Origin of the sequence: Catellatospora coxensis, assembly GCF_016862635.1 — a bacterium.
Taxonomy (GTDB): domain Bacteria; phylum Actinomycetota; class Actinomycetes; order Mycobacteriales; family Micromonosporaceae; genus Catellatospora; species Catellatospora coxensis.
Map to the genome: position 1 here is coordinate 169,747 of NZ_BONI01000001.1, position 55,572 is coordinate 225,318.

Consider the following 55,572-nt stretch of genomic DNA (forward strand, 5'->3'; position numbering starts at 1 on the left):
TGCTTGATCCGCAGGCTCAGCCCGGGGCCGCCGGGCGTCTCCAGGGCCTGGCTGTACGCGATCGCGACGGCCTCGGCCTTGTCGAAGATCGCGCCCTTGCCGCCGGCCTGCGCCTTCTGCCGGGCGCTGTTGTAGACCTTCTCGAACACCCGCGGCACGCTCAGCAGGAACGTCGGCTTGAACGCGCCCAGGTCGTCGACCAGGTTCTTCACGTCGGCGGTGTGGCTGGTGCGTACCCGCCCCTGCACCACGCCGATCTGCAGCAGCCGCGCGAACGCGTGCGCCAGCGGCAGGAACAGCACCGTCGAGGAGCCCTCCTGGAACAGGATGTCCAGGGCCGGGATGGCGTTGCCGATGTCGGAGAGCATGTTGCGGTGCGTCAGCACGCAGCCCTTGGGCCGCCCGGTGGTGCCGGAGGTGTAGACGATGGTCGCCGGGTCGTCGGCGCTGCCCGACTTGCGGCGCACGTCGATCTCGGCCGCGTCGACGCTCTCACCCCGGGTGACCAGCTTCGACAGGTCGCCGCCGTCGATCTGCCAGAGCCGCGCCAGCGCGGGCGCGGCCTCGCGGACCGTCGCGGTGTGCGCCGCGGTCTCGGTGAAGCAGCCCACCGCGCCGGAGTCGGCGAGGATCCACTGCACCTGCTCGGTGCTGGAGGTCTCGTAGATCGGCACCGTGACCGCGCCGCAGGCCCAGATCGCGTAGTCGATCAGCGTCCACTCGAACCGGGTGCGGCTCATCAGGGCGACCCGGTCGCCGGGCTGCACGCCCGCGGCGACCAGGCCGCGCGCCAGCGCGACCACCTCGGCGTGGAACTCGGCGCAGGTCACGTCCGCCCAGCCGGATCCGGCGCGGCGGGAGAACTGCACCAGCTGGGGCGTCTGTGCCGCGTTGTCCCACACGGGGTCGGTCAAGCGGTCGACGTCATCGACGATCACCGCCGGGGCCTGCGAAAACTGCCGCACCACGTGCTCCTTGAGCTGCTCGTTCGGGCACCAGGCGCACCCGCGCCGCCCGGCGGCAGGTGCCGCTGCCGCCCCCGGCACTGTAGAACGTCGTCCCGGTCCCCCTGCAAACGCTGTCCCTGTTCCGACGGGTTGCCATCGCGCCGCCGTGGCGGGTCGGCCCTGCCCGCGGCGGTACGGGTAGCCTGCTGTTCATGGCGGATTCCTCCTCCCAGTCGATCGTGATCAACGCCGACCCGGCCCGTATCGCCGAGGTCATCTGCGACTACCCCTCGTATCCCCGGTGGACCCAGGCCATCAAGGCCGCTGAGGTGCTAGAGGAGTACGAGGACGGTTATCCGGCCACCGTGCGCTTCGTCATCGACGCGGGCATCGTGCAGGACGAGTACACGCTGCACTACGACTACGCCGAGGACATCTCGCGGATCGAGTGGCATCTGGTCGCACCGTCCAAGATGCAGAAGGCGCAGGACGGGTCCTATGACATCACCGACAACGGCGACGGCACCTGCACGGTGACCTACACGCTGTCGGTGGACCTCTCGATCGGCATGCTGGGCATGTTCAAGAAGAAGGCCGAGAAGGCGATCATGGATACCGCCCTGAAGGAGCTCAAGAAGCAGGTCGAGGCGGCCTGAGCATGGACATCTCACCGGGCACGGCCCGAGAGGAGGCGGAGCGGCTGGTGGCGGCGGTGCTCGCCGCCGCGACGCTGGCCGCGAACGCCAACCCGCACCTGGCCACGGGCTCGCCCGAGTGCTGCGTGTGTCCACTCTGCAAGGTGATCGCGGCCGTCCGCGACCCCGACCCCGAACTCGTGGAGCGGGTCGCGACCGGGGCCGGTGACCTGGCCGCCGGCCTGGCCAGCTTCCTGCGCAGCGTGTCCACGCACCGCCCCGGCGACGCCGCCTGGCGCGACGCCACGGTGCACCCGGGCGCACCGGCCGCGGGCCCGGAGGCCGGCGCCGCGGGCGAGGCCGGCGCGGAGGGGGAGGCTGCCGCCGCGGGAGAGGCCTCGGCGGCGCGGCCGATGGCGAAGAAGGCGGTCAAGAAGATCGTCAAGAAAGTTGTCACTAACCCGACACCCTCCGTTTCCGAGCCGGAAACACCTCCGTCACCCGCACGGGTTAAAGCAGCAAAAAAGGCGGTCCGCAAGGCGGAGCCGCACCCGCCGCCGGAGTTGTGAGACCGATCTTCGGCGGGCGACGCTCGCCACCGGTACTTCCGGCGTTAGGGTGTTGCCCAAGTAGAACGGCGTGGGCTCCCCAAAGCGTCACCGCCGGCAAGCCCAGCAAGAAAGGGTTCGGCCGTGGCACTCACCATCGGCGTGGACATCGGTGGCACCAAGGTGCTCGGCGGTGTGGTCGATCCTGACGGCACCGTGATCGCGACATGTCGTCGCGATACCCCGGCCGGCGACGTAGCCGCGACCCGGGACGTGATCATCGATGTGGTGAAGGATCTGTCCGCCGAGCACAAGGTGGACGCGGTCGGCATCGGCGCCGCCGGATGGATTGACGCGACCCGGTCGACGGTGCTGTTCGCACCGAACCTGGCCTGGCGCGACGAGCCGCTGCGGGAGTACGTCGCCAAGGCGGTGAACCTGCCCGTGGTGGTGGAGAACGACGCGAACGTGGCGGCGTGGGCGGAGTTCCGCTACGGCGCGGCGGCCGACGCCGAGGACTCGATGGTGATGTTCACCGTCGGCACCGGCATCGGCGGCGGCATCGTGCTCGGCGGCGGTCTCGTGCGCGGCGCGCACGGCATCGCGGCCGAGATCGGCCACATGCTCGCGGTGCCCGACGGGCACGTGTGCGGGTGCGGCCGGCACGGCTGCATCGAGCAGTACGCCAGCGGCAACGCCCTGGTCAGGTTCGCCCGCGCGGGAGCGCAGGCCGAGCCGGAGCGGGCGGCGCTGCTGCTGAGCAAGGCGGGCGGCAAGGTGGAGAACATCACCGGCCCGATCGTGACCGCGGCGGCGCAGGCCGGCGACGAGGTGGCGATCGACGCCTTCTCCCAGATCGGCTACTGGCTCGGCCAGGGCCTGGCCGACCTGGTCCAGATCCTGGACCCGCAGGTCCTCGTGGTGGGCGGCGGCGTCATCGACGCCGGCGACCTCCTGATGACCCCCGCCCGCCAGTCCTACCTGGACAGCCTCGCCCAGCGCGGCCGCCTCCCGGTGGCCGAACTCCGCGCCGCCAAGATGGGCAACGTCGCCGGCCTCGTCGGCGCCGCAGACCTCGCCCGCCTCTAGGCCGCACGGCCGCTTCCCCGCGGTGATCATGAACCTATGGCAAGGCTCGACGGCGTGTCATGGCCATAACTTCATGATCATCGTGGTGGGGGTGGGGCATGCTGGGCGGCATGTCGGTGCGGGTGATGTCGTACAACGTGCACTCGTTGCGGGACGATCTCGGAGCGCTGGCGGCGGTGGTGCGGGGGGTCGCGCCGGACGTGCTGATCGTGCAGGAGGCGCCCCGGCGGTGGCGGTGGCGGACGAAGTGCGCCGACCTGGCGGCATCGTTCGGGATGTACATGGCCGCGGGGGGCATGCCCAGCCTGGGTAACGTGATCATGACGAGCCTGCGGGTGCGGGTGCTGGACCAGTGGTGCATGCGGTATCCGCTCACCCCGGGCCGGCACATGCGCGGGGCGTGTTTCGCCCGGTTGCAGGTGCCCGGGCAGCGGCCCTTCGTGGTGGTCGGGTCGCACCTGTCGACTGACGACGCCGAGCGGCCGACACAGGCGGCGCTGCTCAAGCCGGCGCTGGCACTCGACGACCCCGTGGTGGTCGGGCTGGACCTCAACGAGACCCCGGACGGCGGCTCGTGGGAGTCGCTGACCGACCGGCTGGCCGACGCCGCGGCGCTGGCCGACCAGGAGGACCGGCACACCTTCCCGACCCCGAACCCGACCCGGCGGATCGACGCCATTCTGCTGGACCCCCGTCTTGAACTGGTCAGATACCAGGTCCTGACGTCGGACGCGGCGGATCGGGCCAGCGATCACTACCCCCTGGTCGTGGACATCGGCTAGGAATCCGCGCTTTACAACCTCTGCCGCAAACGGGAAAGATGCTCTGCGTCTTACCTAGTCGTGGAGGTCGTGGGTGACGTATTCGGCCGGTTACGGCGATCCCGAGTCGGGTGCCCCCGCGACCGCGTGGCGTGACGGCTGGCCGGTCTACGACCGCAGCGGCACGGTCTGCGTCATCGGCGCGGGCCCCAGCGGGCTGACCGCCATGAAGAACCTCAAGGAGCAGGGCTTCGGCGTCGACTGCTACGAGCGCGACACCAGCGTCGGCGGCGCCTGGAACTGGCGGCACGACCGCAGCCCGGTGTACGCCAGCACGCACCTGATCTCGTCGAAGCCGTTCAGCCAGTTCCCGGACTTCCCGATGCCGGACAGCTGGCCGGACTACCCCAAGCACACCCAGGTGCTGGAATACCTCGACCACTACGCGGACCACTTCGACCTCAAGCCGCACATCTGGTTCGGCACCGAGGTCGTCAAGGTCGAGCCGGCCGAGGGCGAGCGCTGGGACGTGACCACGCGCAGCACCGGCGGCTACGGCGGCGAGCGCATCCACCGGTACGCGGCGGTGGTCATCGCCAACGGCCACAACTGGTCCCCGAAGCGCCCCGAGTACGAGGGCCTGGCGGACTTCAAGGGCGAGGTCATCCACGCCGCGCAGTTCAAGGACCCGGCGCAGCTGCGCAACAAGAAGGTTCTGGTGATCGGGGCGGGCAACACCGGCTGCGACATCGCGGTGGAGGCGGCCCAGCAGGCCGCGCGCTGCTGGCACTCGACCCGGCGCGGTTACTGGTACACCCCGAAGTACACCCTGGGCCGCCCGGCCGACCAGGTCAACGACCTGATGCTGTGGCTGAGGCTGCCGCTGAAGGCCCGTCAGTTCCTGGCGCACCGGACGCTGAAGTCGACCGTCGGCGACCTGACCCGGTTCGGCCTGCCCCAGCCCGACCACAAGATCTACGAGACGCACACCATCGTCAACAGCCAGCTGGTCTACTACCTGGGCCACGGCGCGATCGCGCCGGTGCCGGACGTGGCCCGCTTCCACCGCCACAGCGTGGAGCTCAAGGGCGGCGAGGTGATCGAGCCGGACCTGGTCGTGCTGGCCACCGGCTACCACCCGACGTTCGAGTTCATCGACGGCAACCTGCTCGGTGTGGACGCCCAGGGCCGCCCCCGGCTGGCCATGCACGCCTTCCCCAAGCGCCAGCCGACGCTGGCCGTGGCCGGGCTGCTGCAGCCGGACTCCGGGCTGTTCCCGCTGGTGCACTGGCAGATGGTGGCGTTCGCGCGGATGCTGCGGGTGCGCGAGGCGGCCCCGGCCAAGGCCGTCGCGGTGCAGCGCAAGCTGGAGGCGGACCTGGACCGGCGGTGGACCGCCGCGAAGGTCAAGGACTCCACCCGGCACTGGTTCGAGATCAGCCACACCACGTACCTCAAGGCCATCCAGCGCCTGCTCGACGAACTCAGCCTGGAGGGGGCGAAGTGAAGGTCATGCGGGCCCGCGAGTGGGCGTTCCCGATCGCGGCGGTACGCCGTGAGGTGCGCCGCGCCACCCCCGAGGTCGACGAGGGCAAGCCGCCCGTGCTGTTCGTCCCCGGGTTCGGCCACGGCGCGTGGGTGTTCGCCGAGCACTGGCTGGAGCACACCGCCGACCGGGGCTTCCCGGCGTACGCGGTGAGCCTGCGCGGGCACGGCGACAGCGCCAAGGCGCCGAAGGCGACCCTGCGGGCGTACGCCCACGATGTGGCCCAGGTGGCAGCCTCCCTGCCGCGCCGCGCGGTGATCGTGGGGCACGGGGCGGGCGCGCTGGTGACCGCGCACGCGCTGGCGCGCTACCCGGCCCGGGCCGCGGTGCTGCTGTCGCCGGTGTTCGGCGGGGCGGGCACCGCGCTGCGCAACCCGATGCTCAGCCTGCCCGCGCTGTTCGGCGGGGGCCTGCGCCTGCCCGCCGGGCAGCTGTTCAGCCGCGAGCTGCCGGCCACCGCCTCCCGCGGGTACGCCGCCCGCCTCGGCCGGGCCTCGACCCGGGCCCAGTGGCAGCTGCTGCGCGGGCGCGCCCCGCAGCCGCCGGTCGGCGACCCGCCGGTGCTCGTGGTGGGCAGCCCCGACGACCGCATCGTGTCCGACACGGCGCTGCGCCGGGTGGCCCGCGGCTACGGCGGCGCGCCGCTGCTGTTCCCGGGCATGGGCCACGACCTGATGCTGGACACCCGCTGGCGGGAGCCCATCGACGCGATCCTCGACTGGCTGGAGAAGTCCGACTGAGGCTAGGTCATGCGGAGCGCTGAGTCATACGGAGCCCGCTGCTCAGTCATGCGGAGCCCGCTGCTCAGTCAAGCGGAGCCCGCTACGCGGCCTTAATCGGTGTTCGGTCTGCGCTTCGCTCCGACCGAACACCGAGCGGCCGCTTCGACGGGCTCCTTAGTCAGACGACGGCGCCGTCGTCGGGCGGCAGGTCGTCGTCCTCGTCGCCGGGGCGCAGCCGCATGATCAGCGCGGTGGCCCCGCCGAGGATGCAGACCAGGGCGAACAGCATGCTCACCCGATCGTTGAAGGGCAGCAGCCGGGTGTCGAAGAACAGCACGAACCCGAAGACGATCGACAGCACGGCGACGATCGCGGCGAACGGCACCCGCGGCAGCGGCGGGGGCGGCGGCGGCGTGAACTCCTCCGGCGTGTCGTCGGGCAGCCCGGTGCCGAACGAGTCGAGCGAGTCGAGCAGCGACGGGTCGCCGGGGGAGACCCCTCTGGGGTCGCCGGTCAGCGCGGGGCGGTTGAGGATCGGGCCGCCGGCGGGCCACACCGGGCCGGCCGGCGTCGGCGGGGCGGCGGGCGGCTCCTCGTCGGCGGGCCATGACCGGGAGGTCAGCGGCGTGTCGAACCCGGCGACGATGCGGGCGAACTCCGCGTCCACCTGTTCGGGCGTCGCCTCGTTGCCCGACGGCCCGGGACGCGCGGGTTCGGCCGGCGTGCGGTCCGGGTCGTCCGTGGCTGGCACCTGGCACACTCCTTGGCGGGATAGGGGCTCGTCGTGGGGCCGGTGGGCATCGCTTCAAATCCTGACACGTGACACCCGTGTTCCGGCAGTAGGCTCTGCGATGCATGCCACAAACTCGGTATGTCCCGGCCGGCCCCTCCGAGCCGGATCGTCAAGCGCCACACCACGTTCGCCGATCGACTTGGACGGGACTCAGTGCTCTACTGGCTGCTGAAATACGTCATCCTCGGCCCCCTGCTGCGGTTGATCTTCAGGCCGCAGGTCGAGGGTCTCGAACACGTGCCGGACCAAGGCCCGGCGATCCTCGCCAGCAACCATCTTTCGTTCTCCGACTCCATCTTCATGCCCCTGGTGGTCAAGCGGAAGGTCACATTCGTGGCCAAAGCGGAATACTTCACCGGCAAGGGCCTCAAGGGCCGGCTGACGAAGATGTTCTTCGTGGGCACCGGCACCATCCCGGTGGACCGCTCCGGCGGGCGGGCCGCGCAGGCCGCCCTGGACACCCAGCTGCGCGTGCTGCGCGCGGGCGGCCTGGCCGGCATCTACCCGGAGGGCACCCGCTCGCCGGACGGGCGGCTGTTCCGGGGCAAGACCGGGGTGGCCCGGCTGGCGCTGGAGAGCGGCGCGACGGTCGTGCCGGTGGCGATGCTCAACTCGGATGTGGTGCAGCCCACGGGCAAGCTCATCCCCAAGGTGATGCGGGTCAAGATCCGCTTCGGCGCCCCGCTGGACTTCTCCCGGTACGCGGGCATGGCCGGCGACCGGTTCGTCGAGCGCGCGATCACCGACGAGATCATGTACGAGGTGATGGAGCTCTCCGGCCGTGAGTACGTCGACACGTACGCCGTGAAGATCAAGAATGCCGCTCCCGCCGCGGTCTGAGCCTCAGCGGGTCGGCAGCCAGTACCGCAGCCGGCCGTCCTCGGTCTGCCACAGCAGGCCGCCCGCCTTCTCGATCATGCGGCGGGAGGGCGCGTTGGCGGCGTCGACGGTGAGCAGCGCGCACTCGATGCCCAGCCCGGCGGCCACCGGCAGCGCCGCGGCCAGCATCGGGCCGCCGTGGCCCTGCCCGCGGGCCGACGGCCGCAGGTCGTAGCCGATGTGGCCGCCCGCGCGGCGCAGCTCGTCGGTCAGCCGGTGCCGGACGCGGATCTCACCCAGGAAACGCGCGCCGTCGACCCACCACAGCGTGGTCTGCGGCACGTCCGCGCGCCGCCGCCGGGCCGACCACTCGGTGGCGTCCAGCGCCAGCTGCTCCAGGTGCGCGTCGAACCCGCCGGCCAGCACCGCGTCGTAGCGGGGTTTGCGGTGGCTGCCCGCGGCCTGGTACTCGCCGATCGCGGTGACGTACGAGTCGCGGACACGCGGGGTGGGCGGCACGAGTTCGGGCACCGGCCCATCCAAGCAGAGATCGGTCAGCCCAGCAGGCCCGTGGCGCGGTAGCGGGCCGCGAACTCGCGCAGCTCGGCCAGGCCGGGCTCGTCGAGGCTGCCCGCGCGCGCGGCCCAGGCCAGCGACAGCATCCGGTTGCTGGCGTCGCCGATCCGGGCGAAGTGCGCCGCCGCGGTGACGTGCTCGCCCGCGACCGTGGCCAGCGCCGCCCGGACCCAGGGCGTACGCCGCGGCGAGCGCGCCAGCATCTTGCGTACCCGCTCCTGCTCCCCGGCCCCCAGCAGCGCCGCCGCGTGGCCCGCGGCCGCCACCCACTCGCCGAACGGCAGCATCACCCGGGCCTGCCAGTCCTGCTCCAGCTCGGCGAGCAGGGACGCGGCCTCCTCGGCCCGGCCCTGCAGTGCCCGGCACAGCGCGGCGGGCGCGACGGCCCCGCGCAGCACCCGGTGGAAGCCGCTGCGCCGGGCGGAGTAGAGCAGCTTCTCGATCGCGTCGTCGTCGGGCTCCTCGCCGCGCAGCACCCGGATCCAGGACGAGGTGAGCACGGACATGGCGTCCCACTCGGCCGCGTTCGAGCGCATCGTCTCGCTGATGGCCCGCACCTGGGTGTCCCAGTCCCCGGCGAAGAAGGCGTCAGCCGCCTCCTTGTGGAAGTTCGTGGCCAGGCTCAGCCCACCCGCGATGTCCACGGTGCGCTGCTCGTCCAGCAGCCGGTGGTGCCGGGGCAGGTCGCCCTCCTCCAGGCAGGCCCAGGCGTAGTTCTGCACCGCTCGGCGGCGGCTGGTCAGCCGGTGCTCGCGGCAGTGCTCGGTGAGCAGCTCCAGCTCGCTGAACCCGGTCGGGTCGCCCGCGATGTAGCGCGCCGTGGCGGAGGTGATGCGGGCGTTGGCGTGCACCTCGGCCAGGCCGATCCGGTCGGCGATGTCGGCCGCGGCCTCGCTGGCGGCGATCGCCGGCTCGGTCTCGTAGTTCATCATGTGCACCCGGGCCAGCTCCAGCAGCGCCTCGGCCTTCTCCAGCGTCTCCGGCAGCTCCTCGTAGCGCTCCACGGCGGCGTCCAGGTGCGCCAGGGTCGCGGCGCGGTCGGCGCGGCTCCAGGCGACCGTGCCGAGCAGGGTGAGCGCCCGCGCGGCCCCGGCCCGCTCACCGAGCCGGTCCAGCTCCTCGGCCAGCTCGGCCAGCCGCTGCGCGCCGCCGCCCTCGGCGAACTCGTCCCCGGACCGGTACAGCGCCAGCTCGGCCGCGAACAGGTCCAGCAGCGGGTCGTGCGCCAGCTTCAGGCTGAACGCCCGGTCCAGCAGCGTCGCCGCGGCGTCCAGGGCGTGCAGGGCGTACGCGCGCCGGGCCGCCCGGTGCAGCGCGGTGCGCGCCGCGGGGGCGTACGGCTCGGGGTCCATGCCGAGCGTCCGGGCGATCTCGTGGGCGGCCCACCGGTGGTTGGCCAGCACCTCGGCGAGGTCGGTGACCCGGTTGTCGGCGATCTGCTCCAGCCAGTCGGCGGTGCGCTGGTGCCGGGCGACCCGCTCGCTGCGCGGCAGCCGCTGGTAGCAGACGTCGCGTACCAGCACGTGGCGGAACGCGTACTCCGGCTCGCCGGCCATCGCCGAGGTCGGGTGCTCGGCGACCAGGTCGCGCTGCTGCAGCCGCTGCAGCGACCGGGTCACCACGTCGACGGGCAGGCCCAGCGAGCCGGCCACCGCACCCGGCCAGAACTGGGTGCCGACCACCGCGGCGGCCTGCAGCACCGAGCGGTCCGTCGGGTCGAGCAGGTCGAGCCGGTTGGCGATGACCGCCTGCACCGTCTGCGGCATCGGGGTGGCGTCGCCGTCGGCCAGCGCCCAGTTGCCGCCGACCGGCCGCAGCTCGCCCCGCTCGACCAGCATGCGCACGAACTCGTGGGCGTAGAGCGGGTTGCCGCCGGCCAGCTCCACCAGCGGGGCGACCCCGGTGGCGGGGAACACGGCCTGGCCGAACATCAGCCGGTACATGGCGGCGATGTGCTCGTCGTGCATCGGGCCCAGCGACACCGAGACGGTGCCGCTGACCGCGCTGGTCCAGCCCGGCCGCCGCTCGCGCAGCTCGGGCCGGGCGGTGGCGACCACCAGCAGCGGCACGCCGGGGCCGATGCTGCCCAGCATCTCGACGAAGCGCAGCATGGCCTCGTCGGCCCAGTGCATGTCCTCGAAGACCAGCACGGTCGGGTTGGCCGTGGTCATCGCCAGCAGGAAGCGCCGCCAGGCCGACTCGGTCTCGCCCGGGGTCAGGCCCGCGCCGGGCAGGCCCACCAGCGGGCCCAGGGCGTCACCCAGCCTGGCCGCCTCCAGCTCCCCGCACATGGCGCGCAGGGCGCTCTCCAGCCGGTTGCGAGCGGTCGCCTCGTCGTCGGTGTCGAGGATGCCGACCTGCGCCTTCACGATCTCGGCCAGCGCGGCGTAGGTCACGTTCTCGCCGAACGGCGGGCAGTGCCCGACCCGCCAGCACACCGTGGTCTCCGGGATGCGCTCGGCGTGCCGGGCCAGCTCGCGCAGCAGGCGGCTCTTGCCGATGCCGGCCGGGCCGAACACGGTGACCAGCTGCGGGCTGCGGTCGCGGATGGTCCGGTGCAGCGCGGTGACGAGCAGGCCCCGCTCGTGGTCGCGGTTGACCATCGGGGTGGACTCGTCCCGGTCGCGCCGCTGCAGCCGCGCGGACACCGCGAGGAAGACCCGGGTGGTGGTGCTGCGGCCCTTGAGCGTCCGGGGCGGCAGCTCGTCGTACTCGATGTCGTCGGCGCTGGCCCGGGCGGTGTCGGCGCATACGAACACCGCGTGCGGCGGGGCGGCGGCCTGCAGCCGGGCCGCGGTGTTGACCACGTCGCCGGCCACGATGGCCTGCCCGCCGTCGCGGGCGGCGCCCACGTCGACCAGCGCCTCCCCGGTCGCCACCCCGGCCCGGAAGGTGGCCGCGTGGGCCAGCGGCCCGCGGCTGAGCACCCGCTGCGCCTCCAGCCCGGCCCGCACCGCGCGCAGCGCGTCGGTCTCGGTGGCGACCGGCGCGCCGAAGATGGCCATCACCGCGTCGCCGATGTATTTCTCCACCACGCCGCCGAACTGGCGGACCACCTGGCGCACCGCGCTGAAGTACTCCTGCTGCAGGGTGCGCACCTGCTCCGGGTCGGACTGCTCGGCGTACGTGGTGAAGCCGACCATGTCGACGAACAGCACGCTCACCTGGCGGCGGTCCTCGCGCGTGGGCGGGCTCGCCGCGGCGGCCAGCGGGTTGCCGCAGCCGGTGCAGAAGAGGTCGCCGAAAGCCACCGTACGTCCGCAATGGACGCAAGGTGGGGTGAGGTTAGCCCCGCAGCCGCCGCAGAACCTGTCGTCCGGGCCGGCCGCGCGGGAGCAGTGTGCGCAGGTTGGGGTCTTCACGTCTCCGCCAGGTCGCCGGAGGTCCAGTATGGCCTGACCGCCCGGGTCGTTTCCTTACCGCTGTAGCTAACGCGACAAGGGGTCCGCACCAACACCGCCGCGCGGCTACAGTTTCGTGCACTGAAAGGCCGCGGCCCGCGCTGCGGTCTCGTGTGGCGCTGTGGCGTGTGCTCGGGGGATCCGCCGGTCGGGTGGGACCGCCGGCGTGTGCCATGAGCGGACGCTGACCAATCGATGGTCCGTACGTGGGAGGCCGAACGATGTTGGTGCGACTGGCGCTCGCCTGGACCGATCCCTTCGGGATCGCACACGGCGTGGGCGAGCTTGTGGACATCGACGCGGTCACCCTCGCCGAGCTCGAAGAGCAGGGAGTGGTGGAGAACATGACCGAGATTCAGCCGACGCCCGACCAGCCGCAGAAGGCGTGGGTCGGCCCCGGCGCCCCGCCGACCGGTGACAAGGCGTGGGTCGGCCCCGGATCGCCGCCCGCCGAGGAGAAGGCGTGGGTGGGCCCTGGCGCGCCGCCCGCGGACGACCCGGACGCGGAGACCGACCAGCAGCCGTGACCGCCTGACGGCGGCGTCACCGCACCCGCCGTTCGACGACGCAGGGGGCGGGCCGGGTGATCCGGCCCGCCCCCTGCCGTACGCTCAGCTCGCGGTGCAGGCCACCCCGTTGAGCTTCACGTTCGTCGGGGCCGTGGACGGGCCGGAGCCGGTGAAGCTGACCGTCCAGCTCTGCGCGGGCGCCAGGTTCGGGGCCCAGCCCGGCGCGGTGACCGTCACCGTGCCGCCGCTGCTGGTGAACGTGCCGTTCCAGCCGTTGACGATCACCTGGCCGCTGCCGAGCGTGAAGGTCAGCACCCAGTTCGTGAACGTGGTGCTGCCGGTGTTGGTGATCACCAGCGAGGCGTTGTAGCCGTTGGGCCACGAGTTGTCGATCCGGTACACCGCCCGGCAGCTCGTCCCGGTGTTCGGGCTGGCGCTGGGGCTGGGCGAGGCGCTCGGGGACGGGCTCGTGCTGCGGCTCGGACTGGGACTCGCGCTGGGGCTCGGGCTGGCCGACGGCGACGGGCTCGCCGAGCGGGACGGGCTGACGCTCGGCGACGGGTCGACGACCCCGCTCTTGGCCTTCATGTTCAGCGAGTGCTGCCGGAACACGGCGTGCTCGGGGCAGCCCTGGCCGGAGTCGAAGCCGCCGCAGTTGCTGTTGGCGGGGAACCACCAGAACGCGTCGCCGTCGCCGCCGGAGGCCTCCATCTCGGCGTACATCTCCGACCACCAGGTGGTCTTGTCGTCGTGCACGTTCCACTCGCCGAGGAAGAACGGCTTGCCGACCACGGTGTGCGCGTCGCTGATCCAGCGGCGCAGCAGCGCGCGGGCCGAGGCGAAGTTCAGGCCGGCCCAGCCCTCGGTCGGGTACATGTGCCCCGAGGTGAAGTCGATGTACGGCGAGGACTGGATGTAGGTCCACGGGCCGCCGGAGTCGCCGCCGTAGCCGTACTTCGTCTCCTGGCCCTCCTGGCCGGTGCCCAGCAGGTGGTTCGGGTCCAGGCTCTTGACCAGCGCGCCCATCTCGTCGACCCAGGCCCGCAGGGTGGTGCCGGTGGTGTTCTCGTTGGGCGTGGCGTCGGGGTAGCGGGGCTCGTTCATGAGCTCCCAGGCCAGGATCGTCGGGTCGTTCTTCCAGGCCACGCCGGTGAACGAGTTCGTCCTGGTCAGGGCCTTGGTGACGTAGTCGCGGTACTGCGTGAAGCAGCCCGGGCAGGCGGTCTTGTTGAAGAAGCGCCAGCGGTTGGCGTATCCGGTGGGCAGTCCCTCCCAGGCCAGGCGCTTGTCGATGCCGCCGTACGCCTCCCAGAAGTTCTCGAACACCGGGATGAGCCGGATGTTGTGGTCCCGGGCGGACTTCATGACGTAGTCGAAGAGGATGAACGCCTCCTCGGTGTACACGCCCTCGGCCGCCTCGAAGCCCATCCAGTCCTCGTGGCTGAACATCCACAGCCGCAGCACCGACACGTTGTCGTTCTGCAGCCGGGTCATGTGCGCGTCGATCTTGACCTTGTCGACGTACTGCTCGCCGGGCAGCCAGTCGTAGCCGAAGGTGAACACGTCGTAGGTGTTGGTGCCGGCGAAGTAGTACGGCTTGCCGTCCAGGCAGAAGCGGATGCCGCAGCGCGTGACGAAGCTGTCGCGCGGGTCGGCCGCCTGGGCCGCGGGGGAGCCGACGAACGGCACGGCCAGGGCCAGCGCGGCCGTGACCGCCGCGAGCGCGGCCAGCAGGGCACGCCGTGGAGAACGGGACATGGGGTCTCCTTGGGAACGCGGCCGCCCTCAGCGATGCGGGCACATCGCGGGCGATGAGAACAGCCGTCAATGGAAGCGCTCCCATACTAGGGCTCGGCCCACCTCAGGTAAAGCGGTTCAGTAGAGGCGAAAAGCCCTGCGTCACAACAGATCAAGGCTCCGGCCCGGTGCGGGCGGAGCCTTGATCTGTGTAGCCGTTGGGCGTCAGCGGTCCTGCATGCCCGCGCGGCGGCGCAGGGCGGGGACGTCCATCACCACGATGCGGCGGCCCTCGGTGCGCAGCCATCCCCGGCTGGCGAAGGAGCCGATCGCCTGGTTCACGCTCTGCCGCGAGCCGCCCGCCATCTCGGCCAGCTGGCTCTGGTTGAGCTCGATGGTGATCATCGGGGCCTGGCTCTCGCCGGCCAGCCGAACCAGCGTCTTGGCGACGCGGCCGGGCAGGTCGAGGAAGACGTGGTCGGCGTTCTGCTCGGTCAGCCGGCGGATCAGCCCACCCAGCGAGCGCATGACCGCGTCGAGGATGCGCGGGTTCGAGTGCACCAGCTCCATGAACGCGCCGCGCGACAGCGCCAGCGCGGTGCAGTCCTCCAGCGCCTCGGCCGAGAGCGAGCGGGCCGCACCGTCCAGAAGGGACACCTCGCCGAGCACGTCCGGCGGGCGCATCACGGACAGCACCGCGCGCTCGCCGGTCGGGGAGGTGCGGAAGACCGCCACGGAACCCCGCTTGAGCACGATGAGGGACTCGCCGGGGTCGTTCTCGACGAACAGCAGCTGCCCCTTGCGGAAGGTGCGGGGCACTGCCGCAGCGATCACCCGCTGCCGTACCTCAGGCTCCAGACCAGCGAACATGTCGACCCCGGTGAGCGCGTCCGCAGCTTCCGGAATGCGAATCTCCACCGCCTACCCCTTCCGTGTTCCCACCCCCACCGGCATCCACGGTCGTGGCGGCCGGTGCAACCCTGGACAGATCATCGCGTGCGTGAGCCGTCACGTCCACTCCGTGCGTCGCCATCGGAGGCGGTCCATCAAACAGATCTGCCGTAACGCAGACACCTCCGACGGATACGACACCGTGTCGCCACATGTGATAATCCGCCCGTGCTGGCTGACGATACGATCCGCACGACACTTCGTACGGCATGGCACCTTCAGCCGGACGGCTGCACTCCGCTGGACGGTGAGCCGACGACATCGACCAGGACGGTTGCCGTTGGTGACCGGCGGTACCTGGCGGTCCTGGTAGCGGCCCCGGATCGACCTCGTTTCGAGGCGGGTCTGGCCGCGGCCGAACATCTCGCCCGGCGGGGGTTCGACACCGGCGCACCGGTGCGGGCCGCCGACGGCGCGCTGTCGGCGCCCGTCGGCGAGCACGTGCTCGCCCTCGTCGAGTTCGTGCCGGGCCGCCCGCTCGACGGGGCCGACCCGGTGGACCAGCAGTGGTGGGGCGACCGGCTCGGCGCGGCGCACCGCGGGCTGGCCGGGTTCCGGCATGCCGGGCTGGCCGAGTGGCACCCGCTGCGTCCGGACGCTCCCTATCTGTCCGTCGCGGGCTGGCTGCGCCCGGCGCTCACCGGTGCGGTCACCGCGCTGACGAAGCTCCAGATCACCGACCGGCTCACGGTCGGCCCGCTGCACGGCGACCCGCGCCCGGCGGCGTTCCGGCTCGACCACGGCACCGGCCGCATCGGGCTGGTCAGCTGGGGACGCGCGGGGTTCGGCCCGCTGATGTACGACGTGGCCTCGGCCGTCCGGCACGCGGGCGGGCCGGAGCGGGCGCGGGAGCTGCTGGCGGCGTACGAGGCCGCGGGCCCGGTGCCGGTCGCCGAGATCGAGGGCAGCCTGGACACCCTGCTGCGCTTCCGCTGGGCACTGGAGGCCGACGCGTACGCCCGTGCGCTGGTCACCGGTGACCCCGCCGCCGCCGACCGTTGCCGGGCCGGCCTCGACGAGGCCCGCGCCGCACTGCTGGACTGACCCCTCGCCGCCGCGGCGACCCGGCCTTGATCGTCCGACTTGCCTGGCACCTGTGCGTATCTTGACCCCGCATTCGCCCATGTGCCTGGCAAGTCGAACGGACTCAGCGCCGACGACCGCCCGCCGCGGGCCGCAGACCGCGCGCCGGTGCGTCGCGGGCGGACGCCGAGCCGGTGCCGGCTCGGCGCCACGCCGCAGTGGACCGGGCGGTCAGGAGGCGCGCAGGTGGGTGAGGACCAGGGGGTCGATGCTGCCGGGGACCAGGCGCTCTTCGAGGTTCTCGATGCCGGCCCAGTCGGACAGGGCGGCGTCGAGATCGGACGCGGTGTGCCCGCGGGCGGTCAGCAGGGCGCGGACCTCGTCGGCGACGGCGTCGCGCAGGGGCAGCAGCGTCGCCGGGTCCGGCTTGCCGAACAGCAGCGTGTGGATGTCGAGCAGGCGGGACAGTTCGGCGCACGGGTCGGGGTGGTCGTCGACGCGCAGGTCGAAGACCACGTCACCGGTGCCGCCGTAACCCTCGCCGGGGGCGACCACGTACAGCGCCGCGCTCTGCCGGCCGCGTCTGTCCCCGCCCGCCCCGTCGCCCGCGCGCAGCGCCGCGAGCAGCCGCCGCGCCAGCCCCGCCGCGCCGTCGGCCGGATCGGACGCGAGCCAGGCGGTCTCCATGGCCGCGGCCACCTCGGGTCCGGTGAGGATGTTGCCCTGGATCGCATACCCGTCGCCGGTGCGCCCGCCGGCCCAGCCGTGGCACCCCGTTCCGGTGTACGTCGCGCCGTCGCCGGTGCGGCCGACCACACCGAGCTGGCGCGACTCGCGTTCCGGATCGGCGGCGGTCAGCCCGGCCACCACGTCGGCCGCCGCGGTGCCGGTACGCAGCAGGGCCAGCCCCTGCGGCCGGTAGGCCAGGTTGGCGTAGGACTGGGTGGCCAGCGCGCCCACGGCGGCCTCCGCGGCGGGCACGGCAGCCCCGACGGCCAGGAACTTGCTGGCTACGGCGACCCCGTGTGCGACCCCGTCGGCCGAACGCGCGACGATCGAGAACGTCATGGCGCCCAGGGTAGAGCCCGCCGCGCCGGGCGCACAGCAGAGACGACAGGGGAAGACGTGGCCTACCGCTATTTCTACGACTGCGAGTTCATCGAGGACGGAGTCACCATCGACCTGGTCTCGATCGGCGTGGTCGACGAGTTCGGCCGGGAGTTCTACGCCGTCTCCACCGAGTTCGACCCGAAGCGGGCCATCCCGTGGGTGCGCGACAACGTGCTGAACCTGCTCCCGTCCCCGGCGGACAAGGCGTGGCGCTCGCGCGAGCGCATCCGCACCGAACTGCTGGAGTTCCTCACCGAGCCGCTGGCCGGCCGGCCACAGGAGACCATCGAGCTGTGGGCCTGGTACGGCGCGTACGACCACGTGTGCCTGGCGCAGCTGTGGGGGCCGATGGTGGCGCTGCCGCGGGCCGTCCCGCGCTTCACCAAGGAGCTGCGGCAGCTGTGGGACGACAAGGGCCGCCCGACGCTGCCCGAGGCGGCCACGGCCCGGCACGACGCGCTCGTGGACGCCCGGCACAACCTGGCCCGCTGGAAGGCGATGACGGGGCGTAAGCGCAAGGACGCCAAGCCGCCCGCGGTGGACGCCGGGTGAAGGGCCGATGACAGGCCGGTAGGGCGCGCCCCGGCGTGCCGCGCGCCTGTCACGCACGGGTAACCTTGCCATGACGACACTGTTGCGCTGGCCTGGTTACCGGCTCGCGGCCCCGACACGTGGACAGCGGCGGGGCGTGCTGGCCTTACCCGGGCAAGCCCAGTACAGTGCGCATTTGCGGCCCGCCCCGGCCGGCAGCGTAGCCGTGATCACTCGTCTCCCGGGGCCCGGCAACTGACTACCCGTAATCGGGAGGACGAGAAAATGCGTATCGGCGTACTCACCGGCGGCGGCGACTGCCCCGGTCTCAACGCGGTCATCCGCGCCGTGGTCCGCAAGGGCGTGGGCACCTACGGGCACGAGTTCGTCGGGTTCCGCGACGGCTGGAAGGGCCCGCTGGAGGGCATCACCCGCCCGCTGGGCATCCCGGAGGTCCGGGGCATCCTGCCGCGCGGCGGCACGATCCTGGGCTCGTCCCGCACCAACCCGTTCAAGATCGAGAACGGCGTGGAGCGGATCAAGCAGAACCTGGCCGACATGGGCGTGGACGCGCTCGTGGCGATCGGCGGCGAGGACACCCTCGGGGTGGCCACCAAGCTGACCGAGCTGGGCGTGAACGTCGTCGGCGTGCCGAAGACGATCGACAACGACCTGGGCGCGACCGACTTCACGTTCGGCTTCGACACCGCGGTCAACATCGCCATGGAGGCGATCGACCGGCTGCACACCACGGCCGAGTCGCACCACCGCACCGTGGTCGTCGAGGTCATGGGCCGCCACGCGGGCTGGATCGCGCTGCACGCGGGCCTGGCCGGCGGCGCGAACGTGATCCTGCTCCCCGAGCAGAAGTTCGACCTGGACAAGGTCGTCGAGCACGTGGAGACCCGGTTCAAGACCAACTACTCGCCGATCATCGTGATCTCCGAGGGCGCCATGCCGACCGACGGTGACATGGTCACCCTCAACGGCGAGCTGGACGCGTTCGGCCACGTGCGCCTCGGCGGCATCGGCAACTGGCTGGCCGACCAGCTGGAGAAGCGCACCGGCAAGGAGGCCCGCGCGGTCGTGCTGGGTCACACCCAGCGCGGCGGCACGCCGACCGCCTTCGACCGGGTGCTCGCGACCCGCTTCGGCCTGCACGCCATCGACGCCGTCCACGAGGGCGACTTCGGCAAGATGGTCGCCCTGCGCAGCACCGACATCGTCCGAGTCCCGCTGGCCGAAGCGACCCGCGAACTCAAGACCGTCCCCCTCCACCGCTACACCGAGGCCGAAGCCTTCTTCGGCTGAGCCTGCGGTCAACCCGACAAGCGGGTTGATCATGAACTTATGGCACGGTTCGACGGAGTGTCGCGTGCATAACTTCATGATCAGCCCGCTTTCGCTTTCATGGAGGGAGCGCGGATGTACACCGTTGCCGTGATCGGGGCGGGGAAGATCGGAGAGGTGCTGCTCTCGGGGCTGGTGAAGGCCGGGTGGCCGGTGGACCAGATCGTCGCGACGGCGCGGCGGGAGGAGCGGGCCGAGCAGCTGCGCAACCGGTACGGCATCAGGGTGCTGGACAACGCGGAGGCGGTGGCCGCCGCCGACGTGGTGGCGATCGCGGTCAAGCCGCAGGACGCCGGGGCGCTGATGGCCGAGCTGGGGCCGCAGATCCCGGCCGGCAAGCTGGTGATCTCGCTGTGCGCGGGCCTGCCGACGGGCTTCTTCACCAAGTGGCTGGCCGAGGGCACACCCGTGGTGCGGGTCATGACCAACACGCCCGCTCTGGTGGACGAGGCGATGACGGCGATCTCGGCCGGGCCGCACGCCACCGCGCACCACCTCGGGATCGCCGAAGAGCTGTTCTCGCCGCTGGGCCGCACCATCCGGGTGCCGGAGAGCCAGCAGGACGCGGTCACCGCGCTGTCCGGCTCCGGCCCGGCGTACTTCTACTTCCTGGTCGAGGCGATGACCGACGCGGGCATCCTGCTCGGGCTGCCGCGCCAGGTCGCGCACGACCTCATCGTGCAGACCGCGATCGGCTCGGCCATCATGCTGCGCGACTCGGGGGAGCACCCGGTGAAGCTGCGCGAGGCGGTCACCTCGCCCGCGGGCACCACCATCTCCGCCATCCGCGAGCTGGAGAACCACGGCGTACGGGCAGCGTTCCTCGCCGCCCTGGAGGCCGCCCGCGACCGGGCGAAGGAGATCGCCGACCAGGCGTCCTGACCGCGTTCACGTGATCGGAGGACCCCCGCAGGATCATTCACGCCTGCGGGGGTTCCTGCTGTTCGGACCGTCGACTTAGGCTCGGACCAGGGAGTTCGGCCGAACCGCCGGCCCGCTCCGCCCCCGGAGTCACACGCAAGGAGACGGCCATGCGACGTGCCGCAACGATCCTCGGGACCACCCTCGCCGCCCTCATGATCTCCGCCCCGGCCTACGCGTACGCGCACGACCGGGTCGCCAACCCCGTGCTGCACGCGATCCTCGACGTGCTCACCCTCGCGGTCGTCACCGCTCCGGTGTGGACCGCCTTCGCCTGGTCCCGCGGCCGCCGCTCGGCCGGGCTGATGCTGCTGATCGGGCTCGTGCAGATCCCGGCGGGCGTGCTGGCGTTCGTGCCCATCCCCGACCCCGTGCTGCACGCGACGGCCCTGGTGACCAGCCTCGCGATCACCGTCACCTCGATCGTCTACGTACGCCGCGAGGCCGAGGTCGCCGCGGCGGCGGCCGAGTCGGCCGGCTGACCGGCCCGCTGCCGGGGCGACCCGGCGGACGGTGCGAACCCGCTGTCGGCCGTGTGCGACGAGTCGCGGACGGCCGGCGGCGGTACCGCGCAACCGCCCGATCCGGCGCCACTGCCGGGTCGGGCGGTGGCGCGCAGGGCCACCCGCTCGCCGTCGAGGTCCAGTTCCAGCTGCTCACCGCTGCGCCGCACGCGCGGGCAGCCCGCGTGCGGCACGCTCCAGGCCCCGTCGGCACGCCGGTAGGCCGTCCACCGGCAGTGCTCCTCCCCGACGTACCCCCAGGCCATGAAGAGCTCGGCGCCCAGGTAGCGGTAGAGCCCCACGGTGGCGGTTCGCCCGTCCTCGGGCCGCCGGAAGAACTCGCCGGTCAGCCCCGGTACGACGTGCCCTTCCAGATCGATGTCGGACACGATTCGATGCGGCACGTACTCGGCCAGCCGCGGCAGCGTGCCCGCTTCCTCTCGCACGCCGTCGACCTGCGGCGCCCGGGTGCTCAGCTCGTTCATGTCTTCTCAACGAGGCCGCGCCCTGGTGGCGACACGTTCGCGCAGCGTGATCTCAGGGTGCGGAATGCGCCACGTCCGCTGCGGGCGGCGGTGGCGGCGGCCTTACCCTTGAGGCCATGCGCCACGAATGGCATGAGCTCAGGCACCCCGGTCTCGAACTGGGCGACAACCGGCAGCCCGGCGAGTCCGGCGTCACCATCGGCCGGCCCACCACGCTCGCCTCGGCGGAGGACCTGGGCCTGGACCACTGGCGCACCCTGCCGCGGGCGCAGATGCCGCCGTGGGAGGACTACAGCGAGGTCGAGCAGGTGTGCCGGGTGCTGGACTCGGTGCCCTCGGTCGTCGCGCCCTACGAGGTCGACCAGCTGCGCCAGCGGCTGGCCCAGGTGTGCGAGGGCAAGGCGTTCCTGCTGCAGGGCGGCGACTGCGCCGAGACGTTCGCCGACAACACCGAGAGCCACCTGCTGGCCAACGCGCGCACGCTGCTGCAGATGGCGGTGGTGCTGACGTACGGCGCGAGCATGCCGGTGGTCAAGGTCGCCCGGGTCGCCGGGCAGTACACCAAGCCGCGCTCGCAGCCGCTGGACTCCCTCGGCCTGCCCGCGTACCGCGGTGACATGATCAACTCGCTGGAGCCGACGCCCGAGGCCCGCGTCGCCGACCCGCAGCGCATGATCCGGGCGTACGCCAACGCCGCCGCCGCGATGAACATGCTGCGCGCGTACCTCGGCGGCGGCCTGGGCGACCTGCACGCGGTGCACGACTGGAACCGCGACTTCGTGCGCACCTCCGCCTTCGGCGAGCGTTACGAGGCCATCGCCCGCGAGATCGACCGGGCGCTCGCGTTCATCCGCGCCTGCGGCATGACCGACGAGGAGGCGCTGCGCACGGTCACCCTCTACGCCTCCCACGAGGCGCTGGCGCTGGAGTACGACCGGGCGCTGACCCGCATCGCCGACGGCCGGGCGTACGGCCTGTCCGGCCACTTCCTGTGGGTCGGCGAGCGCACCCGCGACCTCGACGGCGCGCACCTGGACTTCATCTCCCGCATCGCCAACCCGATCGGCGTGAAGCTCGGCCCGACCACGACGCCCGACTACGCGCTGCGCCTGTGCGAGATGCTCAACCCGGACAACATCCCGGGCAAGCTCACGCTGATCAGCCGGATGGGCAACCACCAGGTCCGCGACGCGCTGCCGAAGCTGGTCGAGACGGTGCGCGACGCGGGGGCGAAGGTCGTCTGGCAGTGCGACCCGATGCACGGCAACACCCACGAGTCGTCCAACGGGTACAAGACCCGCCACTTCGACCGGATCGTCGACGAGGTGCTGGGCTACTTCGAGGTGCACAAGATGCTGGGCACCCACCCGGGCGGCATCCACATCGAGCTGACCGGCGAGGACGTCACCGAGTGCCTGGGCGGCGCGCAGGCCCTGGCCGACGCCGACCTGGAGCGCCGCTACGAGACCGCCTGCGACCCGCGCCTGAACACCCAGCAGTCGCTGGAACTGGCCTTCCTGGTCGCGGAGATGCTGCGCGGCTGATCCGCCCCGCGGGCTGCCGTCAGCGGGCACAGCCCGGTGCTTGGAGAGGGCTGCCAGGCGGCTGCCCAACCCGATGCGGTAGGAACGAGGCGTGACATCTCCCCAGCTGAAGCAGGGGATTCAACCCTCGCGGGTTGAGCTTTCTGATTCATAGCCCGTTGCCGACCTGGGTTGCCAGCGAGGAGCGGTATACCGCCCATCGGGCTTACACAAGCTCCACAGACCTGACTTCCCACCAGCCCGGCGGTAGGCCCGACAGGCTTGGTTATCGTCGGCCGGGCTGCGATGGATTAGCACACCTGTTCGCCCGTGCGCAGCGGTGAACGCCGAATCGCCCCGGTGGCATACCGGCTATTCCTACCCTGCTCCGCAGGGATTCCATTTCCTCTCCGGCCTGCAGGCCGGGTTAATCACGGAGGCACCCGATGACGCAACTGGTTGATCTTCGCAGCGACACCGTGACCAAGCCGACCACGCCGATGCGGGCCGCGATGGCCGCCGCCGAGGTCGGTGACGACGTGTACGCCGAGGACCCGACCGTCAACGAGCTGGAGCGCAAGGTCGCCGCGATGTTCGGGCACGAGGCGGCGCTGTTCGCCCCGACCGGCTCGATGGCCAACCAGATCGCGCTGCAGCTGATCGTGCCGCCCGCGCAGGAGCTGCTCTGCGACGCGAACGCGCACGTGGTGACGTACGAGATCGGCGCGGCCGCGGCCATCGGCGGCATCTCCAGCCGCACCTGGCCCTTCGCGGGCGGGGCCATCGACGTGGAGCAGGTCGCCTCGATGATCCGCCCGGACGGCTACCACGCCGTGCCGACGCGGGCGATCGCGGTCGAGCAGACCCACAACATGGCCGGTGGTGTCGTCATCGGGCTGGAGACGCTGCGCGCCCTGCGTGAGGCGGCCGACACCGCCGGGATCGCGATGCACTGCGACGGGGCCCGGATCTGGCACGCGCACATCGCCGACGGTGTGCCGCTGGCCGAGTACGGCGCGCTGTTCGACACGCTGTCGGTGTGCCTGTCCAAGGGCCTGGGCGCGCCGGTCGGCTCGCTGGTCGTGGGCAGCGCGGAGAAGATCGCCAAGGCGCGCTGGATCCGCAAGCGCATGGGCGGCGGGATGCGGCAGGCGGGCATCCTCGCCGCGGCGGGCGTCCACGCGCTCGACAACCACGTGGAGCGGCTGGCGGAGGACCACGTGCGGGCGCGGCGGCTCGCCGAGGCGCTGGCCCCCTTCGGCGTGGTGGACCTGGACCGGGTGCGTACCAACCTGGTCATCCTCGACCTGGCCAAGACCGCGCTGGACGCGCCCACCCTGGCCGCCCGAGCCCGTGAGCAGGGTGTGCTGGTCAGCGCGCTCGGACCGCGCACCGGCCGCCTCATCACCCACCTGGACATCGACGACGCCGGCCTCGACCGCGCGATCGACGTGCTGGCGGCCCTCTTCCGTGGTTGATGTCTACCCGAGGGGATTTGATATCAGAACTGGATGGTGGCCCATGCGTATGGTGATCGACACCGACGACGAGGCGCTGGCCGGGGCGTCTGCTGAGCTGGGCACGACGACGAAAGTGGCCACGGTGAACCAAGCACTGCGGCTTGCCGCGGCTCGCCGTCGTACCGAGGAGTATCTGCAGCTGCTGCGTGATCTAGACCTGACCGAGGAGGTCGGCGCGCAGGCGTGGCGGAGCTGATGCTCTTCCTGGCAGACAAGTCAGTCCACGAGCTGGCGCGGGTGTGATGAGAAGGCGGGTCGCGCCTTCGAGGCGCTGGCCGTGACTGCTGGGTCCGGCTCAGGCAGCCCTCGAAGAGACGGAACGGGCCGGTGCGTGCGCACCGGCCCGGCTGGGTACGCGGAACTCAGGGCTCCGGGTGCTCCGTGACGTTCTGGAGGTAGAGGCCCTCGCCGAGGCTGGCGATGAGGCCGAGCTGGGTCTCCAGGTAGTCGATGTGGTGCTCCTCGTCCTGGAGGATGTCCTCGAAGATGTTGGCCGAGGTCACGTCACCGACCGAGCGCATGTACTCGATGCCGAGGCGCAGCCGCTCGACGGCCTCGACCTCGACCTTCATGTCGCACTCGAACTGCTCCTTGACGGTCTCGCCGATGCGCAGCGCGAAGAGCTTCTGAAAGTTCGGCAGCCCGTCGAGGAACAGGATCCGCTCGGCGAGCCGGTCGGCGTGCTTCATCTCGTCGATCGACTCGTGCCGGGTGTACTTCGCGAGCTTCGTGTATCCCCAGTTCTCCTGCATGCGGTAGTGCAGCCAGTACTGGTTGATCGCGGTGAGCTCGGCGGTCAGCTGCTCGTTGAGGAACTCTATGACTCGGGCGTCGCCTTGCATGGTGAAGAAACCCCCCACGGGAACTCTCGTATGGGGGTAAATCTACGCGTGTTGTCCGGTTATACGGCGATTGCCACGAGCGTGTCGGCGTTCTCCTCGTCGATCAGGTCCACGATGCGGTCCAGGCAGGAACCGCATCCGGTCCCCGCGCCGCAGGCCTCGCCGACGGAGTCCTCGCAGCGCGCGCCTGCCCGGATCGCCGAGCGCACCTCGCACTCACGAACCCGTTCACAGATGCACACGAACACAGCAGGGACCCTTCGGCACTGGAGGAGTGAGGCTCGCGGTCAAGCAAGCCTTGCCTCAGTAAGGGTGCCCTAAAGGAAATGCCTAGCGCAAGCCCCTGAGCAGGGAAATGTCAGCGGCGTGCGTCTCACCGGGCGTCTCCACGATGATCGGAACACCGGTGACGGCGGGGTGGCGGAACATCTCGGCGAACGCCTCGGAGCCGATCAGTCCCTTGCCGATGGCCTCGTGCCGGTCGCGGGTGGACCCCATCGGGTCCTTGGAGTCGTTGGCGTGCACCAGGCCCAGCCGGTCCGGCCCGCAGACCTCGACCAGGGAGTCCAGGGTCAGCGTCATGCCACCGGGTTTGGCCAGGTCGTGCCCGGCCGCCCAGGCGTGGCAGGTGTCGAAGCACACGCCCAGGCGCGGGTGGCGGTCCACCGCGTCCAGGTACGGCCCCAGGTCCTCGACGCGGGCCGCCAGCGAGCGCCCGCCGCCCGCGCTGGGCTCGACGAGCAGCCGCGGGCCGTCGTCGGGCAGCGCGTCCAGCAGCGGCAGCAGCACCTCGCGCACCTGGCGCATCGCCGTCGGGGCGTGTTCGACGTCGACCGCGGAGCCGGCGTGGAAGACGACCCCGCGTGCGCCGATCGCCGCGGCCCGCAGCAGCGCGTGCGCCAGCACCTCGCGGGACTGCTCCACCGTCGCCGCGGTGGGGGAGCCGACGTTCACCAGCAGCGAGGCGTGCACGTACGCGGGGACGGAGCGGGTGTGGCAGCCCGCTGTGAAGGCCGCGTCCTGGCCGGGGTCGCCGGGCGGGCGGGCCCAGCCCCGCGGGTTGCCCACGTAGACCTGCACCGCCGCGGCCGAGACCTTGTCGATGTAGGGCAGGGCGGCCTTCGCGAGCCCTCCGGCGACCGGCGCGTGTGCCCCGACCTGGTTGGTCATCCCAGCTGACATTCGATCACCACATGCTGTCCCGCCTGCACCGCCGTGTTCGGGGCCGGCTCCTGGTTCACGACCTTGAACCAGTTCTTGTCCCCGAGCACGCCTCGGACCTCGACCTGTAGCCCCATCGAGGCGAGCAGGCCCTCGGCGTCGCCGCAGCGCGCGTTGCGCACCTCCGGCATCGCCCTGACGTTCTGATTGTTGCTGACCTGCAGTTTCACCTCATCGTTGGGCTCCGCGCCGGCACCGTTGGCTGGTGTCTGCTTCACCACGATGTCGTACGGCTTGTCGGATTCGACGCGTTCGACGGTCACCCGCAGTTGGAGCTTCTGGAGGATGTCGGTCGCCTCGGCCACCGTCTTGCCCTCGACGAACGGCACGGTGACCGGGGCCTTGCCCTTGCTGACGATGACCTTGACCTCGGCGCCGGGCCTGACCTCGGTGTCGGCCTTCGGATCGGTCGACAGCACGGTGCCCTTCGGGGCGAGGTCGTCGTACTTCTCCCCGGCCTTGACCGGCTTCAGCTTCAGCGGTGCGGCCTGCAGGTCGGCCACGGCCAGCTCCCACGACTTGCCGACCACGTCGGGCACCAGGTAGCGCTCGGGCCCGTTGGACAGCGTCAGGACGACCGTGCCGCCGCGCACGACCCGCTCGCCGGGCGGCGGGTTCTGCACGAGCACGATGTCCTTGGGCACGTCCTCGCGGTACTGCGGGTCCAGGAACCGGTACTGCAGACCGGCCTCGGTCAGCGTGCTTATGGCCTGGTCCTTGGTCAGGTTCGTCAGCTGCGGCGTCACCTCGTACCGGCCGAAGCCCAGCCACCAGCCGCCGGTCAGCACCAGCAGGGCGAGCACGACCGCGCCCGCGGTCAGCGCCGTCCGGCCCCGCGGGTCGCCCATGAGCTTGCGGTACTGCGCCTTGATCCGGTCGATCGGGCTGCTCGGGGTCGGCGCCGGGGCGCGGCGGCGCGAGCGCGGCGCGGGCTGCGCGTCGGGCAGCCGGGCCCAGGACGGGCGCGCGGCGGGCGTCACGTGGCTGACGATCACGGTCTCCTGCTCGACCGGGCGCATCCGCTGCGTGGTGGTGCTCGCGGTGACGTTCTCCCGGGCCGCCTGCACGGCGGCCAGCAGCGCGCCCGCGTCGGTGGGGCGGCCGGCGGGGGAGCGGCGGGTCGCGGAGGCGACCAGCTCGTCCAGCACCGGGGGCAGGCCGGCGACGATGCGCGACGGCGGCGGCACGTCACGGTCCACGTGCTGCCAGGCCACCTCGACGGGGCGCTCGGCGTCGTAGGGCACCCGGCCGGTGAGGATCTCGAACAGCACGATGCCGGCGCTGTACACGTCGCTGCGCGGGTCGGCGTGGCCGTCGGTGACCAGTTCCGGGGCGACGTAGGCGACGGTGGCCATGAGCTGGCCGCCGTTCGGGTCGTCGGCGCTCGCCTCGACGGCGCGGGCCAGCCCGAAGTCGGCCACCTTCGCGACGGCGTCGACGAGGTTGTGGCTGCCGCCGGTGGGCGCCTCGGCGACCAGCACGTTCTCGGGTTTGACGTCGCGGTGCACCAGGCCGGCGCGGTGCGCCGCGGCCAGCGCCGCCAGCACCTGCTCCATCACCGCGAGCGCCTCGACCGGGGTGAGCCGGCGGCGCTCGGCGAGGATGTCGCGCAGCGTGCGGCCGCGGACGTACTCCATCACCAGGTAGGGCAGGCCGGCGTGGGTGCCCTGGTCGTAGACGGCGACGACGTTGGGGTGGGTCAGCCGGGCGATCGTCTTGGCCTCGTCGGTGAAGCGGTCGAGGCTGAACGCCTGGCCGGCGGCGTCGCGTACCTGCGCCGGGTGAATGATCTTCAGGGCGACGGTGCGCTCCAGGCGCTCGTCCACAGCGGTGTAGACGGTCGCCATGCCACCACGAGCCACGCGACCGCGTACGCGGTAGCGCCCGTCGACGAGTGTGCCGAGTAGTGGATCGGCGACCTGAGTGTCCATCGCAGCGCAGTCTAAGTCAGGTGGTGGCCCGCGTCGTACACCCGCGCGTGCGATCGCGTCGCGACCGGGCGTTTCTCCTGCATGTCAGGGTGTCTCCAGGTCCTCGCGGGCAGCCGGCGAACCCGGCTGCGAGGTGTCCGGGATCACGATCGCGGATGCCGACGCCAGCGCGGACGCCGACGCCGACGCCGAGGCGGACGGGCTGGGGCTGGGCGACGGGCTCGGCGAGGGAGACGGCGATGGCGTGGGCGACGGCGATGGCGTGGGCGACGACTCGCAGTCGCACGGGGTCGGCGTGGGCGAGGACGTGCGCCGCGGGCTGGGGCGGGGCGTGACCAGCCGGCCGGCCGGGACGTCCTTCACCCGGTCGGTGGGGCTCGGCGTCGCGCCGGCCTGCCGCCACGGCACGGGCTCCGCAGAACGCGCGGGTGCGGGAACCCGCGGCAGCGCCCCGGGCGTGCGCTCGTCGCCGAGCACGGCGTCCACCCCGGCCGCGACCGCGTAGTAGCCGCCGACCCCGACCGAGGCGAGGACCATCGCGCCGGCCGCCAGCACCACGCGGTGGCGGGTCCGGGGCGGCTGCGGCCCGTCGCCGACCGCGGGCATGTCGGTGGTGGTGTCGTTCGCCCGGCGCCGGGCGAGGTCGTAGCGCAGCGAGCGGCGCGCGCCGTCGATCTCCCGCTTGATCGTCTGCCAGGGATTCATCGGAGTCTCCTCTCCTCGGCCGGCACGGCGGTCGGGACGGGGATGCGGTGGTGTGCCCGGTCAGCGACGTGGCAAGGTGTGGAGGTGGCCGAAACTTCGCACTCGACGACCGACGCACCCACGACCTGGCTGCCCCTGCCGGATGTGGCCGAGCGCCTGGGCCTGCCGATCCTCAAGGTGCACCAGATGATCAAGGACGGCTCGCTGCTGGCCGTACGCCACGAGGGCGTGCGCCAGGTGCCAGCGGAACTGGTGGCCAACGACATCGTGCTCAAGCACCTCCCCGGCGTGCTGACGTTGCTGCGCGACGCCGGGTTCAACGACGATGAGGCCGTGCGGTGGCTCTACACCGCCGACGACACGCTTCCGGGCACGCCCGCGGCGGCGCTCGGCGGCGACAAGGCCCGCGAGGTGAAGCGCCGGGCCCAGGCCGTGGCCTTCTGACGGTGTACGCGTACCTGGCGGTGCTGCTCGGCTGCCTGCTGTGCGCGCTGTGGCTGGAGCCCGTGCTGCGGGTCGGGGTGCTGCGCCAGTGGCGGCGGCTGCTGCTGGTCGCCGTGCCCGTGGTGCTGGTCTTCGGCGCGTGGGACCTGCTCGCGATCGCGGCCGGGCACTGGTCGTTCGACCACGGCCAGGTGCTGGGCGTCTGGCTGCCCGGCGGCATGCCGCTGGAGGAGCTGCTGTTCTTTCTGGTGGTGCCGCTGTGCGCGATCCTCGGCTTCGAGGCCGTGCGCACGGTCCTGGATCGGGTACGGCGGTGACGTACACGGCGGCCGCCCTGCTCGGCCTGGCCGGCGCGGTGGCGGTCGACCTGCTCGTGCTGCGTACCCGGGTGCTGCTCAGCCTCGTGTTCTGGGCCACCTACCCGATCGTGCTGGTGTTCCAGCTGCTCAGCAACGGGGTGCTGACCGGCCGCGGGGTGGTCCGCTACGCGCCCGAGGCGATCACGGGCCTGCGCGTCGCGTACGCCCCGGTCGAAGACCTGCTCTTCGGTTTCGCCCTGGTGCTGTTCACGCTCTCGCTCTGGGTCTGGACCGGACGGCGGCGACGATCAGCGCGCCCGTGACCGCGAACGCCCCCACCGCCTTCGTCAGCACCGGCACCCCCAACCCATTGGGCAGCGTCAGCACCGCGCAGACCACGGCTCCCGCGGCCACCCACCGCCGACGCCGCGGATCCGTCTCCGCCGCAGCCAGCACCGCCAGCGGCGCGACCGCGTACCACGGATAGAACACCGGCCCGAGCAGCGCCGTAGCCGCCATCACCCACCCGCACGCCCGCACCACGGCCCCCACGTCCCCGCGCCGCCGCCACGCGCACACCAGCCCCCACACCCCGACCCCCGCCAGCGCCACCAACCCCAGCGCCCGGCTCCCGGTCACCGCCTCATCGACCCACTCACCCCGCCCCACCAGCCGAAACACATAACCAACGGCCATCCCCACCGCAGTGGGCGGCGAACTCCACTGCACCAACTCCCCGGTCCCCCGCAACGCGGCCACCCACCCGAGCCCCAGCCCGCCGGCCGCACTCACCCCCACGAACGCGACAACCCCCGCCGCCGCCCCCGCCCACCACCGCCGCCCCAGCAACACCAGCACGAACGGCACCGCCACCACCGCCGTCACCTTGACCCCCACCGCCCCCGCCACGGCCACCCCGGCCCCCACCGCACCCCACCACGCCCCGCCCCGCCCGCGGCGACGATCTTGCGTGGACTGTGGGGACGACACGCCCGAATCGGGCAGAGGGGCAACAGTTCGCGCAAGATCGTCGTGACTTCGGGGGCGGTGGGACAGGGCGAGTGCCAGGGCGGTGGTGGAGAGGGCGGCGACGAGGGTGTCGTTGTGGACGGCGGAGAGGGCGTGGACGGCGGTCAGGGGGGTGAGTAGGGCGAGCCAGTAGGCGGCGGGGACGGGGACGCCGCAGGCGCGGGCCAGGGGCGGTAAGGCGAGGGCGAGCAGGGCCAATGCGGCGAGGGTGAGCAGGCGCAGGCCGGCCAGGGCGCCGAGCAGGCCGCCGAGAGCGGTCGCCGCTCCGGTCAGCAGCACCGCGACCGGGCCGTAGGGGGTGGGTGTGTGCCACCAGAGTTCGGGGACCGACGCGGTCCAGGGGCAGCCGCCGTCGGCGACCCCCATCGCGTACGGGTCCAGGCCCGCGCGCCACAGCCAGCCCTGGCAGGCGTACGCATAAGCGTCCCGGCTGCCCAGCGGCGGCGCGACCAGCAGCGGCGCGGCCCACGCCGCCCCGATGGTCAGCACCCGCCGCGCCGAGCCGCCCCGGTCCGTGCGGCCCAGCCGCCACCACGCGACCGTCCAGCCGGCCAGGCCGGCCAGCCAGCACGCCAGTCCCAGCAGGAAGCTCCCCGGCACCGCGCCGAAGCCGCCCAGCCGCAGCCCGGGTCCCGGATCGCCGCCCGGCAACGCGCCCGCCAGGTAGGCGGAGACGGCCAGCAGCAGGCCCGAGACGCAGCCCAGGGCGACCGTGGCACGGGGGACGGCGTGGCTGCCGGCTGGGCTGCCGGCTGGGCTGCTGGCTTGGGGGAGCACCAGTCGATGATTCCACGGTCCTTGATCGCGACCACGCGACACCGCACACTCCCTGATGTGGACAGGTACGCGACGCGGCGCAACATCACGATCGCCGCCGTGGTGGCGGTGCTGCTGGTCGCCGTCATGGCGCTGCTGGGGTACTGCGCGCGCACCGCGATGGCGCCCTCCGGCGAGGGCGGCGCGCCCGCTGCGTCGGCGGTCCGGACCCCGGTGTCGGGGCTGCCCACGGTGCCCCTGCGCGACCTGCCGAAGGAGGCCGTCGCCACGGTCGCGCTGATCGACGCGAACGGGCCGTTCCCGTACGACAAGGACGGCACCGTGTTCGGCAACCTGGAGGGCATCCTGCCCCGGCAGCCGCGCGGCTACTACCGGGAGTACACGGTGCCCACGCCCGGTTCCCGCGACCGCGGCGCGCGGCGGCTGGTCGCCGGCCGCGACGGTGACCTCTACTACACCGCCGACCACTACGAGAGCTTCCGGCAGGTGCTGCGCTGACTCAGGTCGCCCGGTGCACCGCGGCGTCGGCCAGCTCGCGCAGCATCTCGGCCGCCTCCGGCTCGACCGGCGCGGCCTCCAGGGCGGCGAGCGCCGTCGAGGTCAGCTCGGCGATGTACGCCTCCGTGCGGGCCAGCGCGCCCGACTCCGTGATGATCCGGCGCAGCTGCGCCACGCCCGACTCGTCGAGGTCGGGGCTGCCCAGCGCGGCGGCGAGCGTGTCCCGGTCGGCGGGCGCGGCGTGCGCGAGCGCCATCACGATCAGGTAGGTCCGCTTGCCCTCGCGCAGGTCGTCACCGGCCGGCTTGCCCGTGGCGACCGGGTCGCCGAACACCCCGAGCACGTCGTCGCGCAGCTGGAACGCCTCGCCCAGCGGCAGCCCGAACGCCGAGTACGCCTCGCTCAGCGCGGTGGGCGCGTCGGCCAGCGCGGCCCCCAGCAGCAGCGGGTGCTCGACGGTGTACTTCGCCGACTTGAACCGGGCCACCTGCGACGCCCGCTTCACCGAGGTGTCCGCGGACGCCTGGGTGAGCACGTCGAGATACTGCCCGATCATGACCTCGGTGCGCATCAGGTCGAACACCGGCCGGGCCCGGGCCACCGTCACCGGGTCGAGCCCGCTCTCGTGCAGCATCTCGTCGGACCAGACCAGGCACAGGTCGCCGAGCAGGATCGCCGCCGCCGCGCCGAACCCGGCGGCCCCGCCCTGCCAGCGCTCCCGGTCGTGCAGCATCGCGAACCGGCGGTGCACCGCGGGCTCGCCGCGGCGGGTGTCGGAGGCGTCCATCAGGTCGTCGTGCATCAGCGCACTGGCCTGCACCAGCTCCAGCGCGGCCAGCGCGGACACCACGTCGTCGCGGTCGTCGCCGCCCGCGCCGCGGTAACCCCAGTAGGCGAAGGCCGGGCGCAGCCGCTTGCCGCCGCCGAGCACGAACGCCTCCACGGCGTCGGCGAGCGGGGCCAGGCCGGCGTCGATGCCCGCCATGTGCGCCCGGCGGTCGGCAAGGAAGACCGCGAGAGCCTTCTCGACCCGCGGCCGCAGCGCGGCCCGGTCCACCGGGTGAATGGTCATGGGACGAACTTAGTTCACTCCCAGCCGGGTGGATGACCCCGGTAGGTATGACGTGAGCTGGGTGATCAGCTCACTCAGTTCACGCACCGGGCGGGTCTGCGGCCGGGCCGCCAGCCGTACCGACAGCTCGCGCGCCTGCTCGGCCGCCCGCGCCGACCCCGCCCGCACCGCCTCGACGGCCGCGTCCGCGCCGACCGCGCAGGCCTGCTCCACCTCGCCGACACCCAGCAGGGCACGCGCCAGCCAGCCCGCATAGACCGCCCGGGTACGCGGCTGACCGCGCCTCGGCCGGTGCCGGCCCGGCTGCTCCAGCAGCGGCAGCGCCCGCACCGGCCGGTCCAGCACGACCAGGCACCGGCCTGCCATGGCGGCCAGTTCCGCCTGGTCCAGCCAGTACAGCCAGGACGGCTCCTGTTCCGGGCGCATCCGGTCGCCGAGCCGCCGGGCGATCAGCAGGCCGTCGGCCGCGGCCCGCCCGTCCCCGGCCCGCGCCGCGGCCAGCGCCGCCCGGTGCGCGAGCAGCGCCCGCAGTCCCGGACTGCCCGCCCGGCGCACGCCCGCCGCGGCGATCCGGGCCAGCCGCCACGCCGCCCCGGGATCGGTGCCGCAGAGCAGGTGGCTGGCCGCGCCCAGCACGTGCCCGCCCAGCGCCGCATCACCCGCCTCCACCGCCAGCCCCAGCCCCGCCCGGTACGCCCGCAGCGCCGCCGGGCGGTCCCCGGCGTCGGTGGCCGTCCACCCGGCGAGCTGTGCCAGCTCCGTGACCGGGCGCAGCAGGCGACGGCGGTCCGCGCCGCGGGCGCGGTGCAGCCGGTCGGCGGCCTGCTGCCAGCGCCGGTGCACGATGGGGGCCAGATCGGCGCCACCGACGAGATCGTCCATCCGCCGCAGCTCGGCGATCTGCCGGTCGAGTTCGGTGACCCCGCCGCCGTCGTGGCGAGGTCGGGCGAGATGCCGTACAGCATGCCGGTCCGACGGGTCCCAAGACGCGTCCGGGGGGACGTCGCTGTTCACGGTGTGGCGCAGCCACTGCTCGGCGAGTTGGTGCAGACGGGTGACGCTGTCGGCGGGGGCGGGCAGGCCCAGCGGCCGCGCGGCGGCGGCCAGCCGAGCAGGTGGCAGGTCGAGCACGAGCGCCAGCCAGGCCAGCCACTGCGCGCCGGGCAGCCGGTCGCCACGCTCCCAGCGGCTCACCTCGTGCCTGGTCACCGTGGTGACCCCGGCCGCCGCGCAGAGCAGCGCGGCGAGCCTGGTCTGGCTGTACCCGCGGCGTCGTCGGGTCTCGGCGATCACTCTGCCCAGCGGTGGACGGGACACGGCGGCCTCCAGGCTCGTCCCACGGCGTTAGCGGACAACAGCCGACCCCCGGCGCAGGCCCCCATGCGCCGAACCGTTTCTACCGTCCGGGTACGACACCGTGCCTCCGCCCCGGCCGGCGGCGACCGTCACGAGGCGAGCCGCGTCGCCGCGAGCCGCCGGACCTCCGGTGACTCGATCGGATCGTGGGCGAGGTCGGCCAGCACCGTCCTGGTGACGTGGTCGAGGTGGACATGGGCCACGGCGAACTCGCGCACGTCGCACTCGCTGTCGAGCAGGCCCTGCGCCAGCGGCACCTCGGCGGCCAGGGGGTCGACGGTCAGCAGAGCCCGCAGGCAGGCCGTCCGCTCGTACGAGTGCGGAGTCCATCTCCACATCGCCCGCAACCGCGGCACGGCGTCGGCCGCCACGGCGCCGAAGCGGGCGAAGCCGTTTGCCAGGTCGTCGAACCCGCACCAATCGTCGGACTCCCACCGCCTGTCCCAGGCCTCGATCAGCCGCGGGATGTCCTGCTCGGTTCCGTGCTCGGCGAGCAGGGCCGCGCCGAACCGGTGCATCCGCCCGTCCTGAGCCCACACCCTGGCGTGGTCGACGACGGCCGGGCCCAGCCGGGACACCGCGCGATGCAGCAGCGGCGTGCCGAAGAGGTCCTCGGCCAGTTCCAGCAGCCGCGGCTCCGGCGCGGACCGGGTCAGCTCCCGTAGCGCTGCCGACCGCTCGCCGCGCGACGCCAGCGGGTCGGTCAGCACCGTGACCAGCACATCGTTGGGTCGCGGCACGGGCGTCGGCGGGCGGATCGGTCGTTGGGCCGTACGCCGTGTCAGGTCCTTGATCCGGGGATGCCGCCGCGCCCAGGTGGTCCAGGGGTCCCGGAACCCCAGCACGTCGTCCTCGTCCTGCGCGGTCAGCCGGGCGAGCGCCACGGTGTCGAGGTCGTCCCAGGTCTGCCGGGGCCACCGGTAGGTGATCTCTTCGAGCACCGCCATCCAGTGTTCGGCCTCGGCGACGGCCCGTCGCAGCACGGCCACCGCCCGGCGGTCGCCCGCGTGGCCGAGCGTCTCCAGTACCCTGAGCGTGACGTGAAAGGAGCCCTCGTCGGAGGAAGTGTCGTCGTCGAGGTCGGGGTCCCGGTCGGCCGTCCAGAAGAGATCGGTGATCGGCGTGAGATCCATCTCCAGGTCACGAACCAGTCGGGCGAGGTAGTCGCCGCAGTCGTCGACCAGGCGGTCCCAGCGGTGGTCGCGTGCGATGCAGGCGTACACGGCATCGGTCACGCCCACGTCGCGTCGATCGCGGCGTGCCACCAGCGCGCCGCGCCCGTGCCCGCGTTGCAGGCTGCCCAGCAGGGTCCGGGGATGGTCGTAGTACCAGTGGTGTCCGTCGTCATCCGGTTCGGTCATCGCGGATCAGGATGGCCACGCGCGGTCGACCGGACAACTGGAATACCGCAGTGATCATCTGTCCACGGCCTGCCGCCGTAATGACTGTGCCAGAGCAGGGCGCCGCCCACTGTCCCGTGGCCGCGCCAAGATCGCGGGGTCGGGAACCGAGTCAGATTACGCGGGCAGGCCATTCAGCACGGTCGGCTGCGTCGCCGTTCACGAGCTGCAGCAGCCGAGCGCAGAGCTCCTCGTTCGCTGCGATGGTGGCGGATGACTCGGCGGTGTGCGGCGATCCGTCCCGGTCGGCCACCTTCGCTCCGGCTTCACTGGCGATGACCACGCCGGCTGCCGTGTCCCACGGATTGTTGGACAACATCACCACCCCGTCGACGCGGCCTTCAGCCAGCCAGACCAGGTCGATGGCAGCTGAGCCGTGCATGCGGATCCGCTGCACGCCGTTCGCCAATCGGCCGGTGACCGCCAGCCGCGTGCGGTTCTTGGCGGCCGAGCCCGGTCCGACGGCGTAGTCGCCCATGGCCACCACGGCTTCTGTCAGCGTCGCCGTCGAACTGACCGCGAGCCTCCGGGTGCCGCAATGGGCCCCGCCGTTCCTTGTCGCGGTGTAACGCAGATCGAGGAAGGGCAGGTCCACGACACCAAGAACCGGGTCCCGACCGCACATCAGCGCCAGAGAGATGCCACATAGCGGACTTCCGTGGATGAAGTTCACCGTGCCGTCGACCGGGTCGAGCGCCCAGGTCAGCTCACTGGGCTCACCCTGTTTGCCGTCCTCCTCCCCGAGGAAGGCGATATCCGGCGTCGTTTCGCGGAGGAAGGCGGCCAGTCGGCGTTCGATCGCGAAGTCGACTTCGCTGGCCATGTCCCGGTCGCCCTTGGCGGTGATGATGCCTGGGGCGCTGGTGAGGAAGATTTCGCGCGCGATGTCGACCGCCTCACACGCGATGGGCAACAGGTGGTCGTAGCGGTTCACAGCGATCGGGCACCTTCCCAGGCACTGGTGAAGATCCTGTCGAATGTCGTGTAGAGGCCGGGAAGGCGGGGGTTGCGCTCGATCAGGAGAGTGGGCGCCTCCAGCCCGCGCAACTGGGGCAGGTAGGGCTGTACCACGCACAACCTTTCGTCGATCAGGATGATGTTGAACCGAACCGTCTCGTCGTAGACGGCCAGTTGCATATTGCCCTGCCGATCGGCGGGCAGCCGGTCTCGGACGCGTCGCAGCAAACCGAGATTGATTTCGTTGAGGCCGCTCAGGAATTGGGGCTGGTAACCCTCCTCCTGCTCTCGTCGCCTTATCGCGTCCCCTGCCGGGTCCAGCAGCAGCAGCCGTAACTGCGCACCGCCGGTCGCCAGCTCGTGCAGTCCGGTGTCGGAATACTGGTGACAGAGCATATTGAGCGACAGTCCCATGGCCCGGATGTCGACCGCTCCATCGAACAGATCATGCGCCGAATGAGCTGACGAGAACGCCGAACGGCTCGGATAGACGGCGACGACATCGGACAACTGCCGTGTCGGGTCGGGCGACGCGACCGCTGCTGACTGACGTACGGCAGAACTGCCCTCAGGCTGACGCACGCCGAGGAACAGCGTCGAGCGGGCAGGCTCTGGAATCTCGAATCCGCTGACGATCCGCGCCAGCACCTCGATGCTGGTCACCTTGCGGGATCCGCTCATGATCTCGCTGACCTGAGCCTGGCTCAGCCCGGAGATGGTGCCGAGCTGAGTCTGGGTCGCTCCGGTGATCCTCTGCGTGATCCGGAAGAGCTGGCCGATGTCCCGGCGTGCCAGAACATCCAGGACATCGGACTGCTGCCAGGTGGTGAGCGGCATCTCGTCGGTGGTGAACGCTGTGCGGCCCATTCCGGACTCCTGGTCGACGGCAGTGGCGAAGGTTGACTATATCCGGCGGCCGTATAAGCAGCCCTCTCTCCGTATCGGATCGTCGATGGAAGAAACCCGTCGACGCATCAACAGGCGGGATGGAACTGCGGCATGGAAATTCTGATGCTGTGTGCATGAGTCGTGACATGGGCGGGTCCATCGCCGAGCAGGAGTTCGACACATACGCCGAGGCTCAGGCGGCGTACGGGCGGCACCTGCTCGGCCTGCATCGCCGAGACGGCGCCGGTTGCTGCCGAGATTGCGGGCGGCCACACCCCTGTGGCGAACGCACCCGTGCCGGACTGCTGATCGCGCATTTCGAGGATTGGACCTCTTGACAGCGGAGAGCAGGAGAAACCCGGCAGCCGCGGTTATCGGTGGGGCACGTCTCCGCTGCTTGTGGCCCATGTAAGGACACGAACCGCCCTGGCCCCTGCACATCTTTGCGCTGGCCCCTCCCTGCGCGCGGAATCTTCGCTGTGATGAACGGGCTCGCGCTGGTCGACGGCACTCCCAGTCCGGTGTGAGCCGCCGGGGCGGCGCGTCATCTCCCATGGCCTGCGCCGCCCCGGTGCCCTCGTTCGCCCGTACACCCTGGAGGTCTTGATGGATCTTCCCCCGATCGACTGGGAGAACCCGCCGCTGGAGCCGCCGGAGCAGGTGGCGCAGCCGCTGATGTGGCGGCTGGCCGCGAGGCTGCTGCACGACCACGTGCCGGGCGCGGGCTTCCGGCCGCCGGTGCACCGCTGCCGGGTGTGCGAACTGCCCTGGCCCTGCCCGGCCCGGCGGTATGCCGAGCGCGGGCTGCTCGCCGCCTGCCGCCACCCGGCGGTGGGGCGCGGCTCGGCCTCGTTCGCGGACTGGTTCCTCACCGGCGAGCAGCCGTGAGCCCGCAGGCCCCGTACGGTGCCGCTGGGGCCGGAGGGGCCCGTGAGCATGGTCACGCGGGGCGGGCGCACCACGCACTGGGACGAAACCGCTCTTCAAGCCGGTGCGCCGATAGAGTCGGCAGGGTGACGCTGCGTGCTCCTTCCACCATGCCGGGACCTCGGCCGACCGTCCGCGAGCTGCTGGAGTCGGGGGAGCCGACGTTCTCGTTCGAGTTCTTCCCGCCCAAGACCGCCGACGGCGAACGTCTGCTGTGGCAGTCGATCCGGGAGCTGGAGTCGCTGCAGCCGTCCTTCGTCTCCATCACGTACGGCGCGGGCGGCAGCACCCGGGACACCACGGTGCAGCTCACCGAGCGCATCGCGACCGAGACGACGCTGCTGCCGCTGGGGCACCTGACCGCGGTCAACCACTCGGTCGGCGAGCTGCGCAACGTCATCGGGCACTACTCGGACGCGGGCGTGCGCAACATGCTGGCGCTGCGGGGCGACCCGCCGGGCAGCGACCCGCAGGCCGAGTGGGTCGCGCACCCGCGCGGGCTGCACTACGCCGAGGAGCTGGTGCGGCTGCTGAAGGACAGCGGCGACTACTGCGTCGGCGTGGCCGCGTTCCCGGAGAAGCACCCGCGCTCGGCCGACTTCGCCTCGGACGTGCGCCACTTCGTCGGCAAGTGCCGGGCCGGCGCGGACTACGCGATCACGCAGTTCTTCTTCGACTGGCAGGACTGGGCGCGCCTGCGCGACGCCGCCGCGGCGGCGGGCTGCGCGGCGCCGATCATCCCGGGCATCATGCCGGTGACCAACGTCAGCCAGATCGAGCGCATGGCGCAGCTGTCCGGCGCGGCGTTCCCGCCGGACCTGGCCGAGCGGCTGCGCGCGGTCGCCGACGACCCTCGGGCGGTACGCGCGATCGGCGTCGAGGTGGCCACCGAGCTGAGCGCGAAGCTGCTGGCCGAGGGCGCACCCGGCCTGCACTTCATCACGTTGAACCGGTCGACGGCCACCCGTGAGGTGTGGCAGCGGCTACGGGTGGGCGCCGCGGTGTAGCTCCCACCCGGGTGGCCCGTGCGAGCGGGCGGACCGGGAGTGGAGCATGGCAGCGCCGACGACGGAAACGAGCTGGGACGGGTACGTCGCCGGCTGGTCGAACTCGCACGACGGGTACGACCCCCGCCACGCGGGTCCGCTGCTGCGCAAGTGGCTGCGTGCCGCGTTCACGGCCGGCGGGGCGCTCGCCCGGTTCGGGGCGCGGCCGGCGTACGCGATGACGGTCGCGGTGACCTGCGCGGTGCTGGTGCCGGTCCTCGCGGCCCGGGGCGGCTCGTGGCCCGCGCTGGCGGCCGTGGTGCTGGTGCTGGGGCTGGCCGCCGACACGGTCGGGCAGACGCTGGCGGTGCTGCTGGGCCGGACCTCCCGGCTGGCCTCGTTCTACCGCACCATGATCGACCGGCTGAGCGAGGTGTGCTGGCTGGTCGCGCTCGCGACGCTCGGCGCGCAGCAGACCGCGCTGCTGGCCTGCGGCGCGATGGTGTGGCTGCACGAGTACATCCGGGCCCGCGCCGGGGCGGTCGGGTTGCGCGCGGCGGGCTCGGCGACGATCGGCGACCGGCCCACCCGGGCCTGGCTGACCCTGCTGTCGCTGCTGCTGGCAGCCGCCGCCACCGCCCAGGTCGGCCCCGATCTCGCGGCCGGTGTGGTGACGATGGTCCTGGTCCTGTGGTTCTCCCTGGCCGTGCTCGGCCTCGGCCAGCTCCTCACCGTGGTCCGCAAGGTCCTGACCTGAGGTCAGTGGGTCATGGGCAGGGGGCGGCCGAGGACGGCGAAGGGGCGGGGGTCGCCGGGGAAGAGCAGGTGGCGGGAGACGTCGAGGAAGCCGGTGCGGCGGTACAGCCGCCAGGCGCGGGACGCCTGCTCGTCGGCCTCGGGGGTGGACAGCAGTGTGGTCGCCGCGCCGGTCATCGCCAGCAGCGCCCGCAGCTGCGCCTCGCCCAGGCCGTGGCCCTGCGCCGCGGGGCGCACGTGCAGCTCGACGACCTCGAAGCAGTCGGTCAGCCAGCGTTGCCGCGCGGCCGGATCGAGCACCGCGCTGACCTGGTCGTGCCACCACTGACCGGGCTCGGAGTGGTAGCCGTAGGCGAAGCCGAGCAGGTGGCCGGTGTCGCTCAGGCTGGCGATGGCCCGGAAGTACGGCCGCTGCAGGTGCGTGGTGATGTAGCCGCGCCGCACGGCCAGCGCCTGCGGGTGGTACGACATGGCCTCGCCGAACACGGCCAGCACGTCGTCCATACGCCGGCCGAGGTCGTCGGAGGTCCAGGGGACCAGCCTCATGCGACCTCCGCCGGTGTCGCCGAGGTGACCCTCAGCAGTTCCGGGTAGGTGATCGGGAAGACGGCCCGGGGCACCCCGCCGGCCGCCCAGATCTCGCCGTACGCGGCGAGCGCGGTGTCGATGAGGGTGCGCACCGGTTTGGGGTGGCCGAGCGGGGCGACACCGCCGATGGCCTGGCCGGTGTGCTCGCGGACGAACTCGGGCGTGGCCCGGCGCAGCTTGGCGACGCCGAGGTCGGCGGCGACCTTGGCGGTGTCCACCCGGTGCCCGCCGGAGGTCAGCACCAGCAGCGGCTCGCCGTCGACCTCGAAGATCAGCGAGTTGGCGATCTGCGCGGCCTCGACGCCCAGGGCGGCCGCGGCCGCGGCGGCGGTGTGCACGCCGTCATCCAGGATGACCACGCGGCAGCCGGCGCCGGTGTGGTCACGGGCGTCGGCGGCGTCGAGCGCGTGCTGGACTGCGATCACGTTCGGGTGCGACGACATCACTCGATCCAAGTCTCGGCGTGGGGCACGTCAACGGGCGCTGTGCACACGGTCGCGTTCGACCGCACGGGCTTCATTCTGCCCCAGCGGCACCGGCTCGATCAGCGCCGCCACGGGCACCCGGGCGGTCTCGGCCAGCGCCACGCCGATCAGCAGCAGCGTGCCGCCGGCGAGCTGCGCCGGGTTGAGCCGCTCGCCCAGCGTGATCCAGGCCACCGCGGCGGCGAGCACCGGTTCGATCATGCCGAGGATGCCGACGCTGGTCGCGGGCAGGTGCCGCAGCGAGCCGGCGATCAGCAGGTACGGCACGATGGTGCCGAGGATCAGCAGGTAGGCGCAGAGCAGCCAGAGCGGCGTGCCGCCGTCGGTGTGCCCACCCAGCGCGCTCCAGTCCGGGGCGGTGCCGCTGAGCGCCCGGAAGAGCAGCCCGGCCACGGCCGACACGCCGAACGCCCAGCCGGTCAGCGAGACGGTGTCGCGGCTGGCCACGCCCTTCGCGCCGAGGACGAAGTACGCGGCGAGCAGCACCGCCGCGCCGAGTCCGGCGAGCACGCCGACGCCGTCGAGGCTCAGGTCACCCCAGACCTCGGCGACGCAGGCCAGGCCGAGCAGGCACAGGGCCAGTCCCGCCCACAGCCGCGGGCGCACCGGGTGGCGCTGGCCGAAGCGGGCCCACAGCGCGACGAACAGCGGGGCGGTGTATTCGAACAGCAGCGCGACGCCGACCGGCATGCGGGCGATCGCCACGAAGTAGAGCATCGGCACGGCGAGGAAACCGGTGATGCCGTACGCGATGAGCAGCGGCAACTGCCGGGCGGTGACGGCGAACCGGCGTACTCCGGGGCGCAGGGCCACGCCCAGCGCGATCAGCCCGGCGCAGGCGCCCAGCGCGCGCAGCGTGGTGAGGTCGGGCGCGCTGACCCCGGCGCGCAGGATCAGCTTGGAGACGGTGCCGTTGACGGCGAACAGCAGGCTGGCCAGCGTGACCATGGCGATGCCCAGGGCGGGGCGCGGACGGAACGGCACCGTTCGAGGCTACCTGTTGTCATGTGCGTAGCTGCATCTGGTCCTTACGTAAACGGTCCGGGTCGCGACACGGCGCGGGTCAGGGTTTACAACGCGATTTTTTCGAACTAACGTTCTACTCGTTGTTCGGACAAGTGTTCGATCATGTCTCGGGGGGAGCGGCTCGCTACCGCGAACCTCGGGCCGGTGTTCGCGGCACCGACCCAGGTCACCGGAGATTCGCGGCTCCGGCGGCCGACCAGGCGGGTGCCACCCGCTGCCCATCGACCCCCGGGCAGCGGGTGGCCGCCCGACCGGCGAGCCGGTCCGGGCGTGGCGTGGGGAAGCTCCACGCCCGGCCGGCAAGCGCAACACCACGTTCTTCCTCCGTGGCTCGGAAAGCGGGCGGTCGCCCGGCCCGGAACGACCCGGGTCCGAACGACAGCCCTGGGCTCGGCCGGGTATAGGCCGACGATGGAGGGAGCCGCCGACATGAACGCCACGACGAAGGTGCCGGCCCATCTGCTGCCGCACCGCACGCCGATCGAGCTGATCGTCCTCGCCCGCCGCGGGCTCGCCGAGGCCCGGGAGACCGAGAGCCCCGCACAGCGCTACGCCGTCGCCCACCTTGCCGCCCTGCGTGCCGCGGCGGCCGTGATCGCCGCCCGCGCGCTGCCCGCGCCCGCCCGCCGCCGCCAGATCACCAGCGTATGGGTGCTGCTGGCCATGGTCGCCCCCGAGATGAGCGACTGGTCGTCGCTGTTCTCGTCCGGCGCGGCCAAGCGCTCCGCCGCCGAGGCGGGCATCGCCCGGGTCACCGCCCGAGAGGCCGACACCCTGCTGCTGCAGGCCGTCCACTTCACCGACGAGGTGCAGGAGGCGCTGGACCTCGCGATCCAGCCCGCCCTCGCACGGTGAGTTCCGGGCCCGCGGGGGCGGGCCCTGAGTTCCGGGCCCGCGAGGCGGGCCACCGCGCCCGCCGGGCGCACCTCGGACAGCCCGTTCCCGGCACCGCCCGCCCGCGGCCGCCGGGGACGGGCCACCGGGGATCACCACGACGGATGACCACGTACGACGGGGGGATGAACGCCATGACGGGGCTGAGCATGGCCCGGTCCATGGAGTTGCGGCACGCTTCGGTGCGGCGAGCCAGCGACCTCACCGACGAGCAGGCCGGCCTGGGCACGGACCGGATGCTGCCGGTGCTGCCCGAGCTGCGCGAGCTGCTACCCGGCCGGGGACTGCGCCGGGGCAGCACGATCGCGGTCGCCTCGACCGACGCGCCCGGCTGCGGCGGCACCACCTCGCTGCTGCTGGCCCTGCTGTCCGCCGCGTCGTCCGCCGGTTCCTGGTGCGCCGTGGTCGGGCTGCCGACCCTGGGCCTGGCCGCCGCCGCGGAACTGGGCATCGCCCTGGACCGGCTCGCCCTCGTGCCGCACCCCGGCCCGCAGTGGACCACCGTCGTCGGCGCGCTGCTCGACGGGTTCGACGTGGTGGTGGCCGCCCCGACCGGGCCGGTCGCGGCTTCCGCGCGCCAGCAGCTCGCCGCCCGCGCCCGCCAGCGCGGCAGCGTGCTGGTGCCGTTCGGCGGCGGTTGGGAAGGCGCCGACGTGGTGCTCTCCCCGGTCGAGGGCATGTGGATCGGGCTGGGCCGGGGACACGGCCGGCTGCGCGCCCGCGAGCTGACCGTCTCGGCCCGCGGCCGGGGCGCCGCGGGCCGACCCCGCCAGGTCACCATGTGGCTGCCCGCCCCGTCCGGCCCGGCCGTCCCCGCGCCCGAGCCCGAGCCCGCGATCGTGTCGCCGCCGCGCCCGCAACCCCAGGCCATGGGGCAGAGCCGGGGCCACCTGCGCGTGGTGCAGGGATGACCGCGGCACCGCAACCTCCTGGGGCGGTGCCGACCGGACCCGCGGGTGGTGTGTGCCCAGGACCGACCGGGCTTGCGGGCGCTCGGCCGGTCACGGTTCGGGGCCGGTCGGCCGGCGCCGCGGGTGAGGCGATGCCGTACCCGGTAGGCGGCGGCCGGGCGCGGCCGCGGGCGGTGCGCTGATGGGCGACGCCGCCCAGCGCACCATGCTCGTCTGGTGTCCGGACTGGCCGGTCATCGCCGCCGACCTGCTCGACGGGGTGCCCGCGCACAAGCCGGTCGCGGTGCTGCACGCCAACCGCGTCGTCGCCTCCTCGGCCGCCGCCCGCGCCGAAGGGGTGCGCCGCGGGCTGCGCAAACGTGAGGCGCAGAGCAGGTGCCCGCAGGTGATCACGGTCGACTACGACCCGGTCCGCGACGTACGGGCCTTCGAACCCGTGGTCGCCGCCGTCGAGGAGATCGCCGCCTCGGTGGCGGTGCTGCGGTCGGGTGTGTGCGCGTTCGCGGCCCGCGGCCCGGCCCGCTACTTCGGCGGCGAGGAGGCCGCCGCCGAGCGCATCGTCGAACAGGTCGCCCAGCAGTGCGGGGTGGAGGCCCAGATCGGCGTCGCCGACGGCACGTTCGCCGCGCTGCTGGCCGCCCGGGCCGGGCGGATCATCGACCCCGGGCAGACCGCCGCCTTCCTGGCCGCGATGCCGGTCACCACCCTGGACCGGCCCGCGCTGACCAGCCTGCTGCGGCGGCTCGGCGTGCACACCCTCGGCGCGTTCGCCGACCTCCCGCCCAGCGACGTGCTGGCCCGCTTCGGGCTCGACGCCGCATTCGCGCAGCGCCTGGCCGCGGGCCGCGACGACCGGCCGCTCGCGGTCCGCCAGGCCCCGCCCGAGCTGGAGGTCGAGGAGCGCTACGACGAACCGGTGGACCGCGTCGACAGCGCCGCGTTCGCCGCGCGGGCGCTGGCCGAGCAGCTGCACGAGCGGCTCGCCGGATACGGCATGGCCGCCACCCGGCTGGCCATCAGCGCCGTCACCGCCGACGGCCGCGAACTGCACCGGGTATGGCGGCACGACGGCGTGCTCACCGCGCAGGCCATCGCCGACCGCACCCGCTGGCAGCTGGAGGGGTGGATCACCCAGCGCCGGATGACCGCCGGGATCATCGCGCTGCGGCTCATCCCCGACGGCCTCGTCCAGCAGGCCGGGCTGCAGGCCGGACTGTGGGGCGACGTCGGGCAGGAACGCGACCGGGCGCACCGCGCGTTGCACCGCGTGCAGGGCATCCTCGGCCCGGAAGCGGTGGTGACCGCGGTGCTCGGCGGCGGGCGCGACCCCGGCGGGCAGGCGACCCTGGTGCCCTGGGGCGACGAGCGGTCGCCCCGGCGCCCGGCGGGCCCCTGGCCCGGCCGCCTGCCCCCGCCGTCACCGGCCGTGGTGCTGCCCGAACCGCTGCCGGTGCAGCTGCTCGACGACTCCGGCGAGGTGCTGCGGGTCAGCGCCCGGCTCGAACTCAGCGCCCCGCCCGCCCGCCTGGTCTGGGACGGCCGAAAGATCGAGGTCACCGGCTGGGCGGGCCCGTGGCCGGTCGAGGAGCAGTGGTGGGACGGCCGCCGTACCCACCGCTCCGCCCGCCTCCAGATCCTCCTCGCCACCGGCCGAGCCCTCCTGCTCACCCTCAACGCCGGCCAATGGTCCATAACCCTCCACTTCGACTGACCCACCCACCCCACCCACCCCCTCCCGGGTTGATCATGAACTTATGGGCAGGTTGGCCGGTGTGTCGTTGACACAACCTCATGATCGATCGGGACGAGCGCCCGTCACCCGAGGGTGATCATGAACTTGTGGCCGCGACACGCCGTCGAGCCGTGCCATAAGTTCATGATCAACGAGTGGGGCGGCGGTGGGGGTGGGCTGGGGGTTAGTACAGTTGTTCGAGTGGGGTTCGATAGTCAGGATCAGCTGCCCTGGGGGGAGCTGGAGCGGCGGATGCGGGGCGGCCGGGTGGTCGATCCGCTGGTCGCCGACGGGGGTGACGGGCCGGGGTTCTCGCGGAAGCGGGAGCCGTATCGGGCCGGGCCGGTCGAGCGGCCGAAGGCGGCGGTGCCGTACGCGGAGCTGCACTGTCATACCAACTTCAGCTTTCTGGACGGGGCCAGTGATCCGGAGGAGCTGGTCGCCGAGGCGGTGCGGCTGGGGCTGGAGGCCCTGGCGATCACCGATCACGACGGGTTCTACGGGGTGGTGCGGTTCGCGGAGGCGGCGCGGGAGCACGGGCTGCCGACCGTGTTCGGGGCGGAGCTGAACCTGGCCGGGCTGCCGCGCGGCGGGGGAGCGCCCGACCCGGCGGGCACGCACCTGCTGGCGCTGGCTCGGGGGCCGCAGGGGTACGCGAACCTGGCCCGCACCCTGTCCGAGGCGCACCTTGCGGGCGGCGAGAAGGGGCGGCCGAAGTACGACCTGGACAAGATCGCCGAGACCTTGAACGGGCAGGCGGTGATCCTGACCGGGTGCCGCAAGGGCGCGGTGCCGCACGCGCTGCTCACCGAGGGGGTCGACGCGGCCGCGCGGCAGCTGGACCGGCTGGCGGACCTGTTCGGGGCGGAGAACGTGGTGGTGGAGCTGACCGACCACGCCGACCCGTCGGACGGCGACCGCAACGAGGTGCTGGCGTACCTCGCGCAGCGGGCCGGGCTGCCCGTGCTCGCCACGAACAACGTGCACTACCACGCCCCGGCGCGGCGGCGGCTGGCCACGGTGACCGCGGCGGTGCGCGCCCGCACCAGCCTGGACTCCCTCGACGGCTACCTGCCCGCGGCGGCGACCGCGCACCTGCGCTCGGGCGCGGAGATGGCGGCCCGGTTCGCGGCGATGCCGTACCCGGGCGCGGACCGCGCGGTGGCGTACGCCGCGGAGCTGGGCCGGGAGCTGGCCTTCGACCTGCGGCTGGTCGCGCCGAAGCTGCCGCCGTTCACCGACGAGCACGGCAACCGGGTCGACGAGGTGGCCTACCTGCGCGAACGGACCTACGAGGGGGCGGCGCAGAGGTACGGGCCGCGGCAGGCGTACCCGGAGGCGTACGAGCGCATCGAGCACGAGCTGAAGATGATCGAGCAACTGGAGTTCCCGGGCTACTTCCTGGTGGTGTGGGACATCGTGGAGTTCTGCCGCAAAAACAAGATCTACTGCCAGGGGCGGGGGTCGGCGGCGAACTCGGCGGTCTGCTACGCGCTGCGGATCACCAACGTGGACCCGGTCGGCGGCGAGGGCGGGCTGCTGTTCGAGCGGTTCCTGGCCCCGGAGCGCGACGGCCCGCCCGACATCGACGTCGACATCGAGTCCGACCGGCGCGAGGAGGTCATCCAGTACGTCTACCGGCGCTACGACCGGCAGCACACCGCGCAGGTGGCCAACGTGATCTCGTACCGGCCGCGCTCGGCGGTGCGGGACGTGGCCCGCGCGTTCGGCTTCTCGGCGGGGCAGCAGGACGCCTGGAGCAAGCAGATCGACCGCTGGCACGGGGTGTCGGCCAAGGACGTCGACGGCATCCCGGAGCACGTCATGGAGTACGCCAACGAGCTGCTGCACGCCCCGCGCCACCTGGGCATCCACTCCGGCGGCATGGTCATCTGCGACCGCCCGGTGATCGAGGTGTGCCCGGTCGAGTGGGCGCGTATGCCTGGCCGCACCGTGCTGCAGTGGGACAAGGACGACTGTGCGGCCGTCGACCTGGTCAAGTTCGACCTGCTGGGGCTGGGCATGCTGTCGGCGCTGCACTACGCGTTCGACTTCCTCGGCCAGGAGCTGGACCTCGGCGACCTGAAACCGGACGACCCCGAGGTGTACGAGATGCTGTGCCGCGCCGACACCGTCGGGGTGTTCCAGGTGGAGAGCCGGGCGCAGATGTCGACGCTGCCCCGGCTGCGCCCGGAGCGCTTCTACGACCTGGTGGTGGAGGTGGCGCTGATCCGGCCCGGCCCGATCCAGGGCGGCTCGGTGCACCCGTTCATCCGGCGCAAGAACGGGCTGGAGCCGGTGGACATCCCGCACCCGCGCATGCACAACTCGCTGGCCCGGACCCTGGGCGTGCCGCTGTTCCAGGAGCAGATGATGCAGCTGGCCATCGACGTCGCCGACTTCACCCCGGTGGAGGCCGACCAGCTGCGCCGGGCGATGGGCTCCAAGCGGTCCATGGACAGGATGGAGCGGCTGCGCGAGCGCCTGTACGAGGGCATGGCCCGCAACGGGATCGGCCCGGCGCTGGCCGACGACATCTTCGCCAAGCTCGCCGCGTTCGCCAACTACGGCTTCCCGGAGAGCCACGCGATCAGCTTCGCCTACCTGGTGTATGCCAGCGCCTGGCTGAAGCGATACCACCCGGCGGCGTTCTGCGCGGCGCTGCTCGGGGCGCAGCCGATGGGCTTCTACTCGCCGCAGTCGCTGGTCGACGACGCCCGGCGGCACGGCGTGCAGGTGCGCCGCCCGGACGTCAACGCGAGCCTGGTCAAGGCGAGCCTGGAGTGGGCGCCGGGGGACCGGTCGGGCAGCCTGCCGGGGGAGCAGCCGTCGCAGTGGGGGCTGGGCGGCCCGGCGGTGCGGCTGGGCCTGGACAGCGTGCGCACGCTCGGGGAGGACGTGGCGCAACGGATCGTCGAGGAGCGCGAGCGGGGCCCGTACGCCGACATGACCGATCTGGCCCGGCGGGCCGGCCTGCCCGCGGCCCAGCTGGAGGCGCTGGCCACCGCGGACGCCTTCGCCTGCTTCGGCCTGGACCGGCGGGCGGCGCTGTGGGCGGCCGGCGCGGCGGCCACCGACACCCCGGACCGGCTGCCGGGCACGGTCGTCGGCGTGCACGCGCCGACCCTGCCCGGCATGGACGCGGTGGACAAGCTGGTCGCGGACGTGTGGGCGACCGGGCTGTCCCCGGACGACCACCCGATCCGGCTGGTGCGCGAGCGGCTGGCCGCGCAGGGGGCGCTGCCGATCGCCCGGCTCACCGGGGTCGAGCACGGGTCCCGGGTGCTGGTCGGCGGCCTGGTCACGCACCGGCAGCGGCCGGCGACCGCGGGCGGGGTGACCTTCCTCAACCTGGAGGACGAGACCGGGATGCTCAACGTGGTCTGCTCGCCGGGCCTGTGGCTGCGTTACCGCAAGGTGGCCCGGGGCAGCACCGCGCTGCTGGTGCGGGGCCGGCTGGAGGCGGCGTCCGGGGTGCGCAACCTGGTCGCCGATCAGCTCGCGGAGCTGACCGTCGCGACCCCGGTCGCCTCTCGGGACTTCCGTTAGTAGTGTGCTGATTACTACGGGTCCATAAAGGACGACCGTACGTCTTGTGTGGACAGGAATCTGCCGATACCGTTCGCACGACCCATCACCCCTGGGACGAACGGACAGCAGATGCGGAAATCGTCGTCGATCGTGGCGAGTTGCGGCCTTTTGCTGGCCTCGCTGGCCGCCTCCCTGCCCGCGCAAGCGGCTCCGGTGCTCACCCTGGACTGCCAGGTGGCGACCCCGGCCGCCGGGCTCGGCGCGGGGCTGACCCCGGACCGGGCGCCCGCCTACGGGCAATGGCTCGACAGCGAATCGGGCCGCCGGGCCAACCAGGCCGTCCAGCAGGCCGCCCGGCAGAGCCTCGGCCTCGGCGACGGCAAGGAACGCATCGCCGACCAGGTGCGCCGCGGCTACATCGGCACCGCGATCGACCACAACACGCAGACGGTGACCATCGTGGTGACCCCGGAGCAGCGCACCCGCGCGGCCTCGCTCGGCAGCGGCCTCGCCGCGGCCAGGGCGGCCGCCGACGGCGCGCCCGAGGTGAAGTCGGCCGTCCAGGTCGGCTGCTTCCCGGCCGAGCGCCTGGCCGCCGCCGACGAGCTGCTCGCCGGCCGCGCCTGGCACCCCGACGCGGCCCGCGCGACGTTCAGCTACCGGCTGCGCGCCGAGGACTCCCGCTACCTGGTCAGCTTCGACCCGCGGTTCCCCGCCGCCGCCCAGGCGCTGCGGGACGCGCTGGGCGAGGTCGCCGAGGTCACCCTCGACAGCGCCGTCCGCACCGGCCGGCTCAACGACGGCGAGGCGCACTTCGGCGGGGCGGGCGTGCGGGTCAACTCCGGCGCGACGAACACCTGCACCACCGCGTTCGTCGCCAGGCGCCGGTCGGTCACCGGCGACACCGCGGTGTACTCCGGCGGCATCAGCGCCGGGCACTGCTTCGCCAACGGCAACAAGATCTACTCGTCGACGCAGTACTGGGGCACCGCCTCGCGGGAGAGCGACTACCCGGCGTACGACATGATCTTCGTGGGCTCCTCCGCCGAGACCTACGACAACGTCATCCACACCGACCCGTGCTGCCCGACCCAGCGCAACATCACCGCCAAGCGCAACCCGCTGGTCGGCGACGTGGTCTGCCTCAGCGGCATGGTCACCAAGGCCACCTGCGGCGTCACCGTGTTCAGCCTGACCACCTCCATCTGCGACGACGCGGGCTGCACCTACGGCCTCATGGAGGGCGGCCGCGGCGGCGACGTCATCGTGCGCACCGGCGACTCCGGCGGCCCCGTCTACATCAGGTCCGGCACCAGCAACGCCATCGCGCTCGGGATGATCATCGGTTGCACCAGCGAGTGCCGGGGCGTCGTCGCGGAGCAGCTCACCAACATCGAGTCCCACCTCAACGCCACCATCCTCACGTCCTGAGGCCGGGCCACCTGCCACCGATGAAAGGCTCAACATGAGCGGACAGCGGAGCCTGCCGGCGCGGATCGCCGCGCTCCTGCTCGCCGGCGCGGCCGCCGGCGCGAGCACCGGGTGTGCCGCGCGCAACCTGCCGCCCGCCGACGTGCCGGAGCCCTCGGCCGACGCGATCGTCGTCACGACCCGGGTGCCGCAGGTCGTGGACAGCACCGTCGGGCGGCTCGACAAGGAGTTCGGCAAGGCGGGGCTCGTGCCGCTGGTCACGTACGAGCCCGGGCTGCTGCTGGAGCGGGGCGTCGTCGCGGTGACCGATCCGCCCGGCGGCACCACGGTGCCCCGGGGCAGCGTGGTCCGGATCGTGGTGGCCGGCGCCCCGGCGACCCTCGACGAGTACATCCGCGGGCACTGGGAGACGTTCGTCGGCACCGGGGCCGACCCGAAGGGCACCGTCGTGCTCGGCGTGCACGAGGGCAACAAGCTGCCCGAGGTCGTCGAAGGCGTGGAGAAGTACCTCAAGGGCAAGCCCTACCGGCTGGTGACCTGCCCGCACTCGCGGGTCGAGCTGGAGCAGGTGATCGTCGAGCTGGGCGAGCGCAGGTTCCTGCCCACCGCCGCCTCGCTGAAGTTCTCGCTGAGCATCGACGGGGGAGCGTGCGCGGTGCAGCTGCGCGCCGACCTCACCGACGAGGAGACGGCCCAGCTCATGGAGCACTTCGGCGCGAAACTCGTGATCGAACGCGGCCCGGTCGGGGGCAGGCTGCGGGGCGACACCTGACGCCCGCCCGGACGGCGTGCCCCGACGACCGCCCACCGGCGGCCGCTAGGCTCGGCGACGTGGAGCGAACTGTGGCGACAGCCCGCATTGCCGGACCCCGTACCGCCGTGATCTGGTCGGTGCTGCGCGGTGAGCTGGCCGGACACGACGGCCGCCCGCTCAGCGTCGTCGACGTCGGCGGCGGCACGGGCGGGTTCGCCGTGCCGCTGGCCGAGGCCGGGCACACCGTGACCGTCGTCGACCCCAGCCCCGACGCGCTGGCCTCGCTGCTGCGCCGGGCCACCGACGCGGGCGTCGCCGACCGGGTGCGCGCGCTGCAGGGCGACGCCGACTCGCTCGGGGACCTCGTCCCGCCCGCCGGCGCCGACCTGGTGCTGTGCCACGCCGTGTTCGAGTACGTCGACGACCCGGACGCGGTCGCGCGGGCGCTGCACGACGCGCTGCGGCCGGGCGGCGCGGCCAGCGTACTGGTCGCCAACCGGGCCGCCGCCGTGCTGTCCCGGGCGATCGCCGGGCAGTGGCAGGCCGCGACCGCGCTACTCGCGGACACGCAGGCGCGGGCCGCCGCGCGGGACACGGTGCGGCGGCGCTTCGACCTGCTCGGCGCGGAGGCGCTGCTGGCCGAGGCGGGGCTGCACGTCGAGCAGGCGCACGGGGTACGCGTGGTCGCCGACCTGGTGCCCGGCGTCGTCGCCGACGCCGACCCGGAGTCGCTGCTGGCCTTCGAGCTGGCCGCGTCCGCCGTGCCGCCGTACCGGGACGTGGCCACCCAGCTGCACCTGCTGGCCCGCCGCCGCGGCTCGTCCGACGACTGACCCGCCGGGAGGACTCGTGTTCGTCGCGCCGAGATACGACGAGGGCACGCTCGCCGACGTGCTGCCCGGTGCGCTGGCCGCGCTGGGCGTGCCCGGCATCGCCGACCGGCTGGGCCTGGCCGCCCGGCTCGACGGCGTACGCCGCGTCGCGGTGCTGCTCGTCGACGGCATGGGCTGGCACCAGCTGCCCGCGATGGCCCCCGTCGCCCCGGTCGTCGCGGCGACCCTGCGCGGCGAGCTCGGCTCGGCGCTGTCGACCACCTGCGGCTTCCCGTCGACGACCCCGACCAGCCTGGTCGGCCTCGCCACCGGGGCGCTGCCCGGCACGCACGGCGTGCTGGCGTTCAACACCATCGTGCCGGGCACCGACCGGGTGCTCAACCACACCGTCTGGGCCGACGATCCGCCGCCGCGGCAGTGGGTCCCCGTCCCGCCGCTGTACGCGGCCGCGGCCGCCGCCGGGATCAGCACCACGGTGGTCAACCGCCCGGAGTACGCCGGCAGCGGCCTGACCACGGCCACCAGCGCCGGCGCGCGCTACCTGCCCGCGGTCGACACCGACGAACTCGCCACCGGCATGCTCACGGCGCTCAAGGAGGCCCCGGCGCGCGCCCTGGTGTACGGGTACCACCCCCGCCTGGACAAGGCGGGCCACCAGCACGGACTCACCTCGGCCGAGTGGGCCGCGGCCGCCGCCGAGGTGGACGCCCTGCTGGCCCGGCTCGTCGCCGGACTGCCCGAAGACGCCGCGCTGCTGGTCACCGCCGACCACGGCCAGCTCGACGTGCCCGCGGACCGCCGCGTCGACGTGCACGCCGATCCGGCGCTGTCGGCCGGGGTGCGGGTGGTGACCGGCGAGCCGCGCGTGCGCTACCTGCACACCGCGCCCGGCGCGACCGCGGACGTGCTCGCCGCCTGGCGGGAGCGGGCCGGGCACGTCGCCTGGCTCGGCACCCGCGACGAGGCGATCGCCACCGGCTGGTACGGCCCGATGGGCGAGCGCCACGCGGCCCGGCTGGGCGACGTGGTCGCGGTCTGCCGCGACGACTGGGCGATCCTGGCCACCGCCACCGACCCGCCCTCGGTCGCCCGCCTGGTCGCCATGCACGGCTCCCTCACCGAACCCGAAATGCGCATCCCTCTCTTCACCTACCGCCCCTGACCCACCCCCGCCTCGCCCGCGGCCCACGCGGGGCGGGAGGCGGGGTGGTGTCTTACCCGGGCGGTAGCGTGATGGGTTGTGGGACGTGCTTCCGGGGGAGGGGCGCCGAAGGGGTTCGGGCCCGACGGTGATGATTCGGGCTGCCCGTTCCTGCATATAGACATGGACGCGTTCTTCGCGGCCGTGGAGGTGCGCCGCCGTCCCGAGCTGCGCGGGCTGCCGGTGGTGGTCGGCGGCACCGGCGGGCGCGGGGTGGTCTCCTCGGCCAGCTACGAGGCACGGGCCTATGGCGTACGCAGCGCGATGCCCACCGCGATGGCCCGCAGCCGCTGCCCGCAGGCGATCTTCCTCCCGCCCGACATGACCGCCTACGCCGAGGCCTCGCGGGCGGTGATGGCGCTGTTCCGCGACATCACGCCGCTGGTCGAGCAGCTGTCGGTGGACGAGGCGTTCCTCGACGTGTCCGGCAGCCGCCGCCTGTTCGGCCCGCCCGCCGAGATCGCCCGGCTGATCCGCCGCCGGGTCGCCGAGGAGCAGCAGCTCACCTGCTCGATCGGGGTCGCCCCGAACAAGTTCCTCGCCAAGCTCGGCTCCACCCGGGCCAAGCCGGACGGGATGCTGGTGATCCCCGCCGACAAGACGCTGAAGTTCCTGCGCCCGCTGCCGGTGTCGGTGCTGTGGGGCGTCGGCGAGCGCACCGAGGAAGCGCTGCACCGGCTGGGCCTGCGCACCGTCGCCGATGTCGCGGACGCCACGCCGAGCCTGCTGCGGGCCGCGGTCGGGCAGTCGCTGGCGGCGCACCTGCACGAGCTGGCCTGGGGCCGGGACCCGCGCCAGGTGAACACCGAGCACCAGGAGAAGTCGATCGGCGCCGAGGTGACCTTCGACACCGACCTGGGCGAGCCGGAGGCGCTGCGCAAGGCGCTGCTGGCGCTGGCGCAGAAGGTGGCCGGCCGGGCCCGTGCCGCCGGGCAGGCCGGGCGCACCGTGTCGATCAAGGTGCGGTTCGCCGACTTCCGGACCATCTCCCGGTCCCGCACGCTGCCCGGCCCGACCGACGTGGCGCACGACATCCTCGCCACCGCGTGGGAGCTGTTCGAGGCGGTGCGGGCCCAGCAGCGCATCCGGCTGGTGGGGGTGCGGCTGGAAGGGCTGCTGGCGGCCGAGGGGGCGGTGCGGCAACTGGCGCTCGGCGAGGAGGAGGACGGCTGGCGGGAGGCCGAGGTGGCCAGCGATGCCGTCATCGCCCGGTTCGGTCGCGGGGCCGTCCGTCCGGCCAGTCTTCTCGGTACGACCCGGCGTTCTGCGGGTGCGACGGCCTCGCGGCCGCAAAATCCCGCTCCGGGCATGGTCGTCCCGCTTTCCGACCCGCCACCGCCCTCGTAGACTGACGGGTAGCAGTCGTCCGGCTGCAACACGTATTCACGGTTTGGCGATCTTCACCTGGGGAATCGGCGCTCTGTCGCACCCTGGAGAGGGGAACGCCGACCTGGCGGACCGGGGAGGAGAGCCGTGCCGCTATCCGAGCACGAGCAGAGGCTGTTCGAGCAGATCGAACGGTCGCTGTCCGAAGACCCGAAGTTCGCTTCGGCCGTCCGCCACAGCGACCCCAAGTTCCACGCCCGCCGGCGGATCATCATCTCCGCCGTGCTCATCCTCGCCGGACTGGGCCTGGTGGTCTACGGCGTCGCCGACAGCTCCAAGCTGTGGCTGGGCGTCGTCGGGTTCGTGCTGATGCTGGGCGCGGCGGCGTTCTGGATGCTGGCGCACAAGCGCAGCCAGACCGCTGAGCTGCGTTCCGTCGGGGGCACCGCGACCCGCCGCACCCGTGGCGGCGGCCGGGGCGGCCGCGGCGGCATCATCGACCGTCTCGAGAACCGCTGGCGCGAGCGCGGGGACTTCGACCGCTGACCCCTCCACCGGCCTGGACAGGCCGGTGCCAAAACGACGACGAGCGCCGCCCCTGGACGGGGGCGGCGCTCGTCACCTCGGCACGCGCTAGCGCAGGAGCCGCCGGGGCCGCAGGGGCCGCAGCACGCGCATCACGACCTCGCTCAGCCGGGCCGTCCGCGCCGACAGCGCGGTGAGCCCGGCGTACGCCCCGTTGCGCCAGCGCAGCAGCACCGACGGCGGCATC

The 55,572-nt window shown here is 72.8% G+C and carries 57 protein-coding genes (2 of these 57 cut by a window edge); 33 read left to right on the forward strand and 24 right to left on the reverse strand.

Features of this window, described 5'->3' with window-relative positions; genetic code table 11:
* On the reverse strand, window positions 1-965 hold the 5' portion of the coding sequence (locus tag Cco03nite_RS00770; protein WP_203687918.1) for an AMP-dependent synthetase/ligase. Its footprint begins 820 nt before the window's first position; 965 of the gene's 1,785 nt are visible here — the first part of the coding sequence; the start codon lies at window positions 963-965; its stop codon lies beyond the left edge, outside the window.
* 194 nt (window positions 966-1,159) lie between these two features.
* Between Cco03nite_RS00770 and Cco03nite_RS00775 the strand changes: the two genes are divergently transcribed.
* The 6 genes from Cco03nite_RS00775 (at window position 1,160) to Cco03nite_RS00800 (ending at window position 6,266) form a co-directional block, all read left to right on the forward strand.
* Complete coding sequence (locus tag Cco03nite_RS00775; RefSeq protein WP_203687919.1) at window positions 1,160-1,603, forward strand: SRPBCC family protein; 444 nt, start codon at window positions 1,160-1,162, stop codon at window positions 1,601-1,603.
* Window positions 1,604-1,605: 2 nt separating this feature from the next.
* The gene (locus Cco03nite_RS00780; protein ID WP_203687920.1) at window positions 1,606-2,151 is read left to right on the forward strand and encodes a hypothetical protein; all 546 of its coding nucleotides are present in this window, start codon (window positions 1,606-1,608) and stop codon (window positions 2,149-2,151) included.
* Between the two features lie 123 nt (window positions 2,152-2,274).
* Window positions 2,275-3,219, forward strand: a complete 945-nt coding sequence (locus Cco03nite_RS00785) for an ROK family glucokinase (protein ID WP_203687921.1) — start codon at window positions 2,275-2,277, stop codon at window positions 3,217-3,219.
* Between the two features lie 110 nt (window positions 3,220-3,329).
* Window positions 3,330-4,001 carry an endonuclease/exonuclease/phosphatase family protein gene (locus Cco03nite_RS00790; RefSeq protein ID WP_203687922.1) on the forward strand — a complete coding sequence of 224 codons (672 nt, stop codon included), beginning with the start codon at window positions 3,330-3,332 and terminating at the stop codon, window positions 3,999-4,001.
* 73 nt (window positions 4,002-4,074) lie between these two features.
* Window positions 4,075-5,487: a flavin-containing monooxygenase gene (locus Cco03nite_RS00795; protein WP_203687923.1), complete on the forward strand. Its 1,413-nt coding sequence runs from the start codon at window positions 4,075-4,077 to the stop codon at window positions 5,485-5,487.
* Window positions 5,488-5,492: 5 nt separating this feature from the next.
* Window positions 5,493-6,266, forward strand: a complete 774-nt coding sequence (locus Cco03nite_RS00800; RefSeq protein ID WP_203688046.1) for an alpha/beta hydrolase — start codon at window positions 5,493-5,495, stop codon at window positions 6,264-6,266.
* Between the two features lie 160 nt (window positions 6,267-6,426).
* Here Cco03nite_RS00800 and Cco03nite_RS00805 read toward each other — a convergent pair whose 3' ends face one another.
* Window positions 6,427-6,999, reverse strand: coding sequence for a hypothetical protein (locus Cco03nite_RS00805; RefSeq protein WP_203687924.1), 573 nt, complete (start codon window positions 6,997-6,999; stop codon window positions 6,427-6,429).
* A 195-nt stretch (window positions 7,000-7,194) separates the two neighbouring features.
* Between Cco03nite_RS00805 and Cco03nite_RS00810 the strand changes: the two genes are divergently transcribed.
* The gene (locus Cco03nite_RS00810) at window positions 7,195-7,881 is read left to right on the forward strand and encodes a lysophospholipid acyltransferase family protein (RefSeq protein ID WP_203688047.1); all 687 of its coding nucleotides are present in this window, start codon (window positions 7,195-7,197) and stop codon (window positions 7,879-7,881) included.
* A 3-nt stretch (window positions 7,882-7,884) separates the two neighbouring features.
* On the opposite strand, the gene Cco03nite_RS00815 is transcribed toward Cco03nite_RS00810, so the two are convergent.
* Complete coding sequence (locus tag Cco03nite_RS00815) at window positions 7,885-8,391, reverse strand: GNAT family N-acetyltransferase (protein WP_203687925.1); 507 nt, start codon at window positions 8,389-8,391, stop codon at window positions 7,885-7,887.
* Window positions 8,392-8,414: 23 nt separating this feature from the next.
* Window positions 8,415-11,798 (reverse strand): AAA family ATPase, encoded by a 3,384-nt coding sequence (locus Cco03nite_RS00820; protein ID WP_203687926.1) that lies wholly within the window; start codon window positions 11,796-11,798, stop codon window positions 8,415-8,417.
* 260 nt (window positions 11,799-12,058) lie between these two features.
* Between Cco03nite_RS00820 and Cco03nite_RS00825 the strand changes: the two genes are divergently transcribed.
* The gene (locus Cco03nite_RS00825) at window positions 12,059-12,364 is read left to right on the forward strand and encodes a hypothetical protein (protein ID WP_203687927.1); all 306 of its coding nucleotides are present in this window, start codon (window positions 12,059-12,061) and stop codon (window positions 12,362-12,364) included.
* A gap of 84 nt (window positions 12,365-12,448) precedes the next feature.
* On the opposite strand, the gene Cco03nite_RS00830 is transcribed toward Cco03nite_RS00825, so the two are convergent.
* Window positions 12,449-14,104 carry a cellulose binding domain-containing protein gene (locus tag Cco03nite_RS00830; protein WP_203687928.1) on the reverse strand — a complete coding sequence of 552 codons (1,656 nt, stop codon included), beginning with the start codon at window positions 14,102-14,104 and terminating at the stop codon, window positions 12,449-12,451.
* Between the two features lie 204 nt (window positions 14,105-14,308).
* Window positions 14,309-15,001 (reverse strand): Crp/Fnr family transcriptional regulator, encoded by a 693-nt coding sequence (locus Cco03nite_RS00835; protein WP_203687929.1) that lies wholly within the window; start codon window positions 14,999-15,001, stop codon window positions 14,309-14,311.
* Between the two features lie 201 nt (window positions 15,002-15,202).
* On the opposite strand from Cco03nite_RS00835, the gene Cco03nite_RS00840 reads away from it, so the two are divergent.
* Complete coding sequence (locus Cco03nite_RS00840) at window positions 15,203-16,078, forward strand: phosphotransferase enzyme family protein (RefSeq protein ID WP_203687930.1); 876 nt, start codon at window positions 15,203-15,205, stop codon at window positions 16,076-16,078.
* A gap of 210 nt (window positions 16,079-16,288) precedes the next feature.
* On the opposite strand, the gene Cco03nite_RS00845 is transcribed toward Cco03nite_RS00840, so the two are convergent.
* Entirely contained in the window at window positions 16,289-17,125 is an 837-nt protein-coding gene (locus Cco03nite_RS00845; RefSeq protein ID WP_203687931.1) for a DUF1028 domain-containing protein, read from the reverse strand.
* Window positions 17,126-17,182: 57 nt separating this feature from the next.
* Here Cco03nite_RS00845 and Cco03nite_RS00850 point away from each other — a divergent pair, with 57 nt between their 5' ends.
* From Cco03nite_RS00850 to Cco03nite_RS00865, 4 genes are all read left to right on the forward strand, one after another.
* Window positions 17,183-17,719, forward strand: a complete 537-nt coding sequence (locus Cco03nite_RS00850) for a polyadenylate-specific 3'-exoribonuclease AS (protein ID WP_203687932.1) — start codon at window positions 17,183-17,185, stop codon at window positions 17,717-17,719.
* A gap of 264 nt (window positions 17,720-17,983) precedes the next feature.
* Window positions 17,984-19,009, forward strand: coding sequence for a 6-phosphofructokinase (locus Cco03nite_RS00855; protein ID WP_203687933.1), 1,026 nt, complete (start codon window positions 17,984-17,986; stop codon window positions 19,007-19,009).
* 114 nt (window positions 19,010-19,123) lie between these two features.
* Window positions 19,124-19,930, forward strand: a complete 807-nt coding sequence (proC, locus tag Cco03nite_RS00860; RefSeq protein ID WP_203687934.1) for a pyrroline-5-carboxylate reductase — start codon at window positions 19,124-19,126, stop codon at window positions 19,928-19,930.
* A gap of 149 nt (window positions 19,931-20,079) precedes the next feature.
* The gene (locus Cco03nite_RS00865; RefSeq protein WP_203687935.1) at window positions 20,080-20,451 is read left to right on the forward strand and encodes a hypothetical protein; all 372 of its coding nucleotides are present in this window, start codon (window positions 20,080-20,082) and stop codon (window positions 20,449-20,451) included.
* Here the strand turns inward: Cco03nite_RS00865 and Cco03nite_RS00870 are convergent.
* Window positions 20,397-20,957 (reverse strand): hypothetical protein, encoded by a 561-nt coding sequence (locus Cco03nite_RS00870; RefSeq protein ID WP_203687936.1) that lies wholly within the window; start codon window positions 20,955-20,957, stop codon window positions 20,397-20,399. The two genes, Cco03nite_RS00865 and Cco03nite_RS00870, sit on opposite strands and share 55 nt — an antisense overlap.
* Window positions 20,958-21,073: 116 nt before the next feature.
* Here Cco03nite_RS00870 and Cco03nite_RS00875 point away from each other — a divergent pair, with 116 nt between their 5' ends.
* The 3 genes from Cco03nite_RS00875 to Cco03nite_RS00885 all read left to right on the forward strand — a co-directional run bounded on the left by Cco03nite_RS00875 (window position 21,074) and on the right by Cco03nite_RS00885 (window position 24,196).
* On the forward strand, window positions 21,074-22,501 hold the full coding sequence (locus Cco03nite_RS00875; protein ID WP_203687937.1) for a class II 3-deoxy-7-phosphoheptulonate synthase: 1,428 nt from the start codon (window positions 21,074-21,076) through the stop codon (window positions 22,499-22,501).
* Between the two features lie 425 nt (window positions 22,502-22,926).
* Entirely contained in the window at window positions 22,927-23,958 is a 1,032-nt protein-coding gene (locus tag Cco03nite_RS00880; protein WP_203687938.1) for a threonine aldolase family protein, read from the forward strand.
* A gap of 43 nt (window positions 23,959-24,001) precedes the next feature.
* On the forward strand, window positions 24,002-24,196 hold the full coding sequence (locus Cco03nite_RS00885; protein ID WP_203687939.1) for a type II toxin-antitoxin system VapB family antitoxin: 195 nt from the start codon (window positions 24,002-24,004) through the stop codon (window positions 24,194-24,196).
* A 166-nt stretch (window positions 24,197-24,362) separates the two neighbouring features.
* Here the strand turns inward: Cco03nite_RS00885 and bfr are convergent, their stop codons facing one another.
* From bfr to Cco03nite_RS00910, 5 genes are all read right to left on the reverse strand, one after another.
* Window positions 24,363-24,842, reverse strand: coding sequence for a bacterioferritin (gene bfr / locus Cco03nite_RS00890; RefSeq protein ID WP_203687940.1), 480 nt, complete (start codon window positions 24,840-24,842; stop codon window positions 24,363-24,365).
* A 59-nt stretch (window positions 24,843-24,901) separates the two neighbouring features.
* Entirely contained in the window at window positions 24,902-25,090 is a 189-nt protein-coding gene (locus Cco03nite_RS00895) for a (2Fe-2S)-binding protein (RefSeq protein WP_203687941.1), read from the reverse strand.
* Between the two features lie 82 nt (window positions 25,091-25,172).
* Window positions 25,173-26,024: a deoxyribonuclease IV gene (locus Cco03nite_RS00900; protein WP_203687942.1), complete on the reverse strand. Its 852-nt coding sequence runs from the start codon at window positions 26,022-26,024 to the stop codon at window positions 25,173-25,175.
* Window positions 26,009-27,994 (reverse strand): Stk1 family PASTA domain-containing Ser/Thr kinase, encoded by a 1,986-nt coding sequence (gene pknB, locus Cco03nite_RS00905; protein ID WP_203687943.1) that lies wholly within the window; start codon window positions 27,992-27,994, stop codon window positions 26,009-26,011. The genes Cco03nite_RS00900 and pknB overlap by 16 nt, the downstream gene beginning before the upstream one ends.
* An 84-nt stretch (window positions 27,995-28,078) precedes the next feature.
* On the reverse strand, window positions 28,079-28,699 hold the full coding sequence (locus Cco03nite_RS00910; RefSeq protein ID WP_203687944.1) for a hypothetical protein: 621 nt from the start codon (window positions 28,697-28,699) through the stop codon (window positions 28,079-28,081).
* A gap of 84 nt (window positions 28,700-28,783) precedes the next feature.
* On the opposite strand from Cco03nite_RS00910, the gene Cco03nite_RS00915 reads away from it, so the two are divergent.
* Genes Cco03nite_RS00915 through Cco03nite_RS00925 form a run of 3 tightly spaced genes read left to right on the forward strand, consistent with a single transcriptional unit; the run spans window position 28,784 to window position 29,765 of the window.
* Window positions 28,784-29,143 carry an Rv2175c family DNA-binding protein gene (locus Cco03nite_RS00915; protein ID WP_239167012.1) on the forward strand — a complete coding sequence of 120 codons (360 nt, stop codon included), beginning with the start codon at window positions 28,784-28,786 and terminating at the stop codon, window positions 29,141-29,143.
* 2 nt (window positions 29,144-29,145) lie between these two features.
* Complete coding sequence (locus Cco03nite_RS00920) at window positions 29,146-29,460, forward strand: lycopene cyclase domain-containing protein (RefSeq protein WP_239167013.1); 315 nt, start codon at window positions 29,146-29,148, stop codon at window positions 29,458-29,460.
* Complete coding sequence (locus tag Cco03nite_RS00925) at window positions 29,457-29,765, forward strand: lycopene cyclase domain-containing protein (RefSeq protein ID WP_203687946.1); 309 nt, start codon at window positions 29,457-29,459, stop codon at window positions 29,763-29,765. The genes Cco03nite_RS00920 and Cco03nite_RS00925 overlap by 4 nt, the downstream gene beginning before the upstream one ends.
* Here the strand turns inward: Cco03nite_RS00925 and mptB are convergent.
* Window positions 29,710-31,248 (reverse strand): polyprenol phosphomannose-dependent alpha 1,6 mannosyltransferase MptB, encoded by a 1,539-nt coding sequence (mptB, locus tag Cco03nite_RS00930; protein WP_203687947.1) that lies wholly within the window; start codon window positions 31,246-31,248, stop codon window positions 29,710-29,712. The genes Cco03nite_RS00925 and mptB overlap by 56 nt on opposite strands.
* 57 nt (window positions 31,249-31,305) lie before the next feature.
* On the opposite strand from mptB, the gene Cco03nite_RS00935 reads away from it, so the two are divergent.
* Window positions 31,306-31,746: a guanyl-specific ribonuclease gene (locus Cco03nite_RS00935; protein ID WP_239167014.1), complete on the forward strand. Its 441-nt coding sequence runs from the start codon at window positions 31,306-31,308 to the stop codon at window positions 31,744-31,746.
* Window position 31,747: 1 nt separating this feature from the next.
* Here the strand turns inward: Cco03nite_RS00935 and Cco03nite_RS00940 are convergent, their stop codons facing one another.
* From Cco03nite_RS00940 to Cco03nite_RS00965, 6 genes are all read right to left on the reverse strand, one after another.
* Window positions 31,748-32,818: a polyprenyl synthetase family protein gene (locus Cco03nite_RS00940; RefSeq protein ID WP_203687948.1), complete on the reverse strand. Its 1,071-nt coding sequence runs from the start codon at window positions 32,816-32,818 to the stop codon at window positions 31,748-31,750.
* A 9-nt stretch (window positions 32,819-32,827) separates the two neighbouring features.
* The gene (locus Cco03nite_RS00945) at window positions 32,828-34,135 is read right to left on the reverse strand and encodes an NsdA family TPR-like regulatory protein (RefSeq protein ID WP_203687949.1); all 1,308 of its coding nucleotides are present in this window, start codon (window positions 34,133-34,135) and stop codon (window positions 32,828-32,830) included.
* A 128-nt stretch (window positions 34,136-34,263) separates the two neighbouring features.
* Window positions 34,264-35,535 carry a hypothetical protein gene (locus tag Cco03nite_RS00950; protein ID WP_203687950.1) on the reverse strand — a complete coding sequence of 424 codons (1,272 nt, stop codon included), beginning with the start codon at window positions 35,533-35,535 and terminating at the stop codon, window positions 34,264-34,266.
* 151 nt (window positions 35,536-35,686) lie between these two features.
* The gene (locus Cco03nite_RS00955) at window positions 35,687-36,508 is read right to left on the reverse strand and encodes an inositol monophosphatase family protein (protein WP_239167015.1); all 822 of its coding nucleotides are present in this window, start codon (window positions 36,506-36,508) and stop codon (window positions 35,687-35,689) included.
* A complete protein-coding gene (locus Cco03nite_RS00960; protein ID WP_203687951.1) occupies window positions 36,505-37,398 on the reverse strand; it encodes a DUF5919 domain-containing protein in 894 nt (297 codons plus the stop codon). Before Cco03nite_RS00960 ends, Cco03nite_RS00955 begins: the two co-directional genes overlap by 4 nt.
* A gap of 107 nt (window positions 37,399-37,505) precedes the next feature.
* Entirely contained in the window at window positions 37,506-37,736 is a 231-nt protein-coding gene (locus Cco03nite_RS00965; protein ID WP_203687952.1) for a hypothetical protein, read from the reverse strand.
* A gap of 289 nt (window positions 37,737-38,025) precedes the next feature.
* Here Cco03nite_RS00965 and Cco03nite_RS00970 point away from each other — a divergent pair, with 289 nt between their 5' ends.
* The 3 genes from Cco03nite_RS00970 to Cco03nite_RS00980 all read left to right on the forward strand — a co-directional run bounded on the left by Cco03nite_RS00970 (window position 38,026) and on the right by Cco03nite_RS00980 (window position 40,089).
* Window positions 38,026-38,307, forward strand: coding sequence for a hypothetical protein (locus Cco03nite_RS00970; protein ID WP_203687953.1), 282 nt, complete (start codon window positions 38,026-38,028; stop codon window positions 38,305-38,307).
* 125 nt (window positions 38,308-38,432) lie between these two features.
* The gene (gene metF / locus Cco03nite_RS00975) at window positions 38,433-39,353 is read left to right on the forward strand and encodes a methylenetetrahydrofolate reductase [NAD(P)H] (RefSeq protein ID WP_203687954.1); all 921 of its coding nucleotides are present in this window, start codon (window positions 38,433-38,435) and stop codon (window positions 39,351-39,353) included.
* Between the two features lie 46 nt (window positions 39,354-39,399).
* On the forward strand, window positions 39,400-40,089 hold the full coding sequence (locus Cco03nite_RS00980) for a CDP-alcohol phosphatidyltransferase family protein (RefSeq protein ID WP_203687955.1): 690 nt from the start codon (window positions 39,400-39,402) through the stop codon (window positions 40,087-40,089).
* Between the two features lie 2 nt (window positions 40,090-40,091).
* On the opposite strand, the gene Cco03nite_RS00985 is transcribed toward Cco03nite_RS00980, so the two are convergent.
* From Cco03nite_RS00985 to Cco03nite_RS00995, 3 genes are read right to left on the reverse strand one after another with little or no spacing between them, the layout of a single operon-like run.
* Window positions 40,092-40,634, reverse strand: a complete 543-nt coding sequence (locus tag Cco03nite_RS00985) for a GNAT family N-acetyltransferase (protein ID WP_203687956.1) — start codon at window positions 40,632-40,634, stop codon at window positions 40,092-40,094.
* Window positions 40,631-41,119, reverse strand: a complete 489-nt coding sequence (locus tag Cco03nite_RS00990; RefSeq protein WP_203687957.1) for a YbaK/EbsC family protein — start codon at window positions 41,117-41,119, stop codon at window positions 40,631-40,633. The genes Cco03nite_RS00985 and Cco03nite_RS00990 overlap by 4 nt, the downstream gene beginning before the upstream one ends.
* 30 nt (window positions 41,120-41,149) lie before the next feature.
* Complete coding sequence (locus Cco03nite_RS00995) at window positions 41,150-42,145, reverse strand: EamA family transporter (RefSeq protein ID WP_203687958.1); 996 nt, start codon at window positions 42,143-42,145, stop codon at window positions 41,150-41,152.
* Between the two features lie 471 nt (window positions 42,146-42,616).
* Between Cco03nite_RS00995 and Cco03nite_RS01000 the strand changes: the two genes are divergently transcribed.
* From Cco03nite_RS01000 to Cco03nite_RS01045, 10 genes are all read left to right on the forward strand, one after another.
* Window positions 42,617-43,042 carry an SAV_6107 family HEPN domain-containing protein gene (locus tag Cco03nite_RS01000; protein ID WP_203687959.1) on the forward strand — a complete coding sequence of 142 codons (426 nt, stop codon included), beginning with the start codon at window positions 42,617-42,619 and terminating at the stop codon, window positions 43,040-43,042.
* A gap of 173 nt (window positions 43,043-43,215) precedes the next feature.
* Complete coding sequence (gene imuA' / locus Cco03nite_RS01005; protein ID WP_373314199.1) at window positions 43,216-43,992, forward strand: DnaE2-dependent mutagenesis accessory factor ImuA'; 777 nt, start codon at window positions 43,216-43,218, stop codon at window positions 43,990-43,992.
* Window positions 43,993-44,173: 181 nt separating this feature from the next.
* On the forward strand, window positions 44,174-45,703 hold the full coding sequence (locus Cco03nite_RS01010) for a DNA polymerase Y family protein (RefSeq protein ID WP_203687960.1): 1,530 nt from the start codon (window positions 44,174-44,176) through the stop codon (window positions 45,701-45,703).
* Window positions 45,704-45,925: 222 nt separating this feature from the next.
* The gene (locus Cco03nite_RS01015) at window positions 45,926-49,273 is read left to right on the forward strand and encodes an error-prone DNA polymerase (RefSeq protein WP_203687961.1); all 3,348 of its coding nucleotides are present in this window, start codon (window positions 45,926-45,928) and stop codon (window positions 49,271-49,273) included.
* Window positions 49,274-49,384: 111 nt separating this feature from the next.
* Window positions 49,385-50,686, forward strand: a complete 1,302-nt coding sequence (locus Cco03nite_RS01020) for a chymotrypsin family serine protease (RefSeq protein WP_203687962.1) — start codon at window positions 49,385-49,387, stop codon at window positions 50,684-50,686.
* A gap of 34 nt (window positions 50,687-50,720) precedes the next feature.
* Window positions 50,721-51,458 carry a PASTA domain-containing protein gene (locus Cco03nite_RS01025; protein ID WP_203687963.1) on the forward strand — a complete coding sequence of 246 codons (738 nt, stop codon included), beginning with the start codon at window positions 50,721-50,723 and terminating at the stop codon, window positions 51,456-51,458.
* A 59-nt stretch (window positions 51,459-51,517) separates the two neighbouring features.
* The gene (locus Cco03nite_RS01030; RefSeq protein ID WP_203687964.1) at window positions 51,518-52,273 is read left to right on the forward strand and encodes a methyltransferase; all 756 of its coding nucleotides are present in this window, start codon (window positions 51,518-51,520) and stop codon (window positions 52,271-52,273) included.
* 16 nt (window positions 52,274-52,289) lie between these two features.
* A complete protein-coding gene (locus tag Cco03nite_RS01035; protein WP_203687965.1) occupies window positions 52,290-53,435 on the forward strand; it encodes an alkaline phosphatase family protein in 1,146 nt (381 codons plus the stop codon).
* Between the two features lie 78 nt (window positions 53,436-53,513).
* Window positions 53,514-54,821 (forward strand): DNA polymerase IV, encoded by a 1,308-nt coding sequence (locus tag Cco03nite_RS01040; RefSeq protein WP_275411989.1) that lies wholly within the window; start codon window positions 53,514-53,516, stop codon window positions 54,819-54,821.
* 126 nt (window positions 54,822-54,947) lie between these two features.
* On the forward strand, window positions 54,948-55,346 hold the full coding sequence (locus Cco03nite_RS01045) for an SCO2097 family morphological protein (RefSeq protein WP_203687967.1): 399 nt from the start codon (window positions 54,948-54,950) through the stop codon (window positions 55,344-55,346).
* Between the two features lie 87 nt (window positions 55,347-55,433).
* Here Cco03nite_RS01045 and Cco03nite_RS01050 read toward each other — a convergent pair whose 3' ends face one another.
* A protein-coding gene (locus Cco03nite_RS01050) for a transglutaminase TgpA family protein (protein WP_203687968.1) crosses the window boundary here: on the reverse strand, window positions 55,434-55,572 show its final stretch. It continues 2,321 nt past the right edge of the window; the window shows 139 of its 2,460 coding nt (coding positions 2,322-2,460); its start codon lies beyond the right edge, outside the window; its stop codon occupies window positions 55,434-55,436.

Coding starts and splice junctions, on each gene's coding strand:
- Cco03nite_RS00775 (WP_203687919.1), top strand. CDS start 1,160: ATGGCGGATTCCTCCTCCCAGTCGATCGTGATCAACGCCGACCCGGCC.
- Cco03nite_RS00780 (WP_203687920.1), top strand. CDS start 1,606: ATGGACATCTCACCGGGCACGGCCCGAGAGGAGGCGGAGCGGCTGGTG.
- Cco03nite_RS00790 (WP_203687922.1), top strand. CDS start 3,330: ATGTCGGTGCGGGTGATGTCGTACAACGTGCACTCGTTGCGGGACGAT.
- Cco03nite_RS00800 (WP_203688046.1), top strand. CDS start 5,493: ATGCGGGCCCGCGAGTGGGCGTTCCCGATCGCGGCGGTACGCCGTGAG.
- Cco03nite_RS00825 (WP_203687927.1), top strand. CDS start 12,059: ATGTTGGTGCGACTGGCGCTCGCCTGGACCGATCCCTTCGGGATCGCA.
- Cco03nite_RS00830 (WP_203687928.1), bottom strand. CDS start 14,104: ATGTCCCGTTCTCCACGGCGTGCCCTGCTGGCCGCGCTCGCGGCGGTC.
- Cco03nite_RS00845 (WP_203687931.1), bottom strand. CDS start 17,125: ATGACGTTCTCGATCGTCGCGCGTTCGGCCGACGGGGTCGCACACGGG.
- Cco03nite_RS00855 (WP_203687933.1), top strand. CDS start 17,984: ATGCGTATCGGCGTACTCACCGGCGGCGGCGACTGCCCCGGTCTCAAC.
- proC (WP_203687934.1), top strand. CDS start 19,124: ATGTACACCGTTGCCGTGATCGGGGCGGGGAAGATCGGAGAGGTGCTG.
- Cco03nite_RS00865 (WP_203687935.1), top strand. CDS start 20,080: ATGCGACGTGCCGCAACGATCCTCGGGACCACCCTCGCCGCCCTCATG.
- Cco03nite_RS00870 (WP_203687936.1), bottom strand. CDS start 20,957: ATGAACGAGCTGAGCACCCGGGCGCCGCAGGTCGACGGCGTGCGAGAG.
- Cco03nite_RS00875 (WP_203687937.1), top strand. CDS start 21,074: ATGCGCCACGAATGGCATGAGCTCAGGCACCCCGGTCTCGAACTGGGC.
- Cco03nite_RS00880 (WP_203687938.1), top strand. CDS start 22,927: ATGACGCAACTGGTTGATCTTCGCAGCGACACCGTGACCAAGCCGACC.
- Cco03nite_RS00885 (WP_203687939.1), top strand. CDS start 24,002: ATGCGTATGGTGATCGACACCGACGACGAGGCGCTGGCCGGGGCGTCT.
- bfr (WP_203687940.1), bottom strand. CDS start 24,842: ATGCAAGGCGACGCCCGAGTCATAGAGTTCCTCAACGAGCAGCTGACC.
- Cco03nite_RS00900 (WP_203687942.1), bottom strand. CDS start 26,024: ATGTCAGCTGGGATGACCAACCAGGTCGGGGCACACGCGCCGGTCGCC.
- pknB (WP_203687943.1), bottom strand. CDS start 27,994: ATGGACACTCAGGTCGCCGATCCACTACTCGGCACACTCGTCGACGGG.
- Cco03nite_RS00910 (WP_203687944.1), bottom strand. CDS start 28,699: ATGAATCCCTGGCAGACGATCAAGCGGGAGATCGACGGCGCGCGCCGC.
- Cco03nite_RS00940 (WP_203687948.1), bottom strand. CDS start 32,818: ATGACCATTCACCCGGTGGACCGGGCCGCGCTGCGGCCGCGGGTCGAG.
- Cco03nite_RS00950 (WP_203687950.1), bottom strand. CDS start 35,535: ATGACCGAACCGGATGACGACGGACACCACTGGTACTACGACCATCCC.
- Cco03nite_RS00960 (WP_203687951.1), bottom strand. CDS start 37,398: ATGGGCCGCACAGCGTTCACCACCGACGAGATGCCGCTCACCACCTGG.
- Cco03nite_RS00965 (WP_203687952.1), bottom strand. CDS start 37,736: ATGCGCGATCAGCAGTCCGGCACGGGTGCGTTCGCCACAGGGGTGTGG.
- Cco03nite_RS00970 (WP_203687953.1), top strand. CDS start 38,026: ATGGATCTTCCCCCGATCGACTGGGAGAACCCGCCGCTGGAGCCGCCG.
- Cco03nite_RS00980 (WP_203687955.1), top strand. CDS start 39,400: ATGGCAGCGCCGACGACGGAAACGAGCTGGGACGGGTACGTCGCCGGC.
- Cco03nite_RS00985 (WP_203687956.1), bottom strand. CDS start 40,634: ATGAGGCTGGTCCCCTGGACCTCCGACGACCTCGGCCGGCGTATGGAC.
- Cco03nite_RS00990 (WP_203687957.1), bottom strand. CDS start 41,119: ATGTCGTCGCACCCGAACGTGATCGCAGTCCAGCACGCGCTCGACGCC.
- Cco03nite_RS01000 (WP_203687959.1), top strand. CDS start 42,617: ATGAACGCCACGACGAAGGTGCCGGCCCATCTGCTGCCGCACCGCACG.
- imuA' (WP_373314199.1), top strand. CDS start 43,216: ATGACGGGGCTGAGCATGGCCCGGTCCATGGAGTTGCGGCACGCTTCG.
- Cco03nite_RS01010 (WP_203687960.1), top strand. CDS start 44,174: ATGGGCGACGCCGCCCAGCGCACCATGCTCGTCTGGTGTCCGGACTGG.
- Cco03nite_RS01020 (WP_203687962.1), top strand. CDS start 49,385: ATGCGGAAATCGTCGTCGATCGTGGCGAGTTGCGGCCTTTTGCTGGCC.
- Cco03nite_RS01025 (WP_203687963.1), top strand. CDS start 50,721: ATGAGCGGACAGCGGAGCCTGCCGGCGCGGATCGCCGCGCTCCTGCTC.